Consider the following 56,760-nt stretch of genomic DNA (forward strand, 5'->3'; position numbering starts at 1 on the left):
TGGTGATGGGTATCGCTTCGCTCAACGCCATCCTACGAAAAGCCGTGCGTCCTGGAACCGTAGGATCTCATCCGCGAAGCGCGCCGGTGGTTCCGGCTAAGTAACCTGTAGGAGCGGGCCCTGCCCGCGAAATCGCGCGCAGGGCGCGCTCCTACATGGATAGCCGCGTCAGTAATCGCTATCCACCGACGACCGCGGCACCACCGGCTTGGCGTCGTTGGAGATGGTCACCTCCACCCGGCGGTTCTGCGCGCGGCCGGAGGAGCTGGCGTTGCTCGCCACCGGGTAGTCCTTGCCGTAGCCGCGGGTGGTCACCCGCGCCGGGTCCACGCCCTGGGCCAGCAGGGCCATGCGCACCGAATCGGCGCGGCGTTCGGACAGGCCCTGGTTGTAGCCGGCCGAGCCGCTGCTGTCGGTGTAGCCCTCGACCAGCACCTTGCGCTCGGGGTTCTGCTGCAGGTAGCTGGCCAACTGCTGGATGTTGTGGCTGGCCCCGGGCTTGAGGTCGGCGCGGTCGAGGTCGAAGAGCACGTCGCCGAAGGTCACCAGGGTGCCGCGCTGGGTCTGCTTCGCCTGCAACTCCTTGAGCTGCTGGGTGCGCACGTCCAGGCGGGCCTGGGTGCGCTGCGCCGAGGCGTTCTGCAGCTGCCCTTCGGCGCTCTTCAGGGCGATGGTCTGGTTGGCCAGGTTGATGCGCTGCTGCGTCAGGTAGGCCAACTGGTCCACGTCCTGCTGCTTCTCGCCGTCGCGGTAGGCCTTGTCGGCCTTGGCCAGCCAGTCGCCGGCGTCCTTGGTTTCCAGGGCCGCGAGCTGGGTGGCCTGGGGTTGCGCCTGCAGGGCGGAATAGTCGCTGCGGGCCTTCTCCAGGTTGGCGTTGGGCTCGTGGGCGCAGGCGGCCAGCAGCAGCGCCAGGCTGGAGAGGGCGGGGAGGGCGATGAGTTTACGCATGGCTGTCGTCCTTAATGATCCGGAGGGGGGAATGGGGAAGGGCGCCTACTGCTGTGGCTGCTGGAGCTTCTGCAGCCCTTCCTCGCGGATTTCCATCACGCCCTGCTGGGCGTCCTTGACGGCGTTCTGCGCCTTGACCGCCTGCGACTTGCGCTCGGCCACGCGGGCGTCCCATTCGGCCTGCTGGGCCAGGCGCCTGGCCTGCTCGTATTCCTTGTCGTTGAGGGCGATGCGCGCCTGGCCGAGCTTGTCCTGGGCGGTCTTCATCTCCAGCGGCGCGTACTGCGGGCCGCCGGCGCTGACCGCGGCGTTCACCGCCGATTCGGTGACCGCCATCTGTTCGCTCGGCGGGTTGCCGGCGCAGCCGGCCAGGGCCAGGGCGCCGAGGCCGGCCAGCAGGCCCGTGCGCAGGAAGGCGAGGCGGGGTTGGTGTGTTTTCAGTTCCATTGTTCGAGTCCTCTCGTCTGGGGAACGCGGATGCTCAGCGGGCGGTGCCCGGCCCGGCCGTTCGCAGCCCTGCGCTGCGGCGTTGTCCCGTTGCGGCCAGGTATTACTGGGGACTTGAGGACTTGTCCGAGGGTTCAAAAAAAATGGCCGCCCGGCGGGGCGGCCATGTCTGCGACGCGGCTTTCAGAAGCGCAGGCGGAGCAGGCGCAGGCCGTTGAACACCACCAGCAGGCTGGCGCCCATGTCGGCGAACACCGCCATCCACAGGGTGCCCAGGCCGGCCAGGGTGAGGGCCAGGAACACAGCCTTGATGCCCAGCGCCAGGCTGATGTTCTGCACCAGCACGGCGTGGGTGCGGCGCGACAGGCGGATGAACTGCGGCAGCTTGCGCAGATCGTCGTCCATCAGCGCCACGCCGGCGGTCTCGATGGCCGTGTCGGTGCCCGCCGCGCCCATGGCGAAGCCGATGTCGGCGCGGGCCAGGGCCGGGGCGTCGTTGATGCCGTCGCCGACCATACCCACCCGCGCGCCGCCGGCCTGGTGCTGCTCGACCTCGCGCAGCTTGTCCTCGGGCAACAGGTTGCCGCGGGCCTGGTCGATGCCCACCTGGGCGGCGATGGCGGCCGCGGTGTGCGGGTTGTCGCCAGTCAGCATCAGTGTCTTCACGCCCAGGCCGTGCAGCTCGACGAGGGCCTCGCGGCTGGTCTGCTTGACCGCGTCGGCCACGGCGAACAGCGCCAGCGGGCCTTCGTCGTCGAGCAGCACGATGACGGTCTTGCCCTGTTGCTCCAGGGCGTCGAGGCGTGCTTCCAGCGCTGCCGAGCACAGCCCCAGTTCCTCCACCAGGCGATGGTTGCCCAGGTGGTGCAGGCGGCCGTCGACCACGCCCTTCACGCCGCGGCCGGGGATGGCCTCCAGCGCGTCGACGCCGTACAGCGCCAGCCCATCGGCCTCGGCGGCGCGGGCCACGGCCTGGGACACCGGGTGGTCGGAACGTGCCGCCAGGCTCGCGGCCAGCAGCCGGGCGCGCGCCTCGTCACCGCGCAGGCCGTGGAAGTCGGTTTGCGTCGGGCGGCCCTCGGTTATGGTGCCGGTCTTGTCCAGGGCCAGCCATTGCAACTGGCGGCCCAGTTCGAGGAACACCCCGCCCTTGATCAGGATGCCGGTGCGCGCCGCCGCCGACAGGCCGCTGACGATGGTCACCGGGGTGGAGATCACCAGCGCGCAGGGACAGGCGATCACCAGCAGCACCAGGGCGCGGTACACCCAGTCGAGCCAGGCGCCGCCGAAGGCCAGCGGCGGGATGAGCGCGGTGGCGATGGCGATGAGGATCACGACTGGCGTGTAGATGCGTGCGAACTGATCGACGAAGCGCTGCGTCGGCGCCCGCGAGCCCTGGGCTTCCTCTACGGCGTGGATGATCCGCGCCAGGGTGCTGTCGTCGGCGCCGTGGCTCACCGCATACTCCAGCGCGCCCTCGCCGTTGATGCTGCCGGCGAACAGGGGTTCACCGGCCTGCTTTTCCACCGGCAGGCTCTCGCCGGTGATGGGCGCCTGGTTGACGCTGGAGCGGCCGTCGACCACCTCGCCGTCGAGGGCGATGCGTTCTCCGGGGCGCACGCGCACGCGCTCGCCCACGGCCACCGACTTGGCCGGCACGTCCTGCCATTGCCCGTCGCGCAGCACCGTGGCCTGTTCCGGGGCCAACTGCAGCAGGCCGCGGATGGCGCTGCGCGCACGTTCCAGGGAGCGCGCCTCGATCAGCTCGGCGATGGCGAACAGCACCGCGACCATGGCCGCTTCCGGCCACTGGCCGATGAGCATGGCGCCGGTCACGGCGATGCTCATCAGTGCGTTGATGTTCAGGTCGCGGTTCTTCAGGGCGATCCAGCCCTTGCGGTAGGTCGGCAGGCCGGCGCCGAGGATGGCCGCCACGGCCAGGGCTGCCACCAGCCACTGCGGGCCGAGGGCGAACCACTCGCAGACTTCCGCGGCCAGCGCCAGCACCCCGGCCAGGGCCAGCGGCCACCAGGGCTTGTGCCTGCCCGGCGCGCTGGCGAGCGGCTGGCCGTCTTCCACGGCCTCGGCCTCCATGCCCAGGGAGGCGACCAGCTTCTGCAGCGGCTCCAGGCTGTCGAAGCGGTGCTGCACCTTGAGCAGGCGCTGCATCAGGTTGAATTCCAGCTGCTCCACCGCCGGCAGCTTGCCCAGGGCGTCGCGCAGCAGGCGCTCCTCGGTGGGGCAGTCCATGGCCTCGATGCGCAGGCTGCTCCAGCGCAACTCGCCGGTGGCGGCGGCCGCGGCGGCGCCCAGCGCCGGTTCGGCGTGGCGCGGGCGCTCGTGGTGGTGGTCATGCCCATGCTCGTGTTCATGGCGATGCACGGCGGCGGGGGCGTGGTCGTGGCAGCAGGGCCCGCATCCAGGCTGGCGGCTGTTGGCGTCGGTCATCAGGTCGTTTCCCATTTGACGGTATGCTTGCGATTGCACACCCTGTAGCAACTACAGAGTCAAGCGGTTCCGGGAGGACAGGCTGATGAAGATCGGTGAACTGGCGAAACTGACCGGCTGCCCGGTGGAGACCATCCGCTACTACGAGCGCGAGGGCCTGCTGCCGGAGCCGGCGCGCACCGGCGGCAACTACCGGCAATACGACAACGCCCACGTCGAGCGGCTGTCGTTCATCCGCCACTGCCGCTCGCTGGACATGACCCAGGAGGAAATCCGCATCCTCCTCGGCCTGCGCGACCGCCCCGAGTCCGACTGCGGCACCGCCAACCGGCTGATCGACGAGCACCTGCACCACGTGGAAGTGCGCATCGCCGAGCTGCAGTCGCTGCGCCAACAACTGCAGGACCTGCGCGCCCGCTGCAGCGGCAGCGGCAACAGCGAGGACTGCGGCATCCTCCGTGAACTGCAGCTGCCCGCCGAGCCTTCGGCGGTGCCGGAAGCCTGCGCCGAGGCGGGGCACCTGCACGTGCCCGGGGTGCATGGTCGGCATTGAGAGAAGGCGGTAGATGCTGTGCTCGCCGTAGGGCTCCGTCCGCGACAGCCGCGTCATACCCCTGTAGGAGCGCGCCCTGCGCGCGAAATCACGGGCAGGGCCCGCTCCTACAGCAGTCAGGAATGGCTCGGCTCTTCCTTGTGCCCCGTCAGCTCATGCAGGTACTTGCGCGACAGCTGCAGGAAGCGCGGGGTAGGGCCGACGTCCTCGTAGAGCGGGTCGCCCTGTTCGTCCAGCGCCACCACTTTCTGCCCCTTCACGTAGGGGAAGCTCGCCTCCAGTTCCTCCAGGGCCGAGCCGACCAGTTCGCCGAGCAGTTCCTCGACGCTGCGCTTGGGGTACATGTCGTGCAGCGCGGCCAGGCGCGCGGCGGTTTCCACGTCCAGCGGGATGCTGTAGCTGTGGCTGGTCATGCGCCCCCTGGCGTTCTGTTCCCAATGGCGTACCAGATCGCGGATCTTCATGTTCACCTCATGGGCCGGCTCGTGGCCGGCGGGGAAGACGGCCCTTTTGGAGCCGCCGGGAAGAATTTCCCGAATCCTTCGGGATCACATCTAGCCTAGACGCTGTCGGAGCAGGATCGCGGGCGTTCGTCGCACGCTTGTCAGTGAGTGTCGCCAGGCGGCACTGTAAGAAAATCCAGACACGGAGAACCCCCATGGCGGATATCGACGCGCGCCTGCGCGAGGACGTGCACCTGCTGGGCGAACTGCTCGGGCAGACCATCCGCAGCCAGTACGGCCAGGCCTTCCTCGACAAGGTCGAGCTGATCCGCCAGGGCGCCAAGGCGGCGCGGCGCGGTTCGGCCGAAGGCGCGCGGCAGCTGGCGGCGGCCCTCGACGGCCTGGGCGAGGACGAGCTGCTGCCGGTGGCGCGGGCCTTCAACCAGTTCCTCAACCTGGCCAACATCGCCGAGCAGTACCACCGCATCCGCCGCCGCGGGCCGAAGGAGCCGCAGCCCTTCGAGCAGCGCGTGCTGGGCGAGCTGCTGGGGCGCCTGCGCAAGGCCGGGGTGGAGCCGGCGGAGCTGGCGCGCCAGGTGGCGCAGCTGGACATCGAACTGGTGCTCACCGCGCACCCCACCGAAGTGGCGCGGCGCACCCTGATCCAGAAATACGACGCCATGGCCGCGCAACTGGCGGCCAAGGATCACACCGACCTGCTCCCCGAGGAGCGCGGGCAGGTGGACACGCGCCTGCGCCGGCTGGTGGCCGAAGCCTGGCACACCGACGAGATCCGCCGCACCCGGCCAACGCCGGTGGACGAGGCCAAGTGGGGCTTCGCGGTGATCGAGCATTCGCTCTGGCAGGCCGTGCCCGACTTCCTCCGCCACGTCGACGAAACCCTGCAAAGCTGCACCGGCCAGCGCCTGCCGCTGGAAGCCGCGCCCATCCGCTTCGCCTCCTGGATGGGCGGCGACCGCGACGGCAACCCCAACGTCACCGCCACCGTCACCCGCGAGGTGCTGCTGCTGGCGCGCTGGATGGCCGCCGACCTCTACCTGCGCGACGTCGACAGCCTGGCCGCCGACCTGTCCATGCAGCAGGCCAGCGAGGAGCTGCTGGCGGAAACCGGCGAGGTGGCCGAACCCTACCGCGCCCTGCTCAAGCAACTGCGCGAACGCCTGCGCGCCACACGGGCCTGGGCCCAGCGCGCGCTGAACGAAGACGAGGTTGCACCCGAGGCGGTGCTGCAGGACAACCGCGAGCTGCTGGCGCCGCTGGAGTTGTGCCACCGCTCGCTGCACGCCTGCGGCATGGGCGTGATCGCCGACGGCGCGCTGCTCGACAGCCTGCGCCGCGCCGCCACCTTCGGCCTGTTCCTGACGCGCCTGGACATCCGCCAGGACTCCGGCCGCCACGCCGCCGCCCTGAGCGAAATCACCGAGTACCTGGGCCTGGGCCGCTATCAGGACTGGGATGAGGCGGTGCGCCAGGAATTCCTCCTGGAGGAGCTGGGCAACCATCGCCCGCTGCTGCCGGCGGACTACCAGGCCAGCGCCGACACCGCCGAAGTCCTGGCCACCTGCCGCGTGGCGGCTGCCGTGCCGGCGGCCTCGCTGGGCTCCTACGTCATCTCCATGGCCGGCCAGCCGTCCGACGTGCTGGCGGTGCAACTGCTGCTCAAGGAATGCGGGTTGCGCCGGCCGCTGCGCGTGGTGCCACTCTTCGAAACCCTCGACGACCTGGACAACGCGGGCCCCTGCATCGATCGCCTGCTCGGCCTGGACGCCTACCGCGAAGCCCTGTCCGGGCCGCAGGAAGTGATGATCGGCTACTCCGACTCGGCCAAGGACGCCGGCACCCTGGCCGCCGCCTGGGCGCAGTACCGCGCCCAGGAAGCGCTGGTGGACATCTGCCGCGCCCATGGCGTCGAACTGCTGCTGTTCCACGGCCGCGGCGGCACCGTCGGGCGCGGCGGCGGCCCGGCCCACGCGGCCATCCTCTCGCAGCCGCCGGGCTCGGTGGCCGGGCGCTTCCGCACCACCGAACAGGGCGAGATGATCCGCTTCAAGTTCGGCCTGCCCGGCATCGCCCGGCAGAACCTCGACCTCTACCTGGCCGCGGTGCTGGAGGCCACGCTGCTGCCGCCACCGGCGCCGGAGCCGGCCTGGCGCGAGGAAATGCAGCGTCTGGCCGCAGATTCCCTGGCCGCCTATCGCCAGGTGGTGCGCGAGACGCCGCAGTTCGTCGACTACTTCCGCGAGGCCACGCCGGAACAGGAACTCGGCCGCCTGCCCCTGGGCAGCCGCCCGGCCAAGCGCCGCCAGGGCGGCATCGAGAGCCTGCGGGCCATCCCGTGGATCTTCGCCTGGACGCAGACGCGGCTGATGCTGCCGGCCTGGCTGGGCTGGGAGACCGCGCTGTTCAACGCCATCGACCGCGGCGAGGGCAGCCTGCTGCAGCGCATGCGCGAGCAGTGGCCGTTCTTCCGCGCGCGCATCGATATGCTGGAGATGGTCCTGGCCAAGGCCGACGGCGAAATCGCCCAACTCTACGACGAACGTCTGGTGCAATCGGAACTGCGACCATTAGGTGCGCATTTACGCGACCTATTGTCGCAGGCGCTGCGCGTGGTGCTCGGCCTGACCGGCCAGCAGCGCCTGCTGGCGCAGGCCACCGAAACCCGCGAATCGATCGCCGTGCGCAACATCTACCTGGACCCGCTGCACCTGCTCCAGGCGGAGCTGCTGGCCCGTTCCAGACGCTGCGAAGGCGACGCCTGCGGCGCTCTGGAACAGGCCCTGCTGGTGACGGTGGCGGGCATCGCCGCGGGGCTGCGCAACACCGGTTGAGCGGCCCCGGCCACGACTTTCCGGTGGCTTGTGCGCTCAGGGTGTGCTGTGTATCTTGATCAGCCTTTCGGCGTATTCCTGCGCCATTTCAAGCATGTTCAGATAGGCCCCATAAGGCAGATCCGGGATTTCGCTTTCAACAAGACTAAGGAGCATATCGATGCGTGTGATTCTGCTCGGGGCGCCCGGTGCCGGCAAAGGTACTCAGGCCCGCTTCATCACCGAGAAGTTCAGCATTCCGCAGATCTCCACCGGGGACATGCTGCGCGCAGCGGTCAAGGCCGGCACCGAGCTGGGCCTGCAGGCCAAGAGCGTGATGGATGCCGGCGGCCTGGTTTCGGATGACCTGATCATCAACCTGGTCAAGGAGCGCATCGCCCAGCCCGATTGCGCCAACGGCTTCCTGTTCGACGGTTTCCCGCGCACCATTCCCCAGGCCGAGGCCATGAAGGAAGCCGGCGTGAGCATCGACCACGTGGTCGAGATCGCCGTCGACGACGAAGAGATCGTCAGCCGCATGGCCGGCCGCCGCGTGCACCCGGCTTCCGGCCGCGTGTACCACGTCGAGCACAACCCGCCGAAGGTCGCCGGCAAGGACGACGTCACCGGCGAAGACCTGATCCAGCGCGAAGACGACCGCGAAGAGACCGTGCGCCACCGCCTGTCGGTCTACCACACCCAGACCAAGCCGCTGGTCGACTTCTACCAGAAGCTGGCCGCCGTCGAAGGCACCCCGAAGTACAGCCGCGTCGAAGGCGTCGGCTCGGTGGACCAGATCACCGCCAAGGTCCTGGCCGCGCTCAGCTGAGTCGCCGCCCGACCTGCACCAGAGGCCCGCTTGCGGGCCTTTGGCGTTTATAATGCCCGCCCTTTTTCAGCTTGCCGGAAGACCCCGATGCCCACCCTGCTGGCCCTGGACACCTCCACCGAAGCCTGCTCCGTCGCCCTGCTGCACGACGGCCGGCGTTTCAGCCGCCACGAGGTGATCCCGCGGCTGCACGCCAAGCGCCTGCTGCCGATGGTGCAGGAGCTGCTCGACGAGGCCGGCATCGCCCTGGCCGCGGTGGACGCCATCGCCTTCGGCCGCGGCCCCGGCGCCTTCACCGGCGTGCGCATCGCCATCGGCGTGGTACAGGGCCTGGCCTTCGCCCTGGACAAGCCGGTGCTGCCGATCTCCGACCTCGCCGTGCTGGCCCAGCGCGCCCACCGCGAGCACGGCGCCAGCCAGGTGGCGGCCGCCATCGACGCGCGCATGGACGAGGTCTACTGGGGTTGCTACCGCCTGGAGCAGGGCGAGATGCGCCTGGCCGGCGCCGAGGCGGTGCTGCCGCCGGAAAGCGCGGCGCTGCCGCGCGATGCCGAGGGCGACTGGTTCGGCGCCGGCACCGGCTGGGGCTACCGCGAGCGCCTGGCGGTGAAGGTGCAGGCCGAGGACGCCAGCCTGCTGCCCAACGCCGAAGACCTGCTGGACCTGGCGCTGTTCGCCTGGGAACGCGGCGATGCCGTGCCGGCGGACCAGGCGCAGCCGGTCTACCTGCGCGACAACGTGGCCACGCCCAAGGCCGGCTGACCGGCGATTGCCAAGCCCTGGAGCGCTCGCTAGAGTGAAATCCTTATCCGCTGAGCCCTGAACATGCGCATCGACGGCCTGTCCAGCTACTCCATCACGCCCGACTCCGGCAGCCGCCCCGGCACCGCGGTTACGCCCTATCGCGAGGTCATGCGCGAGGCCGAGGCGCGTCGCGAGCAGCCGGCCTCGGTGGCCGCCAGCCAGGGCCTGGAGCAGCAGGCGCAGACGCGCTACGTGGAGCCGGGCAACGCCGGCAGCGGCAGCCTGCCCATCGTCCTCAGCGACGTCCTGGCCTACCAGCGCCCGGTCAGCAACCGCGCCGCCCAGGCCCTGGCCAGCTACAGCAGCACCGCCAACCTGCCGCTGGGCGGCTACGACGCCCCGGAAGTGCTGGGCATCGACCTCTACGCCTGATGGGCCTGCCGTACTACCTGGGCTGCCCGTCGTGGAACGAGCCCGCCTGGCGCGGCAGCTTCTACCCCGCCGACCTGCGCCCGGCCGACACCCTGGGCTTCTACAGCCAGGTGTTCAACGCGGTGGAGGGCAACACCACCTTCTATGCCCGCCCCAGCGCCGACACGTTGCAGCGCTGGGCGCAGACCATGCCGGCGGACTTCCACTTCTGCGCCAAGCTGCCCCGCGACATCAGCCACGAGGGCGATTTGCGCGAGCAGTTCGGCGCCACTCGCGACTTCCTCGACCTGCTGGCGCCGCTGGGCAGCCGGGTGAGCCCGCTGTGGCTGCAGCTTTCCGCCGCTTTCGGCCCGCAGCGCCTGGGCGAGCTGGCCGCCTGGCTGGACGAGTTCGGCGCCCGGCGCATCGCCGTGGAAGTGCGCCACCCGGCGTTCTTCGAGAAGGGCGAGGAGGAGCGGCTGCTCAACCGCCTGCTCCACGAGCGCGGCGTGGAGCGCATCTGCCTGGATTCGCGGGCGCTGTTCGCCTGCCAGTCCGACGACCCGGCGGTGCGCCATGCGCAGTCGAAGAAACCGAGGATTCCGGTGCGCCCGGCGGCCTTCAGCGACAGCCCGCAGGTGCGTTTCATCGGCGGGCCGGACCTGGACGCCAACCAGGCCTACCTGACGCCCTGGGTGGACAAGGTGGCCGGCTGGATCGAGGACGGCCTGACGCCCCACGTATTCCTCCATACCCCGGACAATCATCGCGCCGCCGAACAGGCACAGCGCTTCCACGCCCTGCTGGCCGAGCGCCTGCCGGGCCTGCCGGCGTTGCAACTGCCGCAGCCGGAAGTCGAGCAACTGGGCCTGCTCTGAGGCCACGGTTGCGCTAACCTGCAAACTCCCATTCGCACGGAGAGCGCCCCAATGACCACCCAACGCGAACGCGGCCTGGCCTTCCAGGCCCTGCACCGGCGCGACGGCCTGTTCGTCCTGCCCAACCCCTGGGACGCCGGCTCGGCGAAAATGCTCGTCGGGCTGGGCTTCGAGGCCCTGGCCACCACCAGCGCCGGCCTGGCCTTCGCCCTTGGCCGCTGCGACGCCGAAGGCGAGGTGAGCCGCGAGGAAGCCCTGGCCAACGCCCGCGCCATCGTCGAGGCGACGCCGCTGCCGGTGGCCGCCGACCTGGAGAACGGCTACGGCGATGCGCCCGAGGACTGCGTGGCGACCATCCGCCTGGCCGCCAGCATCGGTCTGGTGGGCGGCTCCATCGAGGACGCGACCGGCCGCCCGGACGATCCCATCTACCCCTTCGAACTGGCGGTTGAACGCGTGCGCGCGGCGGTGCAGGCCGCGCATTCCCTGGAATTCCCCTTCACCCTGGTGGCCCGCGCGGAGAACCTGCTGCACGGCCGCGACGACCTGGACGACACCATCCGCCGCCTGGTGGCCTTCGCCGAGGCCGGCGCCGACGTGCTCTACGCGCCGGGCCTGACCACCCGCGAGCAGATCGACACAGTGGTGCGCGCGGTGGCGCCGCGGCCGGTGAACGTGCTGGTCGGCTCGCCGGCCCTGCAACTGTCGCTGAGCGACCTGGCCGAGCTGGGCGTGAAGCGCGTCAGCCTGGGTTCGTCGCTGGCGCGGGTGGCCTACGGCGCCTTCTTCCACGCCGCCAGCGAACTGGCCGGCGGGCGCCTGGAGGCGACCCAGGAAGGCATGTCCTTCGCCCGCCTCAACGCGCTGTTCCGGCGCTGAGCCGGGGCCTGCGGTAGAATCGGCGCTTTTGCACCGGATCGACCCGCATGAGCGCCAGCGCAGACACTCCCCGCATCATCGTCCAGGCCCTGGAGCCCCATTACCTTGAAGCCGCCGGACAATGGGCCCGGCGTCTGGGCCTGGAACTGGCGGAGGAGGGCGCGGCGGACTTCGCCCTGCAACTGGGCGAGCAGGGCCTGCAACTGCTGCAACTGGGCCCGGACTCGCCGGGCCCGGTGCGCGTGGACTTCCTCGAAGGCGCCGCCGCCCACCGCCGCCAGTTCGGCGGCGGCAGCGGACAGATGATCGCCAAGGCGGTGGGTGTGCAGCCGGGTGTGCGGCCACATGTGCTCGATGCTACCGCCGGCCTGGGCCGCGACGCCTTCGTCCTCGCCACCCTGGGCTGCGAGATGCAACTGATCGAGCGCCAACCGCTGATCGCGGCCCTGCTGGAAGACGGCCTGGCCCGCGCGGCGCACGACCTGGAAGTGGCGCCGATAGTGGCGCGCATGCAACTGCACCAGGGCAACGCCATCGACCTGATGGGCGCCTGGCAGGGCGAGGCGCCCCAGGTGATCTACCTCGACCCCATGTTCCCGCACCGCGACAAGAGCGCCCTGGTGAAAAAGGAAATGCGCCTGTTCCGCCCCCTGGTGGGCGACGACATGGACGCCCCGGCGCTGCTCCAGGCGGCCCTGGCCCTGGCCAGCCACCGCGTGGTGGTCAAGCGCCCGCGCAAGGCGCCGATCATCGAGGGCGCCAAGCCGAGCTACAGCCTGGAAGGGAAGTCGAGCCGGTATGACATCTATCCGTTGAAGTCCCTGAAGCCCTGAGCGGGGGCTTTTCGTAGGAGCGAGCTTGCTCGCGAACAATGGTGTCAGGCCCTGCTCCAGAGCGAGGTCGAAGTCCGTTCCCTCTCCCCAGCCCTCGGCTGCGCGCCCCGCCCTGAAGGGAGAGGGGGCTTGTCCGTGCGGAGAGAAGGAGTGGTTTCAGCCGGAAACCCTCTGTGTTGCCGGCTGACTCCAAAACATCCAAGCACACCAAACGGTCCCCTCTCCCTTCAGGGCGGGGCGCGCAGCCGAGGTTCGGAGTCAAGCCACAACACCGAAGCCTTGGGTGAGCACCGTTCGCGAGCAAGCTCGCTCCTACAGGAGAAGCGCCCACGGCATACGCCTCAAGGCCGATAAGCCCGCAAAAACAACTCCACCACCTCCTGCACATGCCTTTCGCTCTCCTCCACCGGCGGCCGCTCGACGCAGCCGATCAGCAGGCGGAAGTGCAGGCAGCCCTGCACCAGCATCAGGAAGTGCTCGGCGGCGTTGCGTGCGTCGCCCTCGCGCAGTTCGCCCTTGCGCTGGGCCTGGGCGATCAGCCGCTGCATCTGGTCCAGCACCCGTTGCGGGCCGGCGTCGAAGAACATCTGCGACAGCGCCGGGTTCTGCCCGCCCTGGGCGATCATCAGGCGGCTCAGGGCGATGGCCTCGGGGCTGTTGATCAGGCGGTTGAAGCCGCGCGCGATGTTCAGCAGCAGCTCCTGCGTGGGCGCGTCGGCCGGCGGTTCGTGGAACAGCTCCGGCACCTGCTCGGCGCACTTGGCCTGCACCGCCTCGCAGAACAGCGTCTCCTTGTCGGTGAAATGGCTGTACACGGTGAGCTTGGAAACCCCGGCCTCGGCGGCGATGGCTTCCATGCTGCTGCCGTCGTAGCCGTTGCGCACGAACAGCTCCTTGGCGGCTTCGAGGATCGCCTGGCGCTTGGCCGGGTCCTTGGGGCGGCCGGGGCCGGTGGGGAGGGTGGGCTGGGACATTTTTTTTACACTTCAAATACTGGACTGGTCGGTTTTGTATTCTTACTATACCGGCGAGTATAAGAATTCAACTGCGTTTTGCGAAAGGTCATACATCATGTTCCGCCATGCCTTGTCCGTCGCTGTCCCTCTCGCCTTCTCCCTGACCCTAGCCGCCTGCGGCAACGGCGAACCGGCCAAGCCGGCACTGCGCCCGGCCATGGTCGTGCAGCCGCAGCTGGCGCGTTCGGTCACCGAGGCCTATCCGGGCGAGGTGCGCGCCCGCCACGAGCCGGAGCTGGCGTTCCGCATCGGCGGCAAGGTGGCCAAGCGCCTGGTGGAGACCGGCGAGCGCGTGCGCCGCGACCAGCCGCTGGCCGAGCTCGACCCCGAGGACGTGCGCCTGCAGCTGGAGGCCAACCGCGCCCAGGTCGCCGCCGCCGAGGCCAACCTGCAGACCGTGCGTTCGGAATATCAGCGCTACAAGGTGCTGCTGGAGCGCAAGCTGGTCAGCCAGTCGCAGTTCGACAACATCGAGAACACCTACCGCGCCGGCGAGGCGCGCATGAAGCAGGTGCGCGCCGAGTACGACGTGGCGCGCAACCAGGCCGACTACGCCGTGTTGCGCGCTCCGCAGGACGGGGTGATCTCGTCGCGGCGCGTCGAAGTGGGCCAGGTGGTGGCCGCCGGGCAGACGGTCTTCACCCTGGCCGCCGATGGCGACCGCGAGGTGCTGATCAGCTTCCCCGAACACGCCATCGAGCGCTTCCGCATCGGCGAGGGCGTCAGCGTCGAGCTGTGGTCGCAGCCGGACAAGCGCTTCAGCGGCCACATCCGCGAACTGTCGCCGGCCGCCGATCCGCAGTCGCGCACCTTCGCCGCGCGGGTGGCCTTCGACGATGCCAAGGTGCCGGCCGAGCTGGGCCAGAGCGCCCGGGTGTACATCCACAGCGAGGGCGCCGTGCCCCTGGCCGTGCCGCTGGCGGCGGTGAGCGCCGAGGGCGGCCAGCCGTTCGTCTGGGTGGTCGACCCGAAGGATGCCAGCCTGCACCGCCGGCCGGTGCGCATCGGGCCCTACACCGAGGACCGGGTGCCGGTGCTCGAAGGGCTGCAGCCCGACGACTGGGTGGTCGCCGCGGGCGTCCAGGTATTGCGCGAAGGCCAGCAGGTACGCCCGGTCGACCGCGAGAACCGTTCGGTCAAGCTGCTGGCGAAGGAGTGACGCAGGATGCGCTTCAACCTCTCCGCCTGGGCCCTGCAGAACCGACCGATCGTACTTTTCCTGATGCTGCTGCTGGGCATCGCCGGGGCGCTGTCCTACACCAAGCTCGGCCAGAGCGAGGACCCGCCCTTCACCTTCAAGGCCATGGTGGTGAAGACCAACTGGCCCGGCGCCACCGCCGAGGAGGTTTCGCGCCAAGTCACCGAGCGCATCGAGAAGAAGCTGATGGAGACCGGCGACTACGACCGCATCGTCTCCTTCTCGCGGCCGGGCGAGTCGCAGGTGACCTTCGTCGCCCGCGAGGACTTCAAGTCCAGGGACATCCCCGAGCTGTGGTACCAGATCCGCAAGAAGGTCAGCGACATCCGCTACACCCTGCCGCAGGGCATCCAGGGGCCGTTCTTCAACGATGAGTTCGGCACCACCTTTGGCAACATCTACGCGCTGTCCGGCAAGGGCTTCGACTACGCGGTGCTGAAAGACTACGCCGACCGCATCCAACTGCAGCTGCAGCGCATCAAGGACGTCGGCAAGGTCGAGCTGGTCGGCCTGCAGGACGAGAAGATCTGGATCGACCTGTCGAACACCAAGCTGGCCACCCTCGGCCTGCCCCTGGCGGCGGTGCAGAAGGCCCTGGAGGAGCAGAACGCGGTGAGCGCCACCGGTTTCTTCGAGACCGCCAGCGACCGCGTGCAGCTGCGGGTTTCCGGGCGCTTCGATTCGGTGGAGGACATCCGCCAGTTCCCCATCCGCGTGGGCGACCGCACCTTCCGCATCGGCGACGTGGCCGAGGTGCACCGCGGCTTCAACGACCCGCCGGCGCCGCGCATGCGCTTCATGGGCGAGGACGCCATCGGCATCGCCGTGGCGATGAAGGACGGCGGCGACATCCTGGTGCTGGGCAAGGCGCTGGAAAACGAGTTCCACCGCCTGCAGCAGAACCTGCCGGCGGGCATGGAGCTGCGCAAGGTGTCGGACCAGCCGGCCGCCGTGCGTGAAGGTGTGGGCGAGTTCGTCCGGGTGCTGGCCGAGGCGCTGGTCATCGTGCTGCTGGTGAGCTTCTTCTCCCTGGGCCTGCGCACCGGCCTGGTGGTGGCGCTGTCGATCCCGCTGGTGCTGGCGATGACCTTCGTCTGCATGCGCTACTTCGATATCGGCCTGCACAAGATTTCCCTCGGCGCGCTGGTGCTGGCGCTGGGCTTGCTGGTGGACGACGCGATCATCGCCGTGGAGATGATGGCGGTGAAGATGGAGCAGGGCTACGACCGCCTCAAGGCGGCCAGCTTCGCCTGGACCAGCACCGCCTTCCCGATGCTCACCGGCACCCTGGTGACCGCCGCCGGCTTCCTGCCGATCGCCACCGCGCAGTCGGGCACCGGCGAATACACCCGCTCGCTGTTCCAGGTGGTGACCATCGCGCTGCTGGTGTCCTGGGTGGCCGCGGTGATGTTCGTGCCCTACCTGGGCGCCAAGCTGCTGCCGGATCTGGCCAAGCGCCATGCGGAAAAGCACGGCGGCAGCGACAAGGGCCACGACCCTTACTCGACGGGCTTCTACCAGCACTTCCGGCGCCTGGTGGAGTGGTGCGTGCGCCACAACAAGACGGTGATCGTCCTGACCCTGCTGGCCTTCGTCGGCTCCATCGCCGCCTTCCGCCTGATACCGCAGCAGTTCTTCCCGCCGTCGGTGCGCCTGGAGCTGCTGGTGGACCTGAAGCTGGCCGAGGGCGACTCGCTGGCCGCCACCGCCGAGCAGGTCAAGCGCCTGGAGAAGCTGCTCGCCGAGCATCCCGGCATCGAGAACTACGTGGCCTACGTCGGCACCGGCTCGCCGCGCTTCTACCTGCCGCTGGACCAGCAGCTGCCGGCGGCGAGCTTCGCCCAGTTCGTGGTGCTGGCCAAGGACCTGAAGGGCCGCGAGGAGGTGCGCCAGTGGCTGATCCAGCGCATGGCCGAGGACTTCCCCACGGTGCGCAGCCGCATCAGCCGCCTGGAGAACGGTCCGCCGGTGGGCTACCCGGTGCAGTTCCGGGTGTCCGGCGAGCACATTCCGGAAGTCCGCGCGCTGGCGCGCAAGGTCGCGGAGAAGATGCGCGAGAATCCCCACGTGGTGAACGTGCACCTGGACTGGGAGGAGCCGAGCAAGGCGATCTTCCTCAACGTCGACCAGGACCGCGCCCGCGCCCTGGGCGTGAGCACCCGGGACATCTCGCAGTTCCTGCAGAGTTCGCTGACCGGCTCCACCGTCAGCTACTACCGCGAGGACAACGAGCTGATCGAGATCCTCCTGCGCGGCGACGCCCGCGAGCGCCAGGACCTGTCGCAGCTGCCGAGCCTGGCCATCCCCACCAACAACGGCCGCAGCGTGGCGCTGTCGCAGGTGGCGACCCTGGAGTACGGCTTCGAGGAAGGCATCATCTGGCGGCGCAACCGCCTGCCGACGGTGACCGTGCGCGCGGACATCTACGACGACTCGCTGCCGGCCACCCTGGTCAAGCAGATTTCCCCGACCCTCGATCCGATCCGCGCCGAGTTGCCGGACGGCTACCTGCTGGACGTGGGCGGCACGGTGGAGGATTCGGCCAAGGGGCAGAACTCGGTGAACGCCGGCATGCCGCTGTTCCTGGTGGTGGTGATGACGCTGCTGATGATCCAGCTGCGCAGCTTCTCGCGCATGGCCATGGTGTTCCTCACCGCGCCACTCGGGCTGATCGGCGTGACCCTGTTCCTGCTGGTGTTCCAGAAGCCCTTCGGCTTCGTCGCCATGCTCGGCACCATCGCCCTGGCCGGGATGATCATGCGCAACTCGGTGATCCTGGTGGACCAGATCGAGCAGGACATCGCCCACGGCCTGGACCGCCGGCACGCCATCATCGAGGCCACGGTGCGGCGCTTCCGCCCCATCGTGCTGACCGCGCTGGCGGCGGTGCTGGCGATGATCCCGCTGTCGCGCAGCGCGTTCTTCGGGCCCATGGCGGTGGCCATCATGGGCGGCCTGATCGTCGCCACGGCGCTGACGCTGCTGTTCCTGCCGGCGCTCTACGCCGCCTGGTTCAGGGTGAAGCAGGAGCCTGCGTAGGGCGTATGACCGTTCGCGGTCATACGCCGATTGACCTTGGCCCCAGGCTGCTTCGGTATCGACCTCGGAGCACCATGGCGAGGCGCTTCGGGCTCGGCCATGGCGTTGACTGTCGATCGAGGCGTAGCGGCGTATAACCGCGAACGGTTATACGCCCTACGAGCGGGACGTTGCGGCTCAGGGAATCGGTGCCCCCGAATCCCGTTCGCGCACTGCCTGGGCGAAGCCCACCTCCTCGCAACGCGCCTTGAAGCGCACGCCTTCCGGGCTGTGGCCGCGGGCATGCGGTCGTCTATGGCGTTGAGGCGCTCGGGGCGGTTGAGGGTGGGGGGGCGACACGGTACAGCATGCAGGGTTCGCTCATGGCCTAATGCTGTTCACTTAAGAGAGGATGCCGTTTCTCTGGCTGGGGGAAACGGCATTTTTCATATGGAAGGGGCTGTGGCTTCGCTTGCGAATCCTGATTCCTCGCTCCGATCCTCACCCCCCCGTCATTCCCGCGAACGCGGGAACCCAGAGACTTCTTCGGGATTGGGCTTGGTGTAGCGCGCCGCACCGAGTCTGCGGAGATTTTTTGTTTCGCCCCCTCGGGCGAGTCCCTTTTGTCAAACGGTGGAAGGCCACCCCCGCAAAAAGGAACCAAAAAGGCTTGCCCCAACATACGGGCCCGATGGAGCCGGGCTACCCTCGCGAACTCCCCCGCCACGGAGGCCCGCCCCGAGGGTACGTCCCTGTAGCCCGCGGGGCTCTCGCGACATCCATGTCGCATGACCTCCTGAGCGCCGGTTTCGCTCGGCCTTCTGAAGGGGCGTTCCGGTGCGCTCGGCTATTTCTCTGGAAGTCCAAAAGCGAACGCGCTTTTGCTTTTGCTCTTCGTAGGAGCGAGCTTGCTCGCGAACCCTGCAGCCACTGGGTTCCCGCGTTCGCGGGAATGACGAGGGGGAGATAGGCGTTTCAGGATGACTCCAAATTCCCCACCCACTCCGAACAGCCCCCTCTCCCTCCGGGAGAGGGCTGGGGTGAGGGAGCGGAGCCAGGCTGGAGCACCTTCGCTGAACCACCACACATCGCTTAAGTGAACAGCCGCCCATGGCCGGGCTGCTCTTGTGGTAATCGGGGCTTGGCTTGCTGGATGAAATAAGTAAACTGAATTCACTTTTCCTATCCGGCCCCGCGAGTCCCGCCATGCCCGACCTTTCGGCTAAAGCCCTGAAAACCCGAGCCAGCCTGCTGGAGGCTGCGCGCACCGAGCTGCTGGAGTTCGGCGGCGGCCTGGAAGTGGGGCGGGTGGCCGAGCGCGCCGGCGTCTCGGTAGGGCTGATCTACCGCTACTTCGCCTCGCGCGCCGGGCTGCTGGCGGCGGTGGCCGAGGACTTCTACGACCGCTACCAGGCCCAGGTGATGGTCGCCGACCCATTGCCCCAGGCCCAGGACTGGAGCGAGCGCGAGGAGCAGCGGGTGCTGCGGGCGGTGGAGTTCGTCTACGCCGAACCGCTGGCGCCGCTGGTGCTGGTGAGCCTGGCGCGCGAGCCCGAGGTGGCGGCGCTGGAGGCCCGGCGCATCGCCGAGAACATCCGCCAGGGCACCGACAACATCCGCCGCGGCCAGGCCGCTGGGCAGCTCAACGCGCAACTGGACGCGCAACTGGTCGCGGCGATGATCCTCGGCGGCCTGCGCCAGGCCCTGCTGGAAGCCCTGGCGCGCCAGCCCCGGCCGCCGGCCGCGCAACTGGCGCGGCAGCTCTGGCATTTCATCCGCGGCGCGCTGGCGCCCCTGTCGAACTGAGCAGAAGGAGAACCCCATGCAGCACGCAACCCAGGTGGCGTTGTTGAACAAGGTCCTGGCCCTGGCCGAGCGGGGCGCTTCCGATGGCGCAGAACAGCCGTCGTCGTTGCCGGTCTCCGTCTACCTGGACGAGGCGCGCTACCGCCGCGAACGCGACGAGGTGCTGCTGCGCGAGCCGGTGCTGGTGGCGCGTTCCGGCGAGATACCCAAGGGCGATTTCCTCACCCGCGAGCTGATGGTGCCGCTGCTGCTGACCCGCGACGAGCAGGGCCGGCTGCGGGCCTTCCTGAACGTCTGCAAGCACCGCGGCACGCAACTGGTAAGCGAGGCGGCAGGGCGCAACCGCGTGTTCGTCTGCCCCTACCACGCCTGGGCCTACAACCCGGACGGGCAACTGCGCGGCATTCCCCACGGCTACGGTTTCGAAGGCATCGACCGGGCCTGCCTGAACCTCACCGAGCTGCCGGTGGCCGAACGCTTCGGCGCGGTCTGGGTGCGGCTGTCACCGGGGCCGGCGCTGGATCTGGACGGCTTCTTCGGCGAGACGATTTGCGCGGACTTCGACAGCTTCGCCATCGACCACCACGTCCTCTTCGACCCGCGCGACATCCGCCGCCCGGTGAACTGGAAGCTGACGGTGGACACCTTCCTGGAGAACTACCACGTGGCCAAGGCCCACCAGGCCACCATCGACCACCTGTTCTGGCCCAACCTGGGCAGCTTCGAGCGCTTCGGCCGGCACATCCGCAACTACTACGTGAAGCGCAACCTGCGCGAGCTGCAAGGGCAACCGCAAGCGCAATGGGACCTGCGCCGCCACGGCAACCTGCTGTATTTCCTCTGGCCGAACACCCTGGTGCTGGTGGAGCCGGACCACATCGACTTCTCCAGTGTGTTCCCCGACGGCCCGCTGGCGACGCGGGTACTTAGCCACACGCTGCTGCCCGAACAACCGCAGACGGAGAGGGCCCTGCGATATTTCGAGAAGAACAACGAAATCCTCTACGCCGCCCTGGAAGAAGACTTCGCCATGGCCACGCGGGTACAGAACGGCATCCGATCTGGCGCCAGCGAACGCCTGTGGCACGGCACCTACGAAGTGGCGCTGCAGTGGTTCCACCAGAACCTGGACCAGGCTCTGAGCCACCCCGCCGGTACCGCTCTGGACCCGTAGAGCTGTGGCGTCTCAGGCCAACGGCGGATAACCGCGAACGGTTATACGCCCTACGGTCCGGGAGCACCCTGTAGGAGCGAGCTTGCTCGCGAACCCGCCAGTCACTGGGTTATTCCCCTTCGGGCCAGCGCAAGCGCTGTTCGCGATGGAGCCGCGTCCCGCGTTCGCGGGAATGACGAGGTGGGGTGAGGCGTTTCAGGATGACTCAGGATTCTCTCCCGGCTCAGGACAGCCCCCTCTCCCGCTTGCGGGAGAGGGTTGGGGAGAGGGTGCTCTTGAACCCAACACCGCAGCCATCGAGAAACACCCTTCGCGAGCAAGCTCGCTCCTACGAGTTCCGCGTGCCTCAGAGCGCCCCAAAAACCTTCTTCGCCAAACTGGTAGCCGCCCCCGCCGGATTCTCCCGAATCCCCTTCTCCTGCTGGGCGATCACCTTGAACAGCCCATCCAACGCCTGCTCGGTAACGTAGCCCTCGACGTTCGCATCCTTGGCATCGACCACGCCAAAAGCCGCGGCCTGGCTGGCGAAGGCGTTGTACTGCTTGGCCAGGCCGACCTTGTCGGTGGCCTGCTTGACGATCGGCAGGAAGCGCTGGCGCAGTTGCTCGCGGCTGCTGCGCTCCAGGTACTGGGTGGCGGAATCGTCGCCGCCGGCGAGGATGCCCTTGGCGTCCTGCACGGTCATCTTCTTCACCGCACCCACCAGCAGCGCTTGGGCCTGCGGCACGGCGGCCTCGGCAGCCTGGTTCATGCTGGCTTCCAGCTGGTCGACCTGGGCGCCCATGCCGAACTGCTTCATCACCTTGGCGGCCTTGCCCAGCTTGCCCGGCAGCTCAATGCGCACGGCCGGATCGTTAGTGAAGCCGCCGGGCTTGCCCAACTGCTTGACTGCGATCTGCGCGCCTTGGCTCAAGGCATCCTTGAGGCCGCCGCTGGCGTCGGTCTGGCTGAGGTTGGCGAGGGACAGGGCGAAGGCATTGGCGGACAACAGGGCGCCGGCCAGCAGGGCGGTGAAACGCAGCATCGGGATTCCTTGTGGGGCAGGGCGGAACCTTCGCCGAGCGTCTCGGCGAAGGAAGAAGGGGCAAGCTTAGCGAGGCCGGGCCGGCAACGGAACCCGGCCGGAAGAGGAGGGAAGTATCAGCGCACCGCGTCGACGCGGATGCGCAGCGGCTGCGGATCGCTGCCGTCGAGCTTGACGCTGTGGCGCTCGGTGCTGATGAACAGCAGCTTGCCGGCATTCTCGATACGCGCGCTGACCGCATAGCTGTGGCCGGGCTGGACCCGCTGCGGGTCGTAATCGAGCTTGAAGGCCACCGGCACCTGCTGCCCGCCGGGCAGCGTCTGCGAAGCTAGCTCCACGGCCGGCGCATCGGCCAAGGAAACATCCTGCAGGCTCACCGAAACCTGCGCTCCCGGCGGCAACGCAATGCGCTGCAGGTAGAACACCTCGCCACTGAGCGAAGCACTCTGCGAAGGCGAATTCGAAGTGCAGGCGGCGAGCATGCCGGTCATGAACAAGAGGGGGAGGGCGGTGAGCTTCATCGACGGATTCCTTCCGGATAGAACGGGCGTCATCCGACACAGCTTAGGCGCAAAGGTTGTGAGAGGGGTTGTAAGCGGAGGTTTCGCTGATCTGCAGCAAGCAGCCCCGCCGTTGCGGCGGGGCTGGGGGCTTACTCGGTGATCTTGCTGAAGCTGCCGTCGAACATGTCGACGTTGCGTCCGTCGGTGAGGGTATACAGCGAGTAGCTGCGGCCCAGGCGGGCGCCACCGTCACGGGTCAGCGGGGCCCAGGCCAGGTTGGCGCGGCGCATGGTCGAGCTGCTCATGATCTCGTCGAAGGGGATCGACACGTAGATGCCTTTGTCGAAGCTACCTTCGCCGTACTCTTCCTTGGAGGCGGTGGTGAGCGTCACCCAGCCACCGAAGCGCACGCCGTTGCTGAACTCGCGCGACAGGTCGATGGTGGTGCCCCAGTCGCGGGCCAGGTAGCGGCCCACGCTGACCGCGGCCAGCACGTCCTGGAAGTCGGTCTTCAGGTAGCCGGTGACGTGGCCGGTGAGCACCTTGTAGTCGCGCAGGCCGAAGTCCTGCTCGAAATCGCGCTGGCGTACGTAGTTGAGGTCGCCACCGATGGCCCAGCGCTCGCCCAGCGGGCGATACAGCAGCTCGCCACCGACGCCGGCGAACATCGACTCCAGGTAGCCGCCGTAGACCATGCCGTACATGTCCTCGTCCAGGCGCTTGACCTTGTTCAACTGGAAGGTCGGCATGGTCACGTCCGAGGTGGTCCAGTACTCGCGCAGGTAGGTGCGCACGCGCGGCAGGTTGGACGGCGCGTCGTACTTGAACTTGTCGAAGTTGTTCAGCAGGTTGGCGCTGAGCGAGCCGCTCCACCAGGTGTCCGGGGTGAAGCGGTATTCGCCGTTCAGGTCCGCGGTGAACTGGTAGAGCAGGAAGCCGTCGGGGCCGCCGACGTTCTGTTTGTAGCCCAGGCCGAGGCCGTAGCTGAACGGATCCGGCTTCTGTGTGTAAAGCACTTTCTCCTGGTGCGGCAGCGGCCAGTTGCTTTCGGTGCCACGGCGCAGGTCGTCCAGCGGGCGGTCGTTGTTCACCACTTCGCGGAAGGTCTCACGCGGTACGCTGGTCTCGGTGACCGGCATGTCGTAGCGCTTGTCCACCACGGTGAAGTACTTGATGTCGTCGTCCACGCTGTTGTCGAGGATGCGCGCCGCGCGCCCTACCGCCTTGGGCGGGTAGAGGTAGCGGGTCTGCTCGCCGTAGACGACGATTTCCTTGTCGCGCTGGGTGATGCGCTCGACCTTGTAGCCGGCGTTGTTCTGCAGGCGCCTGGATACGTTCGCCCAGTCCACCTGGTCCGGATGCAGGTCCGGCGCCTTGGCCGGCAGCGGTTCGGCCGGCGGGTCGAAGGTCTTGGCCGGCGCGGAGCGGGAAGCGAAGTTGGTGTGCAGGGTGATGCCGAACATGGCGGTGTTGCCACGCTCCCAGCCGGCGGTCAGGTCTACCGAGTCGCTGGCTTTGAAGACGAAGCCGAGGTTGATCGGGGAGCTTTGGTCCTGGTTGTTACTCAGCGGTTCGCGCTTGTAGTCGTTGCCGTCGTATTCCAGCTTGAGCGCCAGGCGATCCCAAGGGGTTTGCCAGAGTACGCCGCCGAAGATGCCGGGAGAACCGCGGAAATAGTTACTGGCGTCGAAGGAACCAGCATTGGCTACATCGCTGGTGGGGATTGGACGGTCGTCGTACTTGTCGTCTACCCAGCCCAGCGGGTTGCTGAAATCACCACGGTTACCGAGGTACCCCCAGGCAATGCCCAGGCTGACGTCGAAGTTCCCGAATCGCTTGTTGCCGACGAAGTATTCGCTGGAGAACAGGCCGGTACCGCCGATGTCCAGTGCGCCTACCGCGAGTTCCGGTGTCCAGCGGCTTTCCTGGAGCAGGCGGAATTTGGCGTCTACCGCCTTGTCCTTGTAGCTCTGGTCGCCACTGAAGTCTTCGGCGCCGTAACGACGGTTGCTGACGGACGTGTAGCGGAACGATGTTTCCAGCCAGTCGAATGGCTGCAGGGCAAAGCTGTAGCGCGAATAGGGATCGACACGGTTGGCGGTGACTGCGACGTCCCCTGCCGGCGCCATGCGCGCCGTGGGCGTCTGCATCAACCCCATGATGCCGAAGTCGTTTCTCGTGTCGCGGGGTTCGGCATGGGCCATGGCCCAGGGCAGCAGCAGGCAGAGGGAATAGCGGAGCTTCATTGCGCCACCTCGGACAACGGTTGGGTGGCGATGAATTGGGCCATTTCTTCATTCAGCTGCGGGACGGGGCTATCCGGCCCGGCCGACTTGATCGGTACCAGGATGGTCGCACCCGGCGCAGCGGGCTGGCCTTCCTGGAGGTTCCACAGGGCGATGCCGAGGCGAGTGACCTGGCCGTCCGGCTGGATCAGATAGACATAGTCGGGATCGGCTTCCGGCAGCGACGGGCACGCAGCGGAATAGTCGCGTGCCTGCTGCATCGGCACGTGGGTGAAGTAGCAGTCGGCCGCCACGGCACCCAGCACACGTACCGCACTCGGCCGGGCCGGGAAAATGAAAATGTCGCCAGGCGACACCAGGCTGTTCTGCGCCGGGGTGACTTCAACCTCGACAGGGTCCAGCAGGTGCAGGCGTCGGCCACTGACCGGCAGGCTGGCCACCTGGTCATAGAGGCGCTTGGCGAGGGTGGAAAGCGTGGGCTGATCGTCCAACAGGGCTTTCTGTTGCAGCATGGACAGATCGAACAGGATGCCGGCCTTCAGGCGTTTCTGCTCCGGCACAAGCTTCGATTGCAACCACGCGGCGCCCAGCCAATAGCTCTCGGCATCGACCTGGGCGGCACGGAAGACGTCGCCAAGGCGAGTAGTCGCGGTAATGGCCACGGGACCGGACCTGGCAGCGTCGCCGCGAACTTCGACAGAATCGCCGGCCATGGCCGGGCCGGCCAGCAGCAGTGCGGCCAGGGCGAGAAGGCGAATGCTCATTTGCCTGCCCCCCGATACGGACGCAACTGGGTGATCGCAACCTGCAGGTCGGGCGTGACCTGTTGCAGGCTCTGCATCACGAAGCCGTCCTTGGGGTCGACCCAGTATTTGTTCGTGGCGCTGAAGCCCAGCAGGGGAGCGCGGATGTCTTCATCGACGCGCAACAGGTCGTAGTCGCGCTCGAGGATGCTCACGCGCTCCAGGCCGACCTTGTGGAAACTGCTCTGCACCGGAATCCCCAGGCGATAGCCGCTCGCCAGATCGATCCAGCGCTCACTGCGCTGCCCATCCGCCAGCTTGTGCAGGCCGGCGTGGAACGGCGAGTCGGCACCCAGGTGCGTGCCGGCGAGGTTGTCGCCGAAGCCGGTTGTGCGCACCACCAGGCCATCCCGCATCATCAGCACCTGGTGGGTAGAGGCGAGCCAGAACTGCAGATTGCCCTGCTGGCGCACCAGCGCCATCACGGCTTCGCCGCCTTGAGTCTGCAGCTTGATCTGGTAATAGGGCACCGCATCCACCTGGGCCTGGGTCAGCTCAAGCGGCTTCGGGCCCTGGGTGGCGGCGCGCAGGGTATCCCACGACGCCTGCATCAGAGGGTTGCAGGCGGATAGCGACAAGGCCGCCCCAGCCAGGGCGGCGAATTGGAGGAGTTTCACGTCGGTCGACCTGAGCTCGGTGGGTTATTCGTCGTTCAGGTCGTTCTTGATGTTGGCACCAGTACCCAGAATGGTGGTGGACGGTACCAACTGGCTGATGAAGCGGTTCCAGCGGGTGACGCCAGCAGGACCGACATAGACCACGTCCTGCGGTTCCAGGTTGAAGCGCTGGGCGAGGATGAAGGCTGTGGGCGATTGTGCGTCCAGTTGGAAGACTTTGGCAGGTTCGCGCTCCAGGTCTTCAACGCCGCGAATCACGTAGACGGCCTTGCCGTTGGAACTGGCCTGGTTCAGGCCACCGACGCTGCCCAGGGCATCGGCCAGGTTCAGGTACTTGGTCTTGTAGGTGATGGCGCGCGGGCTGTTCACCTCGCCCATCAGGTAGACCTTCTTGCGGTCGTTGTAGGGCAGGTAGATCTGGTCGCCATCCTTCAGGTAGACGCTGTAGAGCTGGCTCTGCTGCTGGTCGTTGAGTGCGTCCAGGTTGAGCTTGTACTCGCGGCCATCGCGCTTGAGGACCATGTTGGAGAGGTCGGCGGAGCCGGTGTTCACACCTGCGGTGCTGACCGCCTCCATCAGGCTGAGCGGGGTAGCGGTAATGGCCTGCGGGCCGGCTTTGCCGAAGGCGCCGCTGAGGATCACCTTCTGGCTGGAGAAGCGCATGATCGCCAGGTCGACTTGCGGGCTTTCCACATACTGGGCCAGGCGGCTGGAGATCTCCGAGCGCACCTCCTCGATGGTCCGACCTGCGACCTTGACGGTGCCGATATAGGGGTAGAACAGGGTGCCGTCAGGGCGAACCAGGCGACCGTTGGCATCGATCTGCTGTTGCTGGCCGGAGGGAGCAGTCAGTTCGGGGTGGTCCCAGACGGTGATGTAGAGAACATCGGTCGGCCCGATGCGGTAGTCCTGCGGATGGTAGGCCAGCAACTCGGCCGGCACCTGGCTCCCAGTCTCCGTCGCGGCGTTCACCGCCAGCAGCTTGGGGGTGATCTGTACCAGCTCGACGCGGCTGCTCTCGGCGGAGTCATCGCGAACGATGCGGCTGGTATCCATATTCTGGCCAGGGGCGAACATGCAGCCCTGGAGCGAAAGAGCGGCGACAACGACAACGGATAAAGAGCGGATCATGGGAAGGAACTACGCAGCAAGCCGATACGGCAACGCCCGGGAGACCGGAAGCCGTGAACGGAGTTGATAGGAAACGGAATGAAGTGAACCCTACCGCCGCGATGACGCGGCGGCAGGGTTCAGCGGCTACAGACTGATATCAGTTAGTGCCGGTGGTACCAGTGGTACCAGTGGTACCGGTAGTACCCGGAGTGCCGTCATGGCCACCGCCGCCACCGCTATTGGAAGCAGCGACGCCAGCTGCCACTACGGCAGCACCGATACCAATGGCGCCACCTACGGTGACACCGCCGGCAACCGGGGTGGACAGGGTCAGCGGTTCGGAAGAAGCCGGCGCGTCGGCCGGTGCTTCTGCCGCCAGCAGCGACGTGCTCAGGGTCGCCAGGGCGGCGAACGTCAGCAGTTTTTTCACGTTAAGACTCCTTGTGGGGTCGTTCCTTCAGAAAGAAGGAAGGTTAAGGCTGGCACGAGGCCAGTGCAAGCAGAAAAGCCCCGCAGCCATTGCAGACATTGAATCCAGCCAAGCCTTCGGCTTGCCAGGATCCGCGGTTTGGTTAATGGCGAGTTCCGGAGCTCTTCAGCCTTCTGTTCTCTCAATAGGCGTTCTTGTGGATGAATCCCTTAAACACTGTGAGAAAAACGATTTTCAGGTCCCACCAAAGGGACCAGTTGTGGATGTAGGCAAGGTCGTGTTCGACGCGCTTCTGCATCTTGTCCAACGTATCCGTCTCCCCACGCCAGCCATTGATCTGCGCCCAGCCGGTGATTCCCGGCTTGACCTTGTGGCGCAGCATGTAGCTGCTGATCTGGCCGCGGTATTGCTCGTTGTGCGCCACGGCATGCGGACGCGGACCGACAATGGACATATCGCCCAGTAGCACATTAATGAACTGCGGTAGTTCGTCGAGAGAGGTTCGACGAATGAATGCACCCACGGATGTGATGCGGTCATCGCCACGCGTGGCCTGTACTACATCTTCGCCATTCTCCATTACCCGCATGCTGCGGAACTTCCACACCTCGATGGGGCGGCCGTCGATGCCGTAACGCTTCTGGCGGAAGAACACCGGACCTGGGGAGCTGAGCTTCACCGTGACCGAAATAAGCAGCATGGGGATAGCAATCAGGCAGAGGATCATCGCCGACAGGATGATGTCTTCCAAGCGCTTGATTACTGAGTTCGCCCCCGTCATGGGGCTATCAAAAATGCTGATGGTGGGCACGCCATTGATGTTCTGACTGCGGGCGTGCAAGAGTTCGAAAACGAATACATCTGGCACTATGTAAACCGACGCGGTGGTATCGCTGAGCTGTTCCACCAGCCATTTGATTCGCGCTTCACTACGCATGGGAAGTGTGATGTAGACGCGGTCGATTTCGCCAGCACGCGCCTGTTCGACCAGCTTTTCCAGATCACCCGAGATAGGCAATCTAACTTTACTTTTGCCTAGGCGAACCGGATCGCGGTGCTTGTCATCGAAGAATCCGAGCAAGTCCAGACCCATCCAGGGGGCACCAGCAATATTCGCAGCAAGCCGCTGACCGAGTGGGCCTGCGCCGGCTATGGCGACCGAGCGTGTGTTGAATCCTTTACGACGGAGCGCGTTGAGGGTCGTGCGTAGGAAGATCCGATAGCCGCATAAGCTAATCAATACGAGGCTGAACCATTGCAGCAGTGCGACGTCCTCAAGGAATGGCATGTTGACAAAAAAATAATCGCTGAGAAACACGCCGACAAAACTGATGGCCCAGATACCACCAACCTTGCGTACTTCCTCACGAATGCGCTCACCGCGCCAAGACGCATACAACTGGCCGAAATCGCCCAGCAGGTAGAACACCACTAGGGCGAGCAGACTGGCGATCACATGTTCCTGATCGAAGTCTCCGCCGTGCCAGAACACAACGACTGCCATGCTGGCGAGGATCACCAGCAAGTCGAGCAATCGCTGCAGAACGGAAATACTGGCTTGATGAGGACGTAATATTCCCCTGTCCATTCTGTTCATTTTAATGCCTGCTAAATGTTGCCAATAGGAGGATTTTTGTTAAGTTTGGAAACTTTATTAGTTGGCCCTGGATAATTTTCTGGTGACTTTTAAATAAGTGGAGTTCCACTTGATGGCGAATTTCAATCCGCTGCACAGATTCCAGTAGTTGAATTTTGAGAGAAATTTGGTTGAGCTTTTTTCTTGTAGTGCATGGTAGAAGCCGGGGATATCGATTCCTATGACCCTCATTCCAGATGCATGAGCTTTCATGCAAATGTCAGAGTCTTCGCAGTACAGGCGATAGCGCTCGTCTAGAGGTGGGGTACTCGTAAGATTCTTTGATATGAAAAGTAGCGCGCCGAGCGCCCACTCGATATCAAAAGTTTTTTCTTGAAATTCTTTTGTGAAGTGGTTTTTGGTACTAGCCCGCCTACCGGGGAGCCGGTTTTTTATAAATTCTTTGAGGGAAGGGAATTTACGCCAGGAAACTTGGGGGTACCCATTAGGATAGTATAGTGCTGGGGCGGCAATTCCTAGGTTCTCTATTCTTAAAATTCGCTCTATGAATGTTAAGAAGGCTGCTTTTTCAAAGTGACAATCAGGATTTATTAATATCAAGTTTCGATTATGAAGAGAGAATGCGCGAACCAAGTCGTTGTTGTTTTTTGAAAAGCCTTCAAGAATATCTTTCTTGATTAGATGGAAACTGCTATCTCCAGAAATTTCCGCTTCAAGTTTCTCAGCGGTGCCATCGGTAGAGGCTGCATCACAGATATACTTGCCAACGTTGGGGATTTTCCGGCAGGAATCTATCAGGCTCTTGATGTAGTCCACATGATTGTGGGTAACTATAAGAATGGCATAGGAGTTTTGGTCAAAGTCTTTCAAGTGCATTATCGATCTCGGAGAAAAAAATGTCCTTGTAGAATTCTCTACTTTTTTCAGCAGATGCTCGCATCATTCGCTCGAGCCTCGATGATGACGATATAACTGTATCAAGCTTTTCAGCTAGATCATTTTCGTCACTGACGATGTAACCATTGACCCCATTTTTTATGAAGTAATGAGAGGCAGGGGTTTTGAGCGAAAATATAGGGAGTGCGTAGCTTAGTGCCTCCAGATTCACAAGCCCAAACGTTTCTGGTAGTTTGCTGGTGAAGAGAAAAGCTGAGCTGTTCCTATAAAGATAATCTTTGGCTTCTTCATTGGCCTCTCCGAAAAACTCGACGTCTTTAGCGTATTCTGGAGATGAAAGGCATAATTTATGGAGAAGGCTTCTGTAATCGTGGTCTAGTGTTTTTCCAGCTATGATGAGCCCGATGTCTGGGTGTCTCTTCTTGAGAGTGAAAAAAGCTTTTATAGCTATCTCGGCACCTTTTCCTTTCATAAGGTTGGAAAGAAAAAGTAATTTCTTTTGTGGGCGACTCAAACGATGGCTTATAAGCGACTGGATGGATATTTGAGATGCTTTGTCGGGATCGATGATTCGATTGGGTATGAGATGTATGTTCTGTTTAAGTATCGATGTTGCACTCTGAAGTCTGCAAGATTGTTCTGGGTTTAAACAAATAGCATGACTTTTTGAGAATATAAAGCTGTCGAGCAAGGTGTACTTCTTTTCTTCTTCGAACTCAGCATGGAAGTGGAATATTATTTTCTTGGAACCGATTAGTCGAAGTACTAAATTTATAAAGTAGTCGCGAGTTCTGGCGAATCCCGTAGGTGTAAAGGAGTAGTAGATGAAATCTGGTTTTTTAATGATAGTGCATGTAATTATCTTATAGGTGTGAAGTGCGGATTCTAATATTTTCTTTACGCTAAATTTCCCGGAGCTTCCAGTTTCGTTGTAGGCTGAGGCGATATCTATAAAAAGGTGATTGTCATTGTAATGATCAAGGATCAGTTTGGATATCACCTTTGCTCCATTTAATGGCCCGCGGATGTGTACTACGAAGAGTCCTTTTCTTTTCATGGCTGCTTGCTATTGCGTAGGAGGTGACAATTATCGAGACCAGAAATATGAAACGAGTGGAGAGGATCTCGGTGGTAAATGACATAATAGAAATGAATAGAGGAGCTACCAGTGCGTATTGCGCTCTTCCCTTTAGGGTTCTAATTGCATCGGTTGCCCTGAAAAGGATTAGGCAATAGAGAATTAGACCCTGGATTCCAAAGTTTGCAAGAATGGTCAGGTATTGAGAGTCTGAATCAACAAAGCCTTTGTGGTCACTTGTATTGGCCATTGATATAAAAGCCGCGCCATGCCCAAGAGGGTTTTCTTCAATTTTTTCGAGGATCTCACTATATTTGAGCATCCGCGCCTTGAGTGTTCCGAGGCTCAAACGCTCTTGGAGGATGTAGTTGTTTGAGCTGATAGTGCCGATGTTTAATGAGTTTATAGTCGTGATGAAAAGTGCCATCGCTCCAAGCGTTCCAGCCAAGCAAAGCTTTAGAAGTATTTTCTGGCGAATACGCTTTGCGATGTAGATTAATAATAGCGAGATTAAGAAGGCTATAACTGGAGTGCTCTTCAAGGGAATGACGGAAAGAGCGAGGCACATTGGGATCACTAGGGTATTATAACGAGTCTTCTTGAATGGCCGAATTATCAATGTGAGTGCTGTGAAGAGGTAGTAGGTGCTCAGATATCCTGGATCTTCGAAGGACGCAAAGGGGCGAAATACCCTGGAGTTTTCATCGCTGCCAATATAGAGCGAAGACCAACTATCATTAGCCCAACTTTGCTCGAAGGGAAGAATTCCATAGGTAAAGTGTAGTGCTGTATGGATTGTTACAATCGGCAGGGCGATTAACATTGCTGTTCGCAAGGGGGTTATTATGTCGAGGCCTTTTTTGGTCAGATGAGCCAGGATCGGTAATGCCAGAAGCAAGTAGTATGTATGGAAGAAGCTTAATGCGGACTTTTCATCAGCTCCATTTGAGATTGTTACTATTAACAAGTTGAGCATGAAGAAATAATATGGAGTAGTGACGCTCCCTAGGTACGGAAGAGTAAACTTCTTCTGGGCGAGAGTAATAAAAAATAATAGCGTACAGATCGTCGGAAATAGCGCCAAATAGGCATAATAAAGTGAGTCTCTTCCAGCCTCCGAGAATATAAGCCTTTTGATTAGGCCGAAAAATATCTGGTCTAGCAGTATGAGAACCAATATTACATTTATTTTAGATCTTGATGATCTCTTTGAGTTGTTCAATTTCTAGCGGCTTGTTTGGTTTGTGATCGAATGGCGTGCTGGGCCGACTTAAAAGCTCTAGGACGCTAAGGTTGAATATCTCCTGAGCGTTGCTAAACAGACTCTCAGGAAGTACGTCCTCAGGTGTGACGTATAGGCTATTACTAGCACTGTATGCGTAAAAATCATCCCAGAGAAGAAGGTTTGGCTTTCCTGTGAGCGCGAAGTCAAAGGTGATGGATGAGTAGTCTGAAATTAAAATTGATGCAGAGGCGAAGAGCTTGTCCAAATCAGCCTCCAGAGTAACATCTATTACACGACTGTAATTTTCTGGGCTTATTAGTTTTTTGCCCTTAGATGGGTGCGCTCGATAGAGTAGTGTTGAGTTATTTTCTTGTAGCCAGCTTTCAAGTTCTGGTGAACTCAGAAGTGTTGGAAAATAGTCATAGTCACGAAATGTCGGTGCGTAAAGAATTATATGGCCAAGATCTTTTTCTTTTTTTGGTGCTTGTATGTATGGCGTTCTAGGGAAATTATGGATGACTCTATCGATAGGTATTCGCCAAGCTGTGGAAATGATTTCCAGATGCTTCTTGTCATAAGAAAAAACATAGTCCCATTCGGAGTATGGAAGGGAGATGTTATTAGATAGCTTAAAATTTATCCATTGCTGTTCTATTTTGCTATCGAAGCCGATGGTTTTTAATGGCCTACCATGCCAGAGGTTGATCTTGATGCACCATGGCGGTGGAATGGGGGTTATATCTGTCGAGTCATGTGAAAAAATTAGACAGCGAGAATTGAAGATTATCTTGAACCATTTTAATGAGTATTTCTTTATCGAGTTTTCATGGCTTGGTACGTTGCTATCTACTTGGTTTGAGGTGGAGTAACTCCAGTATGTTATTTTGCTAAGCTCTGGATCTTTGATGAAGTCTTCGAATAGGTATCGCGGATAACCTATGTATCGATTGAACCCAGAGCCTACCACAATGTACTTTTGCTTCGAAAAGGGTTGAAGTAGCCATAGTGCTTTTATAGCAAGGCCTCTGAGGGTGTGAAGAATCTTTTTAGAGTTGCTCATAAGGTGATTTGAGTTTTAATGGACTTCTTTTGTAGAGTAAGACAAGAAAAATAAGCCGCATTAGCATAACCGCGCTCTCTGTAATCAGTATTGCTATGGCTATATTGAAGGCTGTTATGTCTGCAAGAATGTATAGAATTGAAATGTTGATTAAGTGTAGGCCTGCGCCAAACATGACTGTTTTGTTTGCGATATCTGTTCTGTTTAGTGCAGAGAATGCGGAGTACCCAAAGCTTACACCGAGGTAGTTGATTGTTGTGGTGGCTAGGAAAACGCCAAGCGTGGGGGTTATGGAGTTGTAGTTTTCGCCGAAAACGAGATTTACTATCTCTGGCGAAAATAACCAAAAAAATAGACATCCAAGACCAAGTATAATCGCGGTGATTGAGACTACTTTTATGAAGAGCCCCCAGTTTTGGTATTTAGCCATATAGGGAAATAATGCGCTGTTAATTGGTGAGGTTGCATTCTGCGCCGCCTTGTAGATTTGTTCGCACACATTGAATTGTGCAGCTTGTATAGGGCTTTGCAAGCCAATTATCAGGGTGCTGGCCGCTGTGTAAGTAGAAACCGCCAGGCGGGACCAAAAGTACTGTGTGCTTTCTTTTATCTCGCTGATAACTTCGCTCAAGGGGACGGTTCTTATCTTGAACCCTGATTTGTACATTAAGTAGAGCGATGCAATCAATCCAAGGAAGTTTGCAAGTCCCCAAAGATAGATAATCAGTGTTGCATCTCCAGGCCCTCTGACAATAGAAATCACCAATCCAGCATATACGAATTTTGTGAGAACATTGTAGATGGTTATATTCTTCATTTTTTCCAAGCCCTGGAATAACCAAGTGGGCTGGAATGACTGAGCAATGACTGAAATAATGCCGGCAAAGAAAAGAGATTCTATATTATTAAATTTATGGAATAGTGCTGGGGTTGCTATGAGAGTTAGGCAGGCTATTGATGTAAGTGCGAGTTTTGCAAAGAATATTCGGCTAATTTTTCTTTCTATATATCTATGGTTATCTCTGTTTAGAGAAATTGCATGAGTCGCCGAAATAGAAAAACCATAGTCGGTAAAAATGAAGCACAGCTGTATGGCGGATAGAGCTATTGCCACTTCGCCGAACGTCGATACTCCAAGGGCCCTGGTCAAGAAAGGAATAAGTAATAGAGGGATGATATAGTTACTAGCCTGATTAATTGTCAGCGCAAAGGCGTTCTTAGATACGCTGTGCCTCAGTAACGATGAGAGCTTGGGGAGCACAAGTTTATACTCAGAGTTTTTTTACGAAGAGCTCTAGGTTGATCAGCATCCAAAGTCTCATGGCGAGGGAGTGATTATTCTCGAGATCACCATGATCAAGAAGACTGGTTACCGCTTCCTTTCGCAGCAAACCGGCACTGATCAGGGAACCGTTCTGGAGGAGGCTTCGGGCATAACTATTGAACTTGCCGCCAAACCATCGACTCAGTGGTACTGGGAAGCCCATCTTCTTGCGGTACAGTATTCTATTGCTCAGATTTGACTCCTGAGACTTTTTTAGGATGTATTTGGGCGTGTCCAATATTTCGGAAATTGCTTCACTCACCAAGTCGTGACCTTCACTAGAGCAAGCCTTCCAACTTAACTTGTACTGTGGTGGGATGCTGAATGCGAACTCTACTAAGCGGTGGTCAACGAAAGGTACTCGGGCTTCTACACCGGCCCCCATTGTGGTGCTGTCCACTCGCTGCAGTAGTCCAGGAAGATGCAGTTTTTCAAATGCATACATCATTTTGTTTAGATATGATGTTCCGTAAGGAGTTTGGCGGAATACGCTGGAAAATACATCGCGTAATCTATCCTCAAGGCTTGTTAAGTCAAAGGCTGGGCCGAGTAAAGACTCCTTTTGACGAGTTGATGTGTACTGGTACAGATATATGAAGTGATCAAGCTCATTCGTGAACTTAGAGTTTTGATATTTTTTGTTTAGCGCAGCAGTTAATGCTGATGAGGATCTTCCTGCATCTCGTCTTTGCAGTTTCTCATACTCATCAGCTGCTCTGAATATTCGACCATATCCACCGAATATCTCGTCAGCTCCCTCACCTGAGAGGACGACGGTAATGTGCTTTTTGAGTTCTTTTGACATGAGATAAAGAGGGACCTCATTAGGGACGCCAAGGGGGGCATCTTTCAGATCAATGAGGTCTTCCATCGTCTCAATATAATCATCACCAGATAGAATGATTTCGTGGTGGTTCGTTCCGTATCTTTCTGCTACTTCTTGGGCAAAACTGAACTCATTATAGCCGGCTTCAGTGAATCCAATCGTGAAAGTCTGGATCGGAGTTCTGCTGTTTTTAGCCATTTCAGCTACTACCGCACTGGAGTCAACTCCCCCGGATAGATACGCGCCAACAGGAACATCCGCTATCATCCGATATCGGACCGATGATTCGAATATTTCTCGAATTTTTTCTAGATAATATTCTTCGCCTCTGTCTTCGCGTTGTTTTTCAATCTGATCAGAGAAGTCCCAGTATTTTTGGGGGCGAAGCTGACGGTCCGTAGATACTTTCAGGTAGTGTCCAGGAGGGAGTTGGAAAATACCATCATAGAAGGTGTCGTTTGCTATCGGGTATCGATACGAAAGATAAGAATTTATTGCTGAAAGATTTAAATCATATTTCTTGTTGTTTATTGATTTAATAGATTTGATTTCTGAGGAAAATATAAGATTCCCATATTGCTCAGAGTAGTAAAGTGGCTTAACTCCAAGGCGATCGCGGGCGATAAATAAACTGCCGTCACGTTTGTCTAGTATGACGAAAGCGAACATTCCTATGAAATGCTCTAGGCAGCGCTCTCCCCAGAAGTGATAAGAATTGATTAGTACTTCGGTATCGCTTTCGGTTTTGAAATAATACCCGGCTTTTTCTAGGGAGTTTCTTATCTCTTTGTAATTGTAAATTTCTCCGTTGAACACACAAGTCAACAGTCCCATTCCCGCGGTCATGGGTTGTTTAGACGCTCTATTTAGGTCAATGATACTTAGCCGTCGATGGCCGAGATGAATATTTCCATCCTTGGTGTAACCGTAATCATCCGGCCCACGATGGCTTTGCAAGTTTAATGCACGAAGAAAGTCGGCATCTTCGATGCGGCCTATCGCGGCCAGAATTCCACACATTTATCCGATTCCTTAGATGGTGCTGTTTCTGACTTTAAGGAGGACTTCGTTGAGTAGGGTGGATGAGGTTCCCTTGGTATAGGGGAAATAGACGATTCGAACATCTACCTCTTTGAACATGTGATCCAACTGCTCCCACTTCTCGCTTTGAAACCAGTCGTCCCCGACAAACATTACATCAAATTTGAGCTTCTCCCAGGCCTCAAATTTATCCATTGTTTCTTGGGGGATTACAGCATCTACATACTTGATGGAGCGTACTATTTCAAGTCGCTCCTCGAAGGGGATTACGGATTTCTTGTTCTTGTAGCTGACTAATTCGTCGGAGGTTACACCGACAATTAGTTTGTCACACATGCTCTTGGCATTGCGCAGCAAATTGACATGTCCAATATGGAAAAGGTCAAAAACCCCCGTGGTATAGCCGACTATCATTTTGATTTCCTGCTTATCTGATTTTTAGGCACAAGCATAGTGGGATAGGATCTGTAGGGCCTGAATAATTATTAAGTCGAAGCTCGGAATGGTCGCTATCTTTCGCAATGCTTGGCAATTTACACGCTACCGCCCCAGGATTATTGGTCAATTTCCTGAGGACGCTGCTGACTGGTAGTTTTAAACTTTTCCCCGTGCATCTCTATGGCTCAAAAATTAGCACGGCAGACTTTAATGCTTACTGATGTTGATCTTCTTTATCTCTGAACTCTTGCTAAGGGGTATCGAAAAGAAACTGCATACAGTACATCAGGCTTTACGAATTATTAGTGTATGAGCTGCTATAGATATTTGATTGTCGTTCCATTTCGCATTGCTCGGCCTAAGAGAGAATTCGCTCAACGCTGCTCAATGGTACTTTCACTACGATTTCGCGTTGCAGTAATTTAAGAAGAAGTAATACACGCTCATCTCCATTTCGCTCCATGAAAATGGCCTCGATCTCCTGGAAGTTCGGATCGTGTAGTCTGACTCGGTCGCCAGCCACCAATAGCGGCTTGGCTAGGGGCTCTGCGTACAATAGCTTGTTAATTACTGTGGAAGGTACAGATGTCGGTCGGCCACCGAAATTGACAACCTGCGTCACACCACGTGTAGAGCGAATAGGCAGCCAATTGTCCTCCAATCGATCAAGTTGGATGAACAGATAACCAGGAAATAGTGGCTCGCTTATCTGTTGCAGCTTTCCTTTCTGCAATCGCTCTATTTGGTGCATAGGAAGCAGGCACCGGTATCCCTGCCTTTCGAGGTTCTCAAGTGCGCGCATGTCCTGGCGTGGCTTGCACTGAATCAGGTACCACTGCTTTCCGGTTGCGTCCGGCATGTTTCCCTCTTTGCAGGTCTGACTACACCTGCTGCTTCTCGATGCCCACCTGCGCAGGAGCGACGAATCCATACAAGGGGCCCGTCCATGGCCCGCTGTAGTGATCAGGCTTTATCCGATTTGTACTCGTAATGGTAGTAGCCGTAGCCGCCATAGCCGTAGTAGGCCGAGGCGCGCTTTTCCACACCGTTGAAGATCGCGCCTTTCAGCTCGATGCCGTTCTGCGCAAAGCGGCGGATGGTCAATTCGATCTCCCGCGCCGGGTTCAGGCCGAAGCGAGTGACGATCAAGCTGGTGCCGGATTGGCGGCCAACGATGGCGGCGTCAGTCACTGCCAGCAGCGGCGGGGTATCCAGGATCACCAGGTCGAACTGCTGGCTGGCTTCTTCGAGGAAGGCCGTGAAGTTGGGGTGCATCAGCAGTTCGGACGGGTTCGGCGGGATCTGGCCGCGTGGGATGAAGTAGAAACCCTCGATTTCGGTGGTGCGTACGGCAGTGTTGAAGTCGCAACGCTTGACCAGGACATCGGAGAGACCATTCTCTTCGCCGCTGTTGAGCACCTTGTGCAGGTAGCCCTTGCGCATATCCACGTCCACCAGTAGTACGCGCTGGCCGGTCTGGGCAATGACGGCTGCAAGGTTGGAGGAAACGAAGGTCTTGCCCACCGCCGGGCTGGGGCCGGAAATCATCAGGCGGTTGTTGCCGGCTTCCAGCATGGCGAAATGCAGGCTGGTGCGCAGGCTACGCAGGGATTCGATGGCGAGGTCGGTAGGGTGGCTCATGGCGAGCAGTGGAGCCGCTTTGGCGGCGCGTCCACGGCCTTTATCCCGCTTGTCTTCCTCTGCCTTCTGCAGAACGCTGTAGGGAATCGAGGCATAGACCGGCAGCCCAAGCTGCTCGATGGCGTCTGGTGTTTCGATACCGCGGTTCAGTGCCTTGCGCAGCAGGACCAGGCCGACGGCAAAGAACAGGCCCAGCAGCGTGGCTACCAGGACAATCATGGCTTTCTTGGGCTTGACCGGCTTGGTGATATCCACATCCGCGGTATCGATGATGCGCACGTTACCTACGGCGCCGGCACGCATCACGTCCAGTTCCTGTGCCTTGTTCAGCAGTTGCGTGTAGATGGCGGTACTGACTTGTACGTCGCGAGTCAGGCGCAGCAGTTCCTGCTGGGTTTCCGGCAGGCCTTCTACCCTGTGCGACAGCCCATTCTGCTTGGAGGTAAGTTCACCGATCTGCTTCTGCAGGGCTTGGTAGGCCGGATGCTGGCGGGTGAACTTGCGGTCCATTTCTGCTTGCTGCAGCTTGAGCTCGGAAATGCTGGTATCCAGAGCGACTATCTGGTCCAGCAGAGCCTTGGTTTCCAGGCTTATGTCAGCCGACTTGGCACGAGTCTGATAAGCGCTCAGGGCATCTTCGGCCCTTTCCAACTCGCGGCGCACATCGGGTAGTTGGCCACGCAGGAATTCCAGGCTGGAAGCTGCTTCGGCGGACGCGCGTTCAACATTCTGGCGGACATAGAGCTTGCTGATCTCATCCAGAACCTGGAGGGCGCGCGCCGGTTCGTCATTTTCCAGCGACAGGCTGATGATGCCAGACTCTTTGCCGGTCTCACCCACGTTCAGGTTGTCCTGGTAGCGCAGGATGGTGGTCAGGCGGCGCTCTCGCACTACGTCAAAATGGGTGCCCGGATTGGCGTGCAGCGATTCGACCTGGATTTTCACACCGTGCCGGTCATAGGCTTCCCCCACCTTGCCTTCGACCAGAACATTGTCATCATCGTCCAGCAGGGTGTAGGAACCACTCTCTCCTGCGATCAGAGTGAGGTCCTTTTCCAGCAATGCAGTCGGCACATCGAGCTGGAAGACCTTCAGTTCCTCGCCACCCCAGCCAAAACGGCTCAGGCCGAACAGCGGCGATGCGACTTCATCCGGGGTTTCCGGGCGGAAGTGCCGGGCCAGGAAGCCACCAATCAGCGGAAACCGCGACGGCTCCACCACGATATTCAGCTTGAGGTTATCCACCGCCTTGCCGATGACCGTACGCGAAGTCAGCAGTTGAATCTCGGTAATAGCTTCCGACTGCGCCCCCAGTAGATCCCCCATATCCGACAGACCCGGGATGCTGGGCTTCTTCGGCTCCACCTGCACGATCGCATCCGATCGGTAGATCGGCGTCGCCAGCAGCGCATAAGCAACACCCACGGCCATGAAGCCCGCGGTGATGCCGGCGATCAGCCATTTGTGGTCGATCAGGGTGCCGAGCAGACCTAGCAGGTCGATCTCGTCATCGTCTTTGTCGTGGATGGCTACCGGGGCTTGCTGCTGCATGGGCGTGCTTCTTTTACTTCTTCGTCAGTGAGGCTTAGCGGGTTGGGCGAATACGTTTGGCCCAGGCGTCGACGCCTTGTTCGATCAGCGCGTAGGCGTGCTCGAACACGGCTGTGCTCTGGCGGTAGGGGTCGGGAATTTCTCGGTCGTCCTGCCACTTGCCGAGCAGGAAGGTCTTGCCGCGGGATTCAGGGGCGATCTGGCTGACGCCTTGCAGGTGGCGCTTTTCCATGACCAGGACGAGGTCGGATTCGCGCAGCAAGCTGGAGGTCAGTTGGCGGGCGCTGTGCTCGTGCGGCTGCTCGCCGTGTTGCTGGAGGACGGCGAGAGCGTGGCTTTCGATGGGCTTGTCGACCAGGGCGCCGAGGCCGGCGGAACTCACCTGGATATCGCTGCCGGCCAGGCGCTGGCGCAGCAGATGTTCTGCGGTAGGACTACGGCAAATGTTACCGACGCAGACGACCAATATCCTTTTGAACACGGGAACGTTCCTTGATCCTACAGATATGTATGTATGAAAGCGGGGAAATGTAAGAGCCGCGGCACCCTGAGTCAAGGCTCACAGCCCTTCTGTGACGGGGTTCAGGCTTTTGAAGTCATGGCGTATTGCTATGAGTGCGCGGGTTTTGACGGGGGCCGACCGCTTGTCGTCTGGCGGCCCCCGGGGGATTGGAAGATCAGGGGGCGGGGGCTGGGGTTTCTTCCTGGGACGGGCGTTCGAGCGCCACCTGCCGAATCGACAACCGGATCTCCGCCGGCAACACGCGCTTGGCCGCGCCTTCGACCACTTCGCCCAGTTTCTCGTGGTAGCTCAGCTTGCCTTCTTCATCCTTGCGCAGCACACGCTGGTCGAGCAGGGCCTGGATGAAGTTGCGGAACAGCGTCTTGTCGAAGAACTCCGGGGCGTTCAGGCCGTGGAGAATGGACAGGCGCTGGGCCATGACGGTGCACAGGTTTTCCAGTTCCTCGGCGCTGAGCTGGCGTTGCCCGGCGTTGAGCAGCAGGGCGATGGCCATGTAGAAGCGCTGCAGCGTCTGGGTGATGGCGCGGGCGAGCAGGGTCAGCAGCACGTATTCTCGCGAGCTGGGCGCCGGGCGCACGTAGGCGTCGCCGTCCTGCTTCAGCAGGTTCTGTTCCACCAACGCGGCCAGCCATTGGTCGACCACGGCGTCGAGCTGGTCCAGGTCCCAGCGGATGAACAGTTCCTGTTGCAGGAAGGGGTAGAGCGCGCGGGTGTAGTTGAGCAGCTGTTCGCGGCTGATCCGTGCGTTGCTCTGGAAGAAGCTGGCGATCAGCGCCGGCAGGGCGAATACGTGCAGGACGTTGTTGCGGTAGTAGGTCATGAGGACGGCGTTCTGCTCGTCCAGGTAGAGGATACGGCCCAGGGCGTCCTTCTGTTCGGCGAGCAGGTTCATGCTCTTCACGTATTCGATCAGCGCCTTGCCGTCGCCGTCGGGCAGGGTGGCGCTGGGCGAGTAGGGCACCTTGCGCAGCAGCGCCAGGTACAGGTCCAGCACGCGTTCCAGGGCGCGTTCGTCCAGGGCCAGGCGGCTGGTGGAGAGCAGCGCCAGGGCCACCAGGTTGACCGGGTTGATCGCCGCCGCGTCGTTGAGGTGGCGGGCCACTTCGCGGGCCAGCTGGTTGGTGGCTTCCGGCAGCCAGGCCGGGCGGTATTCCGGGCCGAGTTCCTGCTTGCGCCAGCCGGGCTCGTGCTGTTCGAGGAAGCTGTCCAGGTGGATCGGCTCGCCGAAGTTCACCCACACCTGGCCGAAGCGCTGGCGCAGCGCGCCCACCACCTTGAACAGGTCGAAGATGGATTCCTTCTTCTTCGCCGCGCCGCGCAGCTCGCCCAGGTAGGTGCGGCCTTCCAGAACGCGTTCGTAGCCGATGTACACCGGCACGAAGACGATCGGCCGGCGCGAGTCGCGCAGGAAGCTGCGCAGGGTGATGGCGAGCATGCCGGTGCGCGGGTGCAGCATGCGCCCGGTGCGCGAGCGCCCGCCCTCGACGAAGTATTCGGTGGAGAAGCCGCGGCTGAACAGGGTGTGCAGGTATTCGTTGAACACCGCGGTGTACAGCTGGTTGCCCTTGAAGCTGCGGCGCATGAAGAAGGCCCCGCCGCGGCGCAGGATGGAGCCGACCACCGGCATGTTGAGGTTGATGCCGGCGGCGATGTGCGGCGGCGTCAGGCCGTTGCGGAACAGCAGGTAGGACAGCAGCAGGTAGTCGATGTGGCTGCGGTGGCAGGGCACGTAGACGATCTCGTGGCCCTGGGCGACGTCCTGCACGCGCTCGATGTGGTTGACCCGCACGCCTTCGTACAGCTTGTTCCAGAACCAGGTGAGGGTGACTTCGAGGAAGCGTATCACCGGGTAGGACACGTCCGCGGCGATCTCGTTGGCGTAGCGCAGGGCCAGGGCCTCGGCCTTTTCCGTGGAGAGGTGCTGCGTCTCGACCTCTTCCTGGATGGCCTGGCGCACCAGGGGCGCGCGCAGCAGGCCCTTGACCAGGGTGCGGCGGTGCGAGAGGTCCGGGCCGATGACCGCGGTCTTCTGGTTGCGGAAGTGCACCCGCAGGATGCGCTGGACCATGCGCTGGGTGCGCTCCTGGCCCTTGCCCTGGTCGACCAGCTCGCGCAGGTGGATGGGCGCGGAGAACTGCACGCGCGTCTTGCGCCCGAGGATGAGGATGCGCGCCAGCTTGCGCAGGCGCCCGGTCACCGCCCAGTTGTCGGCGAACAGCAGCTTCCAGGCGCTTTTCTCGCTGTCCGGCGACTGCCCCCAGAACACGCTGACCGGGACGATCTGCGCGTCGTCCACGCCGTTCTGGCCGATGGCCGCGAGCATGCGCACCAGCGCCGGCGGCGCGCCGCGCTTGTCCTGGCGGCCGAGCCAGTCGGGCTCCGGCGTCAGGTAGAAGAAGGCCGCCGGCTCGATGCTGCCGCCCACCGCCACGGGCATCACCGGGCGCGGCAGCCCGGCCTTGCGGCACTCCGTGTCGACTACCGCCAGGTCGCTCACCGAAGGCTGCTGCAGCACGTAGAGCACCGGTTTGCTGCGGTCGATCTTCAGGCTCAGGGACGACTGGTTGATGGTTTCCGAGCGCACCCAGAGGTAGAGCAGGCGGCGCAGGACGCCAAAGCCGAAGCGGCGGAACGGGTAACGGGGCATACGGGCTCGCAGGCAGTTGAACGGGGCTCGGTGGCGACCAAGCGGACGCTAGTGTGCCGCAACGCTACGGCAGGCAAAAGGGTGGGACGGCAGCCTGGAAGCATGCTATGACCTCCGCTCGGCCGCTTTCGGTGTAGGAACAGGACCGCATTCCTAAATAAATTTTCATGCACGGCGGTGTACTTTTTCGTCACAGTCTTCGCCTTGCACTGCCGTCCGTCGGTTCATATATTCCCGGCGGCATTTTGTGGGAGCTCGTCTGCCCCGTGTGTTCCGAGTTCGCGGCGGGCTCTTGGCGCAACGGTGAGAGATATGATCGAAATAAGCAGACTCACGAAGCGATTCGCGCAGCACACCGCGGTGGACGACCTGTCGTTCAGTGTGCAACCGGGGGAAGTCCTGGGCTTTCTCGGCCCCAACGGCGCCGGCAAGTCCACCACCATGAAGATGCTCACCGGGTTCCTCGCGCCCACCTCGGGCACCGCGAGCATCCATGGCTTCGACATCCAGACGCAGACCCTCCAGGCCCAGCGCCTGATCGGCTACCTGCCCGAGGGCGCGCCCTGCTATGGCGACATGCGCGTGCGTGGCTTCCTCGAGTTCATCGCCGAGGTGCGCGGCTACCGCGGCGCGCAGAAGCGCGAGCGGGTGGCGCGGGTGGTCGAGCAGCTGGAACTGGAGAGTGTCCGCGAGCAGTCCATCGAGACCCTCTCCAAGGGCTTCAAGCGCCGTGTCGGCGTGGCCCAGGCGATCCTCCACGACCCGCGGGTGCTGATCCTCGACGAGCCCACCGACGGCCTGGACCCGAACCAGAAGCACCAGGTCCGCGAGCTGATCCGCGGCCTGGCCCGCGACCGCATCGTCATCATCTCCACCCACATCCTCGAAGAGGTCACCGCGGTCTGCACCCGCGCGGTAGTGATCGCCAATGGCCGCCTGCTGGCCGACGGCACGCCCTTCGAGCTGGAAAGCCGCTCGCGCTACCACCAGGCGGTGACCCTGGTCGCCGACGGCGAGCTGGACCGCGCCGCCCTGGCCGCGTTGCCGGGCGTAGCGGCCTTGGAGGAAAACCCGCTGGAACACAGCCTGACACTGCTGGCCAGGCCCGGCGAGGTGATCTTCCCGCAGGTGAATGCGCTGATCGCCGAGCGTGGCTGGCGCATCCGCGAACTGGACGTGGAGCGCGGCCGCCTCGACGAGGTGTTCCGCAGCCTGACCAGGGGGGAGGCGGCATGAAGCAGTTGCCGGTGGTCTTCAAGCGCGAGCTGGCGAGCTACTTCGCCACCCCGCTGGCCTACGTGTTCATCGTCATCTTCCTGGTGCTGTCCGGGGTCTTCACCTTCTACCTGGGCAATTTCTACGAGCGTAACCAGGCGGACCTGACGGCCTTCTTCAACTTCCACCCCTGGCTCTACCTGTTCCTCATCCCGGCGCTGGCCATGCGCCTGTGGGCCGAGGAGCGCAAGTCCGGCTCCATCGAGCTGCTGATGACCCTGCCGATCACCCGCTTCGAGGCTGTCACCGGCAAGTTCCTCGCCGCCTGGGTGTTCGCCGGCATCGCGCTGCTGCTGACTTTCCCCATGGTGCTCACGGTCAACTACCTGGGCGAGCCGGACAACGGCGCCATCCTCGCCGGCTACCTCGGCAGCTGGCTGCTGGCCGGCGGCTACCTGGCCATCGGCTCGTGCATGTCGGCGCTGGCGAAGAACCAGGTGGTCGCCTTCATCCTCGCCGTGGTGATGTGCTTCGTGTTCATCGTCAGCGGCTTCCCCCTGGTGCTCGACGCCTTCAACGCCTGGGCCCCGCAGTGGCTGCTGGATGCGGTGGCCTCGATGAGCTTCCTGACGCGTTTCGATGCGATCAGCAAGGGCGTCATCGACCTGCGCGACCTGCTGTTCTTCGCCAGCCTGATCGTCGCCTGGCTCGCCGCCACGGCGGTGGTGGTCGACCTGAAGAAAGCCGATTGAGGAAGCCCGCATGAAGAAACTGATGTATTCCGCCGCCGGGCTGCTGGTCATCGCCTTGCTGTTCCTGGCTTTCAACCTGGTGTCCGGGCTGGCCTTCACCGGCGCGCGCCTGGACCTGACGCAGCAGAAGCTCTACACCATCTCCGATGGCACCAGGAAGGTGCTGGGCTCCATCGGCGAGCCGATCAACCTGTACTTCTTCTTCTCCGACAAGGGCAGCAAGGACCTGGTCCCGCTGCGCAACTACGCCAAGCGCGTGGAGGAACTGCTCAAGGCCTACGAGCGCGAGGCCGACGGCAAGATCCGCCTGCACGTCATCGACCCGCAGCCGTTCTCCGAGGAGGAGGACAAGGCCGCCGAGTTCGGCCTGCAGGCGGTGCCGCTGAACCAGGGCGGCGACACCCTGTACTTCGGCCTGGCCGGCACCGATGCCCTGGACAACATCCAGGTGATCCCGTTCTTCCAGCCGGACCACGAGGCGTTCCTGGAGTACGACCTCAGCCGCCTGGTCAACGCCCTGGCGCACCCCAGGCGGCCGGTGGTGGGCGTGCTCAGCACCCTGCAGATGACCGGTGGCTTCGACATGCAGACGCAGCAGCCCAGCTCGCCCTGGATGCTGCTCGACGAGGTGCGCCAGCAGTTCGACCTGAAGAGCCTCAAGCCCGACGTCGACGCCATCCCGGACGATGTCAGCGTGCTGCTGCTGGTGCATCCCAAGCACCTGCCGCAACAGACGCTCTACGCCATCGACCAGTTCGTGCTGCGCGGCGGCAAGCTGCTGGCCTTCGTCGACCCCTTCAGCGAGGCCGACAAGTCCTCGCCCATGGCCGCGCTGGATGGCCCCGGCGACCAGGCCTCGGATCTCGAGCCGCTGTTCAGGGCCTGGGGCGTGCAACTACTGCCGGGCAAGGTGCTCGGCGACGCCAGCTACGCCATGTCGGTGAGCATGGGCCAGGGCCAGCGCGCGGCGCATCACCCGGCCTGGCTGAACCTCGACGCCAAGGCGCTGGACGCCAACGACGTGGCCACCGCCGGGCTGGAGAACCTGACCCTGGCCACCGCCGGCATCCTCGAACCGCTCAAGGACGCGAAGACCCGCTTCACCCCGCTGATCCAGAGCTCGGCGCAGGCCATGCCCTTCGACGCCCGGCGCTTCGCCACCCTGCGCGACCCCGGCGAGCTGATGGCCCAGCTCAAGCCCACCGGCCAGCGCTACGTCATGGCCGCGCGCATCCAGGGCCCGGCGCAGAGCGCCTTCCCCAATGGCATCGAGGGCCGCAAGGACGGCTTGAAGAGCGCCGACAGCATCAACGTCATCGCCGTGGCCGACACCGACCTGCTCACCGACCGCATGTGGGTGCAGGTGCAGGACTTCTTCGGCCAGCGCGTGCCGCAGCCTTGGGCCGACAACGCCAGCTTCGTGATCAACGCGCTGGACAACCTGGCCGGCTCCGACGCGCTGATCAGCGTGCGCTCGCGCGGGCGCTTCAGCCGCCCGTTCACCGTGGTGGACGAACTGCAGCGCCAGGCCGAGACGCGCTTCCGCGAGAAGGCCGACGCGCTCAAGCAGCGCCTGGCCGACACCGAGCAGAAGCTCGCCGCGCTGCAGAACCCCGACCCGGGCAAGGCCCTGGAGCTGACGCCGGAGCAGCAGAGCGCGATGCAGCAGTTCATCCAGGAGCGCGTGCGCATCCGCAAGGAGCTGCGCGACGTGCAGTTCCAGCTCAACGCGGATATCGAGTCCCTCGGCCGCACCCTGAAGATCGTCAACATCGCCGCCGTGCCGCTGCTGCTGACCCTGGGCGTGCTCGCCCTGTGGTGGTGGCGCCGCCGGCGCCAGGCCTGAGGAGGCGGCCATGCAGCGCAAGAGTCTGATCCTGCTGGTGGTCCTGGTGGCGGTGCTCGGTGGCTTCTACGCCTGGCTGCAGCGCGAGCCGGCCCGCCTGGCGCCGCCGGCGGAGGTGCGCTATTTCCCGGGCCTGGACGTGCAGCAGGTGAGCGCGGTGACGGTGCGCCGCCCCGGCCAGCCGGACATCCGTGTGGCGCGCCAGGACGGGCGCTGGGTGATGCCGGCCAAGGCCGGCTACCCGGCGGCCGGGCGCCTGGTCGGCGACCTGCTGCATGATCTGGCGCTGGCGCGCAAGGTCGAGGCCAAGACCCGCGAGCCGGGCAACTTCGCCCAGCTCGGCGTCGCCGACCAGGGCGAGGGCGCCGCCGTGCGCCTGACCCTCGAACGCAGCACCGGCGCGCCGCTGGACCTGCTGGTGGGCAAGGCCGCGCAGCAGGGCGGGCGCCTGGTGCGCCAGCCCGGCGACGAGCAGGTCTGGCTGATCGACAAGGACCTGCGCCTGCCGCCCGACGAGCTGGACTGGCTGGACCGGCGCATCACCAGCATCCCCTTCGAGAAGATCGCCGAGGTGTCGGTGAGCTACCCCGGCGGGGAAACCCTGACGGTGTTCCGCGACAAGGCCGGCGAGCCCAACCTGCGGGTACGCCAGATGCCCGGGGACGCCAGGCTGGCCTACGAGTCCGTCGCCAACGGTATGGCCACGCCCTTCGGCGCCCTGACCTTCAGCGAAACGGCGCCGCTGGACCAGGTGCAGTTCAAGGGGCCGGCGCGGCTGAACCTGGCGCTCAAGACCCTCGATGGCGCCAGCCTGAGCGGGCGCGTGCTGGAGCAGGGCGGACAGAACTGGCTGCTGCTGGAGCGCATCGAGGGCTTCGCCGACGGCCAGATCCAGGCGCGCAAGGGCTGGGCCTACCGCCTCGAAACCAGTCAGTACGAGGCGCTGGCCCGGCGCCTGGCGGATTTCACCGCGAAGAAATCCTGAGGTATTCGAAAGGCCGGGCGGGTGAAGTGTTGCCCGGCAACTTTCGCCGCGGGTGTGCGGAAATGTGCGCTGCAGCACGCCGCTAATGACAAAACTTACAACTCCGTTACCTCGTCAAAGTGCACCAGGATGGCCCTGGAAGCCCCGTAAAATGGCACTTTGGCCGCATTGGTCACGGTGCTGGCACTGAGGCGAAAAAGTGCTTTCCAGCTGTAACTTTTGATTTATATACTCGGGAGCGCGGTCGTCATTGGGGCGTTATTCGAATTGCCCATCCAGCGGCGAAGGCCCTGGACGGTCAACGCGGACAACCCTCCGCCTGTCGAGCCGTTGCAGTCCTCATTCCCGGGGGCCACCCAAAAATAATAGCGAGTTGGAGAGTGTGGTAATGGCTGATCGTGAGGTCGGAACCGTCAAGTGGTTCAATGACGCCAAGGGTTATGGATTCATTCAACGCGACAGCGGTCCGGACGTTTTCGTCCACTACCGCGCCATTCGTGGCGAAGGTCACCGCTCCCTGGTCGAAGGCCAGAAAGTGGAGTTCTCGGTGATCCAGGGTCAGAAAGGCCTGCAGGCGGAAGACGTCTCCAAGGTCTGAGCCCCCGAAGACAAAGGCCCGTCGCGAGACGGGCCTTCGTTTTCCAGCCGGCGCCTGGCGCCCGGCTCTTCAGCAACGACGCCGCGCATCGCGCCAGCGTCGTTTTCGTGCTTCAGCCGGTTCGCCAGGTGATCTCGGCGACGCCCTCGGCGGTCACCTTCAGCCAGCGGTCGGCGTCTTCCTCGCCCTGTTCTTCGCTCCAGCCACCCGGTGCGCAGCGCACCTCCACGCCCAGCGCGGCGTTGGCCGCCCTGGCGCAGGCCAGGTCGTCGTCCCAGGGCGTGGCGTCGCTGTCGATGAACAGGCTGTGCCACTTGCCCACCGCCTGCGGCAGCCAGGTCAGCGGGATCATCCCGTTCGGGCTGTCGGCCAGGCACTTGAAGGTCTCGCCCTGGCGCCGCCACTCGCTGCAGGGGCCCAGCGCCTCGGCCAGCCAGGCGCCGACGGCGGCCTGGTCGGCGTCCTTCAGGTAGATCTCGATATCCGGTTGGCGCATGGGCGTCCTCGTCAGGGGGTTTGGCGTTCCAGCCAATCGTAGCGCACCGCCACCGTGACCTCGAAGGGCTCGGCGAGGATGCGCTCGCGGCGCTGCGGGTTGACCCGCCAGCCGTGGGGCGTCATCGCCAGCAGCGTTTCGCGGGCTTCGCGGCTGTCCAGGGCCAGGCGGAAATTCAGGCTTTCCGTATGGGCCAGGGCCAGGCTCGGCGGCAGGTCGGCCAGGTGCTTGTCGTCGACGTACTCGCGCACCTCGTCGTACAGGCGCTGGCGCAGTTCCAGCAGGTGGTCGCGGCCCGGGCCCAGGCGCAGCACGCCGCCGCCGGGGGCCAGCAGGCGCGCGGCCTCGTTCCAGTCGATGGGGCTGAACACGCTGGCCAGCAACTGGCAGCTGGCGTCGGCCAGCGGCACCCGGGCCATGCTGGCGACCATCCAGGTCAGCTGCGGGGCGCGGCGGCAGGCGGCTTTCACCGCCTCGCGGGAGATGTCCAGGGCGTAGCCGTCGCTATCGGGCAGGGCCTCGGCGAGCTGGGCGGTGTAGTAGCCCTCGCCGCAGCCGATGTCGAGCCAGCGCGCCGGCGCGCGTTCGGCGGCAAGCTCCGCCAGGCGCCGGGCCAGCGGGGCGTAGTGGCCGGCGCCGAGGAACTGGCGGCGGGCCTCGACCATGGCGGCGTTGTCGCCCGGGTCGCGGCTTTTCTTGTGCTGCACCGGCAGCAGATTCAGGTAGCCCTGGCGCGCGCGGTCGAAGCTGTGCCCGGCGGGGCACTTCACGCTGTTGTCGAGGTGTTCCAGCGGCGCCTGGCAGATCGGGCAGGTGAGCATCTCAGTCCTTGCGCTCCGTGCGCAGCGGGCTCAGCACGGTGAGCAGTGGCAGGCTGCGCTGGCGCAGGTTGAGCTGGTAGCTGCGCAGGGCGTAGCGCCGCTCCGGGGCCGGCACCGGCGGTGGGATGTCGGGTTGGGTGGCGGCCAGGCAGAAGCCTTTCTTCACGTCTTTCATGCCAGCAGCCGCACCAGGGTCTGGTAGTAGATTTCGCTCAGCAGGTCGAGGTCGCTGGCCAGCACCCGCTCGTTGACCTGGTGGATGGTGGCGTTGACCGGGCCCAGCTCGACCACCTGGGTACCCAGGGTGGCGATGAAGCGCCCGTCCGAGGTGCCGCCGGAGGTCGAGGGGGTGGTCTGCCGGCCGGTGACCGCCTGGATGCTGGCGGCCACGGCGTCGAGCAGCTCGCCCGGCTCGGTGAGGAACGGCAGTCCGGACAGCGCCCAGTCGATGTGCCAGTCCAGGCCGTGCTTGTCGAGGATGGCGGCGACGCGCTGCTGCAGCCCCTCCGGGATGGATTCGGTGGAGAAGCGGAAGTTGAACACCACCACCAGCTCGCCGGGGATGACGTTGGTGGCGCCGGTGCCGCCGTTGATGTTGGAGATCTGGAAGCTGGTCGGCGGGAAGAAGGCGTTGCCGTCGTCCCAGTGCTCGGCGGCCAGTTCGGCCAGGGCCGGGGCGGCCAGGTGGATGGGGTTCTTCGCCAGGTGCGGGTAGGCCACGTGGCCCTGCACGCCGCGCACCTTGAGGGTGGCGCCGAGGGAGCCGCGGCGGCCGTTCTTGACCACGTCGCCGACCAGGGTGGTGCTCGACGGCTCGCCGACGATGCACCAGTCCAGGCGCTCGTTGCGCGCGCGCAGGCGCTCGACCACGGCCTTGGTGCCGTGCTGCGCCGGGCCTTCCTCGTCGCTGGTGATCAGGTAGGCGATGCTGCCGCGGTGGTCCGGGTGCTCGGCGACGAAGCGCTCGGTGGCGATGATCATCGCCGCCAGGCTGCCCTTCATGTCCGCCGCGCCGCGCCCGCAGAGCATGCCGTCGGCGTCGATCAGGGCGTCGAACGGCTGGTGCTGCCAGGCCTGCTCGGGGCCGGTGGGGACGACGTCGGTGTGTCCGGCGAAGCACAGCACCGGGCCTTCGCCGCCATCGCGGCCGGCACGGCGGGCCCAGAAGTTGTCCACTTCTTCGATACGCATCGGCTCCAGATCGAAGCCGCAGGCGGCCAGGCGCTGCATCATCAACTGCTGGCAGTCGGCATCGACGGGAGTGACGGAGGGCCGGCGGATCAGCTCGCAGGCGAGGGCCAGGGTCGGCGACAGGGACATGGGCAAGGCATCCAGGGTGAAACGGAAAAGGCGCACATCTTAAAGCAAAAGCGCGGGGACAGCGCGTCGTCTGGTCGCAGCGGTTTCCTTGGCAGGATGCGCGTAGGAGCGAAGAGTCCGTTCGCGAGCAAGCTCGCTCCTACGATGCCTCCGACTCCGAGCCCAACTGTAGGAGCGGGCCCTGCCCGCGATTTCGCGCGCAGGGCGCGCTCCTACAAGGAGCAGGGTGCGGGGGCGTAGGAGCGGATCTCATCCGCGAAACGCGCCGGGGTGTCCGGCTATCGCGGACAAGGTCCGCTCCTACCGTATGAGTGAGCATGGTTTTTCGTAGGATGGCGTTGAGCGAGGCGATGCCCATCGCCATGACCGCATGGGTATCGCCAAGGCTCAACCCATCCTACGAAAATCGCCTGGCCGTTCAGCCCACCTGCTCGGAACCGCTCAGCGCCTCTTCCTCGCGCGGGCGCGGCAGCGAGGAGAGCAGGGCCATGATCAGCGCCGCCAGGTATGGCAGCGACTGCACCAGCAGCATCACCACCCAGAACATCAGGTCCGGGCTGGGCACGCCCTGCACCAGGACTATGCCCAGGGCGGCGCCCCACAGCAGGAGCATGATGAAGACTTCCTCGCGGGCTTCCGCCAGGGCCACCAGCAGGCCGTGGCTTGCGCGCATCTTCGGCGTGCGGAAGAACGGGATGGAGCGGGTGACGAAGCCGTACAGCACCGCCTTGGCGATGGTGTGCGACAGCGACAGCCCGGCCAGCGCGGCGAACAGCGCGTCGCGCAGGTTCACGCCCACGGTGCGGCGGTAGAGGAAGAGGATCTTGCCGACCTTGAAGGCGAACAGCGTCAGCGGCAGGATCGCGAAGATCAGCAGCGGCGGGTCGACGCGCTTGGGCACGATGATCATCGCCGCCGACCAGAGCAGCGCGCCGAGGGTGAAGAAGATGTTCATGCCGTCGGCGATCCACGGCAGCCAGCCGGCGACGAAGTGGTAGCGCTGGCCACCGGTCAGCTTGCTGCCGTCCGGGCCGCGGCCGCGCAGCAGGGCATCGGTGTGGCGCTTCATGATCTGGATGGCGCCGTAGGCCCAGCGGAAGCGCTGCTTCTTGAAGTCGATGAAGGTGTCGGGCATCAGGCCCTTGCCGTAGCTGCGCTCGAAGTAGGCCGCCGAGAGGCCGCGCTCGAACACCCGCAGGCCCAGCTCGGCGTCCTCGGTGATGCACCATTCGGCCCATTTCAGCTCGTCCAGCACCTGGCGCCGGACCATGGTCATGGTGCCGTGCTCGATGATCGCGTCGCGGTCGTTGCGGGTGACCATGCCGATGTGGAAGAAGCCCTTGTACTCGGCGTAGCACAGGCGCTTGAAGGCGCTTTCGTGCTGGTCGCGGTAGTCCTGCGGCGACTGCACCACGGCGATCTGCGGATCGGCGAAGTGCGGCACCATGTGCTTGAGCCAGTCCGGCTCGACGCAGTAGTCGGAGTCGATCACCGCGATGACTTCGGCGTCGGGCGCGACGAACTGCAGCGCGTAGTTCAGCGCGCCGCCCTTGAAGCCGGCCAGGGGCGCCACGTGGAAGAAGCGGAAGCGCGGGCCGAGCAGTTCGCAGTGGGCCTGCACCGGCTCCCACACGGCCGGGTCCTTGGTGTTGTTGTCGATCACCAGGACCTCGAAGTCCGGGTAGTCGAGCCTGGCCAGGGCGTTCAGCGTCTCCTTGAGCATCTCCGGCGGCTCGTTGTAGCAGGGCACGTGGATGGAGACCTTGGGCCGGTAGGCCTCGGCGTCGGTGACCGGCAGGAACAGGCGGCGGCGCTTGCGCGTCCACACCGCCTCGGCCAGCTCGTGGGCCTCGGTGAACAGCACTATCACCACGCCCAGCGCGCCTATGCCCAGCAATACGCCGACGGTGATGCTGAACCAGGTGCTGTACTGCTGGCTGTAGTCGTAGCCGATCCACACCAGGATGGACGCGCAGACGAACGAGACCACGGCGAGGAAGGTCCGCCCGCGCTGGCGCAGGGCGCTGCTGTCGATCAGCAGCAGGGTGAAGGTGAGCAGCGCCAGCACCACCGAGGCGATGGCCAGCACGCGCCACTTGGGAATGGCCACCACCGGGCCCTGGAAGTTGAACTTGGGCTGGCGCGCGGCGTTGAACACGCCCCAGTAGGCGCCCACCGAGCCTTCGTCGGTGTATTTCCATGGCTGGTCGAAGGCCTCGACCACGAAGTAGTTGTAGCCCTTCTTGTTCAGCGCGTTGGTCAGCTCGCGCAGGTAGATGGCCTGGTCCGCCTGGGTGGCGGTGGCGCCGCCACGCATGCGGCCGTTGCTGGGCCAGCCGACCTCGGCCAGCAGCAGCGGTTTTTTCGGAAACTTCAGGCGCAGGTCGCGGGCGCGGTCGAGGACGAACTGCACCGAGTCCTGCATGGGCACGAACTCCCAGTAAGGCAGCACGTGGGCGGCGATCAGGTCGACGTGCTGGGCCAGTTCCGGGTACTTCTCATAGATGTGCCACTGCTCGGCGGTGGTCACCGGCACCTTCACCGCGGCGCGGACACGGTCGATGTAACCGATCAACTGGTCCTTGGTGACCTCGCGGCGGAACAGCGCCTCGTTGCCGACTATCACCCGCACCACGCTGCGCGAGCGGTTGGCGATCTCGATGCCGCGGGCGATCTCCGCCTCGTTCTCGGCCTCGTCGGCGCTGATCCAGATGCCCAGGCTGACGCGCATCCCGTACTCCTCGGCGAGGAAGGGGATGTCGGAAAGGCTGCCCTTGGTCGAGTAGGTGCGGATGTTCTCGGTCATCCGCGAGACCAGTTCCAGGTCCGAGCGGATTTCCTCGTCGCTGGGGAAGCGGCCGCTCTGCGGGCTCTGGTCCAGGCGGAAGGGCGAGAAGGAGAAGCCGGAGATGCTTTCCGGCCAGTCCGGCGCGCTCACCGGGCGGTTGTACAGGGCCCAGACGCCGGTGAGCAGGGCGGCCAGGGCGACCAGGACGACCAGGTTGAGGCCGAGTTTGCGTGATGGCATGGAGCGATCGGGTTCCTGTCGGTGTTTCGGAGCCGGGAACGGGTCGGCGCGCATCCTACCCCGCACCCCCCTGGGTGTATAGCTCCCGTCCGGCGCTCCGGGGCCGGCGTAGAATGTCCCGGGTAGCCGGCGCCGGCCTTGCCGGGCGTCAATTCGGCCGGTCCTGGCGCCCGCCTTCCTATAGAATGCCGGGCGTTTTTTGCGGAGACACTGTGATGGTAGTGGACGATCAGCGTTTCGGTGGCATCGCCCGCCTGTACGGCACCCGGGGCCTGGAGCGCCTGGCCGCGGCCCACGTGGCGGTGGTCGGCATCGGCGGCGTCGGCTCCTGGGCGGCCGAGGCGCTGGCGCGCAGCGGCGTCGGCGAGATTTCCCTGTTCGACCTGGACGACGTCTGCGTGACCAACACCAACCGCCAGGTCCACGCCCTGGAAGGCGCCGTGGGCAAGCCCAAGGTGGAGGTGATGGCCGAGCGCATCCGCGCCATCAACCCGGCGTGCAAGGTCCACGCGGTGGCGGACTTCGTCACCCGCGAGAGCATGGCCGACTGCATCACCACTGACATGGACTTCGTCATCGACTGCATCGACAGCGTGCCGGCCAAGGCGGCGCTGATCGCCTGGTGCAAGCGGCGCAAGATCCAGATCGTCACCACCGGCGGCGCCGGTGGCCAGGTCGACCCGACGCAGGTGCAGGTGGCCGACTTGAACAAGACCTTCAACGACCCGCTGGCGGCCAAGGTGCGCTCGCTGCTGCGCCGCGACTACAACTTCTCGCGCACGCCGGGGCGGCATTACAGCGTGCCCTGCGTGTTCTCCACCGAACAGCTGCGCTACCCCAAGCCGGACGGCAGCGTGTGCCAGGCCAAGGGGTTCGTCGGGGAAGGGGTGAAGCTGGATTGCGCGGGTGGTTTCGGGGCGGTGATGATGGTTACGGCCACCTTCGGCATGGCTGCGGCGGCCAGGGCTGTGGATAAGCTGGTGGCGGGGGCGCGGCGGCCTTCGGAGCGTAGCGCGGCTGGAAATCCCTCTTAACGCGAACGGTGCTCACCTGTTATCGAGGTGTTTGCTGTTACTCCGCTCCCTCTCCCTAACCCTCTCCCTGAAGGGAGAGGGGACTGTCCGTGCCAGCGGATATCTCGGCGTTTGCCGGCAACATCGGAGTAGCAGTGAGCGCCGTTAGTGCGCTTCACACCATACGGCCCCCTCTCCCTTCAGGGAGAGGGCTGGGGAGAGGGGACGGACTTCGATATCGCTCCGGAGTTGAGCTTGACTCGGTTGTTCGTGAGCAAGCTCGCTCCTACGAAACGAGTTCGCGCATGCGTTGGAGCAGCGCATTCAGGCCATTGCTGCGCGAGGGCGACAATTGCCGGCCCAGGCCCAGGTCGTTGAACCACTGGCCCAGGTCCAGTTGCGCCAGTTCATCCCCCGGCAGCCCCTGCACCCGCACCAGCAGCAGCGCGATCAGCCCGCGCAGCAGGCGCGCATCGCTGGTCGCGCGGAAGTGCCAGGCGCCGTCACGCTGTTCGGCCACCAGCCAGACCAGGCTTTCGCAGCCGTGGATGCGGTTGGCTTCGCTGCGTTCCAGCTCGTCCAGCGGTTCCAGCTTGTCGCCCCACTGCATCAGCAGGCGCGCGCGCTGTTCCCAGGAGGCTTGGCCGGCAAAGGCTTCCAGTGCCTGGCGGGCGGCTTCGGGCAGGCTCATCGCAGCAGTTCCAGGGCGCCGTCGAGGGCGCGGAAGAAACGCTCCAGGTCGGCGCCGTCGTTGTACAGGGCCAGGGATACGCGGATGGCGCCGGGCAGGCCCAGGCGCTTGAGCAGCGGCATGGCGCAGTGGTGGCCGGTGCGCACCGCCACGCCCTGCTCGGTGAGCAGATGGGCGAGGTCGGCGCTGTGCACGTCCCGCACCACGAAGCTGGCCAGCGCCGCCTGGGGTTCGCCCAGCAGGCGCACGCCGTCGCGGGCGCGCAGCCCGGCCAGCAGTTGGGCGTGCAGCAGGGCCTCGTGGGCGGCCATTTCCGCGGCGTCCTGGCGGGTCAGCCAGTCGAGGCTGGCGCCCAGGCCGATCACCGCGCCTATGGCCGGAGTGCCGGCTTCGAAGCCCAGCGGCGCCGGGCGGAAGTGCGCGCTCTGGTAATCGGCGTTCTGCACCATCTCGCCGCCGAACTGCCAGTGGCGCAGGCGCGCCAGCGCGTCCGCGCGGCCCCAGAGCAGGCCCAGGCCCTCGGGGCCGTAGAGCTTGTGGCTGGAGAACACGTAGAAGTCGCAGCCCAGAGCGGACAGGCTGTGCCGGCCATGGACCACGCCCTGGGCGCCGTCCACCACGCTCAGCGCGCCTTGCGCGCGGGCCAGGGCCAGCAGCTCCGGCAGTGGCTGCCAGGTGCCGAGCACGTTGGACAACTGGCTCACGGCGAGCAGGCGGGTGCTCGGGCCGATCAGCTGCCTGGCGGCCTCCAGGTCGATGACCCCGCGGTCGTCCAGCGGCAGCACCACCAGCTTCGCTCCGCGGCGCAGCGCCAGTTGCTGCCAGGGCAGCAGGTTGGCGTGGTGCTCCAGGGCGCTGATGGCGATCTCGTCGCCTTCGCCGAACAGTGGCTCCAGGCCGTAGGCCAGCAGGTTCAGGGCCTCGGTGGCGCCGTGGGTGAACACCAGTTGTTCCG

The 56,760-nt window shown here is 63.3% G+C and carries 49 protein-coding genes (1 of these 49 only partly in view); 18 read left to right on the forward strand and 31 right to left on the reverse strand.

Annotated features, from left to right (window positions below; all coding sequences use genetic code 11):
* Positions 1 to 168: 168 nt before the first annotated feature.
* From lptF to BM060_RS28095, 3 genes are all read right to left on the reverse strand, one after another.
* Complete coding sequence (gene lptF, locus BM060_RS28085) at positions 169 to 948, reverse strand: lipotoxin F family OmpA-related lipoprotein LptF (protein WP_074985203.1); 780 nt, start codon at positions 946 to 948, stop codon at positions 169 to 171.
* Between the two features lie 45 nt (positions 949 to 993).
* Positions 994 to 1,395: a DUF4398 domain-containing protein gene (locus tag BM060_RS28090; protein ID WP_074985205.1), complete on the reverse strand. Its 402-nt coding sequence runs from the start codon at positions 1,393 to 1,395 to the stop codon at positions 994 to 996.
* A gap of 183 nt (positions 1,396 to 1,578) precedes the next feature.
* The gene (locus tag BM060_RS28095; RefSeq protein ID WP_074985314.1) at positions 1,579 to 3,843 is read right to left on the reverse strand and encodes a heavy metal translocating P-type ATPase; all 2,265 of its coding nucleotides are present in this window, start codon (positions 3,841 to 3,843) and stop codon (positions 1,579 to 1,581) included.
* An 85-nt stretch (positions 3,844 to 3,928) separates the two neighbouring features.
* On the opposite strand from BM060_RS28095, the gene cadR reads away from it, so the two are divergent.
* Positions 3,929 to 4,396: a Cd(II)/Pb(II)-responsive transcriptional regulator gene (gene cadR, locus BM060_RS28100; protein ID WP_074985207.1), complete on the forward strand. Its 468-nt coding sequence runs from the start codon at positions 3,929 to 3,931 to the stop codon at positions 4,394 to 4,396.
* A 116-nt stretch (positions 4,397 to 4,512) separates the two neighbouring features.
* Here the strand turns inward: cadR and BM060_RS28105 are convergent, their stop codons facing one another.
* Positions 4,513 to 4,860 carry a hypothetical protein gene (locus BM060_RS28105; RefSeq protein WP_009616546.1) on the reverse strand — a complete coding sequence of 116 codons (348 nt, stop codon included), beginning with the start codon at positions 4,858 to 4,860 and terminating at the stop codon, positions 4,513 to 4,515.
* Positions 4,861 to 5,054: 194 nt separating this feature from the next.
* Here BM060_RS28105 and ppc point away from each other — a divergent pair, with 194 nt between their 5' ends.
* The 7 genes from ppc to BM060_RS28140 all read left to right on the forward strand — a co-directional run bounded on the left by ppc (position 5,055) and on the right by BM060_RS28140 (position 12,244).
* Positions 5,055 to 7,691 (forward strand): phosphoenolpyruvate carboxylase, encoded by a 2,637-nt coding sequence (gene ppc / locus BM060_RS28110; RefSeq protein WP_074985209.1) that lies wholly within the window; start codon positions 5,055 to 5,057, stop codon positions 7,689 to 7,691.
* A gap of 160 nt (positions 7,692 to 7,851) precedes the next feature.
* The gene (adk, locus tag BM060_RS28115; RefSeq protein ID WP_043314629.1) at positions 7,852 to 8,499 is read left to right on the forward strand and encodes an adenylate kinase; all 648 of its coding nucleotides are present in this window, start codon (positions 7,852 to 7,854) and stop codon (positions 8,497 to 8,499) included.
* A gap of 87 nt (positions 8,500 to 8,586) precedes the next feature.
* Positions 8,587 to 9,261, forward strand: a complete 675-nt coding sequence (tsaB, locus tag BM060_RS28120) for a tRNA (adenosine(37)-N6)-threonylcarbamoyltransferase complex dimerization subunit type 1 TsaB (protein WP_074985210.1) — start codon at positions 8,587 to 8,589, stop codon at positions 9,259 to 9,261.
* Between the two features lie 63 nt (positions 9,262 to 9,324).
* Positions 9,325 to 9,675 (forward strand): hypothetical protein, encoded by a 351-nt coding sequence (locus BM060_RS28125; RefSeq protein WP_009616550.1) that lies wholly within the window; start codon positions 9,325 to 9,327, stop codon positions 9,673 to 9,675.
* Positions 9,672 to 10,532, forward strand: coding sequence for a DUF72 domain-containing protein (locus BM060_RS28130; protein ID WP_116422992.1), 861 nt, complete (start codon positions 9,672 to 9,674; stop codon positions 10,530 to 10,532). The genes BM060_RS28125 and BM060_RS28130 overlap by 4 nt, the downstream gene beginning before the upstream one ends.
* Positions 10,533 to 10,583: 51 nt before the next feature.
* Positions 10,584 to 11,411: an isocitrate lyase/PEP mutase family protein gene (locus BM060_RS28135; protein ID WP_074985215.1), complete on the forward strand. Its 828-nt coding sequence runs from the start codon at positions 10,584 to 10,586 to the stop codon at positions 11,409 to 11,411.
* Between the two features lie 47 nt (positions 11,412 to 11,458).
* A complete protein-coding gene (locus BM060_RS28140) occupies positions 11,459 to 12,244 on the forward strand; it encodes a class I SAM-dependent methyltransferase (RefSeq protein WP_074985217.1) in 786 nt (261 codons plus the stop codon).
* Positions 12,245 to 12,585: 341 nt separating this feature from the next.
* Here the strand turns inward: BM060_RS28140 and BM060_RS28145 are convergent, their stop codons facing one another.
* Positions 12,586 to 13,218: a TetR/AcrR family transcriptional regulator gene (locus tag BM060_RS28145; RefSeq protein WP_074985219.1), complete on the reverse strand. Its 633-nt coding sequence runs from the start codon at positions 13,216 to 13,218 to the stop codon at positions 12,586 to 12,588.
* Between the two features lie 97 nt (positions 13,219 to 13,315).
* Here BM060_RS28145 and BM060_RS28150 point away from each other — a divergent pair, with 97 nt between their 5' ends.
* The 4 genes from BM060_RS28150 to BM060_RS28165 all read left to right on the forward strand — a co-directional run bounded on the left by BM060_RS28150 (position 13,316) and on the right by BM060_RS28165 (position 20,456).
* Positions 13,316 to 14,419, forward strand: a complete 1,104-nt coding sequence (locus BM060_RS28150; RefSeq protein WP_074985221.1) for an efflux RND transporter periplasmic adaptor subunit — start codon at positions 13,316 to 13,318, stop codon at positions 14,417 to 14,419.
* A gap of 6 nt (positions 14,420 to 14,425) precedes the next feature.
* Positions 14,426 to 17,497 (forward strand): efflux RND transporter permease subunit, encoded by a 3,072-nt coding sequence (locus BM060_RS28155; RefSeq protein WP_074985223.1) that lies wholly within the window; start codon positions 14,426 to 14,428, stop codon positions 17,495 to 17,497.
* Between the two features lie 1,185 nt (positions 17,498 to 18,682).
* Positions 18,683 to 19,282 carry a TetR/AcrR family transcriptional regulator gene (locus BM060_RS28160; protein ID WP_074985225.1) on the forward strand — a complete coding sequence of 200 codons (600 nt, stop codon included), beginning with the start codon at positions 18,683 to 18,685 and terminating at the stop codon, positions 19,280 to 19,282.
* 16 nt (positions 19,283 to 19,298) lie between these two features.
* Positions 19,299 to 20,456, forward strand: a complete 1,158-nt coding sequence (locus BM060_RS28165; protein ID WP_074985227.1) for an aromatic ring-hydroxylating oxygenase subunit alpha — start codon at positions 19,299 to 19,301, stop codon at positions 20,454 to 20,456.
* A 346-nt stretch (positions 20,457 to 20,802) separates the two neighbouring features.
* Here the strand turns inward: BM060_RS28165 and BM060_RS28170 are convergent, their stop codons facing one another.
* The 19 genes from BM060_RS28170 to plsB all read right to left on the reverse strand — a co-directional run bounded on the left by BM060_RS28170 (position 20,803) and on the right by plsB (position 43,040).
* Positions 20,803 to 21,480 (reverse strand): DUF4197 domain-containing protein, encoded by a 678-nt coding sequence (locus BM060_RS28170; RefSeq protein ID WP_074985229.1) that lies wholly within the window; start codon positions 21,478 to 21,480, stop codon positions 20,803 to 20,805.
* Positions 21,481 to 21,596: 116 nt separating this feature from the next.
* On the reverse strand, positions 21,597 to 22,001 hold the full coding sequence (locus tag BM060_RS28175; protein WP_074985230.1) for a YbaY family lipoprotein: 405 nt from the start codon (positions 21,999 to 22,001) through the stop codon (positions 21,597 to 21,599).
* A 131-nt stretch (positions 22,002 to 22,132) separates the two neighbouring features.
* Positions 22,133 to 24,229, reverse strand: coding sequence for a YjbH domain-containing protein (locus BM060_RS28180; protein ID WP_074985232.1), 2,097 nt, complete (start codon positions 24,227 to 24,229; stop codon positions 22,133 to 22,135).
* Positions 24,226 to 24,993, reverse strand: coding sequence for a capsule biosynthesis GfcC family protein (locus BM060_RS28185; protein WP_074985234.1), 768 nt, complete (start codon positions 24,991 to 24,993; stop codon positions 24,226 to 24,228). Before BM060_RS28185 ends, BM060_RS28180 begins: the two co-directional genes overlap by 4 nt.
* The gene (locus BM060_RS28190) at positions 24,990 to 25,649 is read right to left on the reverse strand and encodes a YjbF family lipoprotein (protein ID WP_074985236.1); all 660 of its coding nucleotides are present in this window, start codon (positions 25,647 to 25,649) and stop codon (positions 24,990 to 24,992) included. The genes BM060_RS28185 and BM060_RS28190 overlap by 4 nt, the downstream gene beginning before the upstream one ends.
* A gap of 24 nt (positions 25,650 to 25,673) precedes the next feature.
* Complete coding sequence (locus tag BM060_RS28195) at positions 25,674 to 26,780, reverse strand: polysaccharide export protein (protein WP_074985238.1); 1,107 nt, start codon at positions 26,778 to 26,780, stop codon at positions 25,674 to 25,676.
* A 139-nt stretch (positions 26,781 to 26,919) separates the two neighbouring features.
* Complete coding sequence (locus BM060_RS28200; protein WP_074985241.1) at positions 26,920 to 27,192, reverse strand: hypothetical protein; 273 nt, start codon at positions 27,190 to 27,192, stop codon at positions 26,920 to 26,922.
* 181 nt (positions 27,193 to 27,373) lie between these two features.
* On the reverse strand, positions 27,374 to 28,789 hold the full coding sequence (locus tag BM060_RS28205; RefSeq protein ID WP_074985243.1) for an undecaprenyl-phosphate glucose phosphotransferase: 1,416 nt from the start codon (positions 28,787 to 28,789) through the stop codon (positions 27,374 to 27,376).
* 57 nt (positions 28,790 to 28,846) lie between these two features.
* Positions 28,847 to 29,659: a glycosyltransferase family 2 protein gene (locus BM060_RS28210; RefSeq protein WP_167858373.1), complete on the reverse strand. Its 813-nt coding sequence runs from the start codon at positions 29,657 to 29,659 to the stop codon at positions 28,847 to 28,849.
* Positions 29,646 to 30,686 carry a glycosyltransferase family 4 protein gene (locus tag BM060_RS32205; protein ID WP_159458825.1) on the reverse strand — a complete coding sequence of 347 codons (1,041 nt, stop codon included), beginning with the start codon at positions 30,684 to 30,686 and terminating at the stop codon, positions 29,646 to 29,648. Before BM060_RS32205 ends, BM060_RS28210 begins: the two co-directional genes overlap by 14 nt.
* Positions 30,664 to 31,986, reverse strand: a complete 1,323-nt coding sequence (locus tag BM060_RS32210) for an O-antigen ligase family protein (RefSeq protein ID WP_135499817.1) — start codon at positions 31,984 to 31,986, stop codon at positions 30,664 to 30,666. Before BM060_RS32210 ends, BM060_RS32205 begins: the two co-directional genes overlap by 23 nt.
* Positions 31,955 to 33,049: a CDP-glycerol glycerophosphotransferase family protein gene (locus tag BM060_RS28225; protein WP_083426861.1), complete on the reverse strand. Its 1,095-nt coding sequence runs from the start codon at positions 33,047 to 33,049 to the stop codon at positions 31,955 to 31,957. Before BM060_RS28225 ends, BM060_RS32210 begins: the two co-directional genes overlap by 32 nt.
* Positions 33,036 to 34,310, reverse strand: a complete 1,275-nt coding sequence (locus BM060_RS28230; RefSeq protein WP_074985255.1) for an oligosaccharide flippase family protein — start codon at positions 34,308 to 34,310, stop codon at positions 33,036 to 33,038. The genes BM060_RS28225 and BM060_RS28230 overlap by 14 nt, the downstream gene beginning before the upstream one ends.
* A 10-nt stretch (positions 34,311 to 34,320) precedes the next feature.
* Complete coding sequence (asnB, locus tag BM060_RS28235) at positions 34,321 to 36,219, reverse strand: asparagine synthase (glutamine-hydrolyzing) (RefSeq protein WP_074985258.1); 1,899 nt, start codon at positions 36,217 to 36,219, stop codon at positions 34,321 to 34,323.
* 12 nt (positions 36,220 to 36,231) lie between these two features.
* Positions 36,232 to 36,654 carry an FAD synthase family protein gene (locus tag BM060_RS28240; protein ID WP_074985260.1) on the reverse strand — a complete coding sequence of 141 codons (423 nt, stop codon included), beginning with the start codon at positions 36,652 to 36,654 and terminating at the stop codon, positions 36,232 to 36,234.
* Positions 36,655 to 37,036: 382 nt separating this feature from the next.
* Positions 37,037 to 37,537, reverse strand: coding sequence for a transcription/translation regulatory transformer protein RfaH (rfaH, locus tag BM060_RS28245; protein WP_074985263.1), 501 nt, complete (start codon positions 37,535 to 37,537; stop codon positions 37,037 to 37,039).
* A gap of 104 nt (positions 37,538 to 37,641) precedes the next feature.
* A complete protein-coding gene (locus BM060_RS28250; RefSeq protein WP_074985265.1) occupies positions 37,642 to 39,870 on the reverse strand; it encodes a polysaccharide biosynthesis tyrosine autokinase in 2,229 nt (742 codons plus the stop codon).
* A gap of 34 nt (positions 39,871 to 39,904) precedes the next feature.
* Positions 39,905 to 40,351, reverse strand: a complete 447-nt coding sequence (locus tag BM060_RS28255; RefSeq protein ID WP_074985267.1) for a low molecular weight protein-tyrosine-phosphatase — start codon at positions 40,349 to 40,351, stop codon at positions 39,905 to 39,907.
* Positions 40,352 to 40,547: 196 nt separating this feature from the next.
* Positions 40,548 to 43,040, reverse strand: coding sequence for a glycerol-3-phosphate 1-O-acyltransferase PlsB (gene plsB / locus BM060_RS28260; protein ID WP_074985269.1), 2,493 nt, complete (start codon positions 43,038 to 43,040; stop codon positions 40,548 to 40,550).
* A gap of 312 nt (positions 43,041 to 43,352) precedes the next feature.
* Between plsB and BM060_RS28265 the strand changes: the two genes are divergently transcribed.
* From BM060_RS28265 to BM060_RS28285, 5 genes are all read left to right on the forward strand, one after another.
* Positions 43,353 to 44,276, forward strand: coding sequence for an ABC transporter ATP-binding protein (locus BM060_RS28265; RefSeq protein ID WP_074985271.1), 924 nt, complete (start codon positions 43,353 to 43,355; stop codon positions 44,274 to 44,276).
* Positions 44,273 to 45,007, forward strand: a complete 735-nt coding sequence (locus BM060_RS28270) for an ABC transporter permease subunit (RefSeq protein ID WP_074985273.1) — start codon at positions 44,273 to 44,275, stop codon at positions 45,005 to 45,007. Before BM060_RS28265 ends, BM060_RS28270 begins: the two co-directional genes overlap by 4 nt.
* A gap of 10 nt (positions 45,008 to 45,017) precedes the next feature.
* The gene (locus BM060_RS28275; protein ID WP_074985275.1) at positions 45,018 to 46,853 is read left to right on the forward strand and encodes a GldG family protein; all 1,836 of its coding nucleotides are present in this window, start codon (positions 45,018 to 45,020) and stop codon (positions 46,851 to 46,853) included.
* 10 nt (positions 46,854 to 46,863) lie between these two features.
* On the forward strand, positions 46,864 to 47,838 hold the full coding sequence (locus tag BM060_RS28280; protein ID WP_074985277.1) for a DUF4340 domain-containing protein: 975 nt from the start codon (positions 46,864 to 46,866) through the stop codon (positions 47,836 to 47,838).
* 388 nt (positions 47,839 to 48,226) lie between these two features.
* Positions 48,227 to 48,436 carry a cold-shock protein gene (locus BM060_RS28285; protein WP_003082372.1) on the forward strand — a complete coding sequence of 70 codons (210 nt, stop codon included), beginning with the start codon at positions 48,227 to 48,229 and terminating at the stop codon, positions 48,434 to 48,436.
* Positions 48,437 to 48,548: 112 nt separating this feature from the next.
* Here the strand turns inward: BM060_RS28285 and BM060_RS28290 are convergent, their stop codons facing one another.
* The 5 genes from BM060_RS28290 to BM060_RS28305 all read right to left on the reverse strand — a co-directional run bounded on the left by BM060_RS28290 (position 48,549) and on the right by BM060_RS28305 (position 54,101).
* Positions 48,549 to 48,932, reverse strand: a complete 384-nt coding sequence (locus BM060_RS28290; protein WP_074985279.1) for a hypothetical protein — start codon at positions 48,930 to 48,932, stop codon at positions 48,549 to 48,551.
* A gap of 11 nt (positions 48,933 to 48,943) precedes the next feature.
* The gene (locus BM060_RS28295; protein ID WP_074985282.1) at positions 48,944 to 49,753 is read right to left on the reverse strand and encodes a putative RNA methyltransferase; all 810 of its coding nucleotides are present in this window, start codon (positions 49,751 to 49,753) and stop codon (positions 48,944 to 48,946) included.
* Between the two features lies 1 nt (position 49,754).
* Positions 49,755 to 49,928, reverse strand: a complete 174-nt coding sequence (locus tag BM060_RS33075; protein WP_167858374.1) for a hypothetical protein — start codon at positions 49,926 to 49,928, stop codon at positions 49,755 to 49,757.
* Positions 49,925 to 51,073, reverse strand: coding sequence for a succinyl-diaminopimelate desuccinylase (gene dapE, locus BM060_RS28300; protein WP_074985284.1), 1,149 nt, complete (start codon positions 51,071 to 51,073; stop codon positions 49,925 to 49,927). Before dapE ends, BM060_RS33075 begins: the two co-directional genes overlap by 4 nt.
* Before the next feature lie 418 nt (positions 51,074 to 51,491).
* Complete coding sequence (locus BM060_RS28305; RefSeq protein WP_074985286.1) at positions 51,492 to 54,101, reverse strand: glycosyltransferase; 2,610 nt, start codon at positions 54,099 to 54,101, stop codon at positions 51,492 to 51,494.
* Between the two features lie 215 nt (positions 54,102 to 54,316).
* On the opposite strand from BM060_RS28305, the gene tcdA reads away from it, so the two are divergent.
* Entirely contained in the window at positions 54,317 to 55,135 is an 819-nt protein-coding gene (gene tcdA / locus BM060_RS28310) for a tRNA cyclic N6-threonylcarbamoyladenosine(37) synthase TcdA (protein ID WP_074985288.1), read from the forward strand.
* A 265-nt stretch (positions 55,136 to 55,400) separates the two neighbouring features.
* Here tcdA and BM060_RS28315 read toward each other — a convergent pair whose 3' ends face one another.
* Positions 55,401 to 55,805 (reverse strand): SufE family protein, encoded by a 405-nt coding sequence (locus BM060_RS28315; RefSeq protein ID WP_074985290.1) that lies wholly within the window; start codon positions 55,803 to 55,805, stop codon positions 55,401 to 55,403.
* On the reverse strand, positions 55,802 to 56,760 hold the 3' portion of the coding sequence (locus BM060_RS28320; protein ID WP_074985292.1) for an aminotransferase class V-fold PLP-dependent enzyme. The gene runs 244 nt beyond the window's last position; the window shows 959 of its 1,203 coding nt (coding positions 245-1,203); the start codon falls outside the window, past its right edge — the gene reads right to left on this strand; the stop codon is at positions 55,802 to 55,804. The genes BM060_RS28315 and BM060_RS28320 overlap by 4 nt, the downstream gene beginning before the upstream one ends.

Origin of the sequence: Pseudomonas citronellolis (genome assembly GCF_900112375.1) — a bacterium.
GTDB lineage: Bacteria > Pseudomonadota > Gammaproteobacteria > Pseudomonadales > Pseudomonadaceae > Pseudomonas > Pseudomonas citronellolis.

Bases quoted from the DNA above. Each gene is read 5' to 3' on its own strand.
- lptF (WP_074985203.1), bottom strand. From the start codon at position 948: ATGCGTAAACTCATCGCCCTCCCCGCCCTCTCCAGCCTGGCGCTGCTG.
- BM060_RS28090 (WP_074985205.1), bottom strand. From the start codon at position 1,395: ATGGAACTGAAAACACACCAACCCCGCCTCGCCTTCCTGCGCACGGGC.
- BM060_RS28095 (WP_074985314.1), bottom strand. From the start codon at position 3,843: ATGACCGACGCCAACAGCCGCCAGCCTGGATGCGGGCCCTGCTGCCAC.
- cadR (WP_074985207.1), top strand. From the start codon at position 3,929: ATGAAGATCGGTGAACTGGCGAAACTGACCGGCTGCCCGGTGGAGACC.
- BM060_RS28105 (WP_009616546.1), bottom strand. From the start codon at position 4,860: ATGAAGATCCGCGATCTGGTACGCCATTGGGAACAGAACGCCAGGGGG.
- ppc (WP_074985209.1), top strand. From the start codon at position 5,055: ATGGCGGATATCGACGCGCGCCTGCGCGAGGACGTGCACCTGCTGGGC.
- adk (WP_043314629.1), top strand. From the start codon at position 7,852: ATGCGTGTGATTCTGCTCGGGGCGCCCGGTGCCGGCAAAGGTACTCAG.
- tsaB (WP_074985210.1), top strand. From the start codon at position 8,587: ATGCCCACCCTGCTGGCCCTGGACACCTCCACCGAAGCCTGCTCCGTC.
- BM060_RS28125 (WP_009616550.1), top strand. From the start codon at position 9,325: ATGCGCATCGACGGCCTGTCCAGCTACTCCATCACGCCCGACTCCGGC.
- BM060_RS28135 (WP_074985215.1), top strand. From the start codon at position 10,584: ATGACCACCCAACGCGAACGCGGCCTGGCCTTCCAGGCCCTGCACCGG.
- BM060_RS28140 (WP_074985217.1), top strand. From the start codon at position 11,459: ATGAGCGCCAGCGCAGACACTCCCCGCATCATCGTCCAGGCCCTGGAG.
- BM060_RS28145 (WP_074985219.1), bottom strand. From the start codon at position 13,218: ATGTCCCAGCCCACCCTCCCCACCGGCCCCGGCCGCCCCAAGGACCCG.
- BM060_RS28150 (WP_074985221.1), top strand. From the start codon at position 13,316: ATGTTCCGCCATGCCTTGTCCGTCGCTGTCCCTCTCGCCTTCTCCCTG.
- BM060_RS28155 (WP_074985223.1), top strand. From the start codon at position 14,426: ATGCGCTTCAACCTCTCCGCCTGGGCCCTGCAGAACCGACCGATCGTA.
- BM060_RS28160 (WP_074985225.1), top strand. From the start codon at position 18,683: ATGCCCGACCTTTCGGCTAAAGCCCTGAAAACCCGAGCCAGCCTGCTG.
- BM060_RS28165 (WP_074985227.1), top strand. From the start codon at position 19,299: ATGCAGCACGCAACCCAGGTGGCGTTGTTGAACAAGGTCCTGGCCCTG.
- BM060_RS28170 (WP_074985229.1), bottom strand. From the start codon at position 21,480: ATGCTGCGTTTCACCGCCCTGCTGGCCGGCGCCCTGTTGTCCGCCAAT.
- BM060_RS28175 (WP_074985230.1), bottom strand. From the start codon at position 22,001: ATGAAGCTCACCGCCCTCCCCCTCTTGTTCATGACCGGCATGCTCGCC.
- BM060_RS28180 (WP_074985232.1), bottom strand. From the start codon at position 24,229: ATGAAGCTCCGCTATTCCCTCTGCCTGCTGCTGCCCTGGGCCATGGCC.
- BM060_RS28185 (WP_074985234.1), bottom strand. From the start codon at position 24,993: ATGAGCATTCGCCTTCTCGCCCTGGCCGCACTGCTGCTGGCCGGCCCG.
- BM060_RS28195 (WP_074985238.1), bottom strand. From the start codon at position 26,780: ATGATCCGCTCTTTATCCGTTGTCGTTGTCGCCGCTCTTTCGCTCCAG.
- BM060_RS28205 (WP_074985243.1), bottom strand. From the start codon at position 28,789: ATGAACAGAATGGACAGGGGAATATTACGTCCTCATCAAGCCAGTATT.
- BM060_RS28225 (WP_083426861.1), bottom strand. From the start codon at position 33,049: ATGAGCAACTCTAAAAAGATTCTTCACACCCTCAGAGGCCTTGCTATA.
- asnB (WP_074985258.1), bottom strand. From the start codon at position 36,219: ATGTGTGGAATTCTGGCCGCGATAGGCCGCATCGAAGATGCCGACTTT.
- BM060_RS28240 (WP_074985260.1), bottom strand. From the start codon at position 36,654: ATGATAGTCGGCTATACCACGGGGGTTTTTGACCTTTTCCATATTGGA.
- rfaH (WP_074985263.1), bottom strand. From the start codon at position 37,537: ATGCCGGACGCAACCGGAAAGCAGTGGTACCTGATTCAGTGCAAGCCA.
- BM060_RS28250 (WP_074985265.1), bottom strand. From the start codon at position 39,870: ATGCAGCAGCAAGCCCCGGTAGCCATCCACGACAAAGACGATGACGAG.
- plsB (WP_074985269.1), bottom strand. From the start codon at position 43,040: ATGCCCCGTTACCCGTTCCGCCGCTTCGGCTTTGGCGTCCTGCGCCGC.
- BM060_RS28265 (WP_074985271.1), top strand. From the start codon at position 43,353: ATGATCGAAATAAGCAGACTCACGAAGCGATTCGCGCAGCACACCGCG.
- BM060_RS28270 (WP_074985273.1), top strand. From the start codon at position 44,273: ATGAAGCAGTTGCCGGTGGTCTTCAAGCGCGAGCTGGCGAGCTACTTC.
- BM060_RS28275 (WP_074985275.1), top strand. From the start codon at position 45,018: ATGAAGAAACTGATGTATTCCGCCGCCGGGCTGCTGGTCATCGCCTTG.
- BM060_RS28280 (WP_074985277.1), top strand. From the start codon at position 46,864: ATGCAGCGCAAGAGTCTGATCCTGCTGGTGGTCCTGGTGGCGGTGCTC.
- BM060_RS28285 (WP_003082372.1), top strand. From the start codon at position 48,227: ATGGCTGATCGTGAGGTCGGAACCGTCAAGTGGTTCAATGACGCCAAG.
- BM060_RS28290 (WP_074985279.1), bottom strand. From the start codon at position 48,932: ATGCGCCAACCGGATATCGAGATCTACCTGAAGGACGCCGACCAGGCC.
- BM060_RS28295 (WP_074985282.1), bottom strand. From the start codon at position 49,753: ATGCTCACCTGCCCGATCTGCCAGGCGCCGCTGGAACACCTCGACAAC.
- BM060_RS33075 (WP_167858374.1), bottom strand. From the start codon at position 49,928: ATGAAAGACGTGAAGAAAGGCTTCTGCCTGGCCGCCACCCAACCCGAC.
- dapE (WP_074985284.1), bottom strand. From the start codon at position 51,073: ATGTCCCTGTCGCCGACCCTGGCCCTCGCCTGCGAGCTGATCCGCCGG.
- BM060_RS28305 (WP_074985286.1), bottom strand. From the start codon at position 54,101: ATGCCATCACGCAAACTCGGCCTCAACCTGGTCGTCCTGGTCGCCCTG.
- tcdA (WP_074985288.1), top strand. From the start codon at position 54,317: ATGGTAGTGGACGATCAGCGTTTCGGTGGCATCGCCCGCCTGTACGGC.
- BM060_RS28315 (WP_074985290.1), bottom strand. From the start codon at position 55,805: ATGAGCCTGCCCGAAGCCGCCCGCCAGGCACTGGAAGCCTTTGCCGGC.